The organism is Vasconcelosia minhoensis LEGE 07310 (assembly GCF_015207255.1).
GTDB lineage: Bacteria > Cyanobacteriota > Cyanobacteriia > Phormidesmidales > Phormidesmidaceae > Vasconcelosia > Vasconcelosia minhoensis.
In genome coordinates this window covers 54,553-110,379 of record NZ_JADEXG010000004.1, presented here as the reverse complement: position 1 = coordinate 110,379, position 55,827 = coordinate 54,553, and the positions used below count along the sequence as shown (strand labels likewise).

The window sequence follows — 55,827 nt, the reverse complement described above, 5'->3', positions numbered from 1 at the left end:
CTTTAAACCGGTTGGGTTTAAACTAGAGCGTTGCGGCGGAGAAGCGTCGTGTAGGAGGCAGTTGTGAATATTACCGAGCTTTTCATCCAGGGCGGCATTGCTATGTGGCCGCTGCTGTTTCTATCCATTTTGGCCTTGGGGACCATCATCGAGCGGATTTGGTTTTGGTCGAGAACGCTCACCCGCGGCCGCGAAGTTTCGGGCCGGGTGCTAGAGGCGGCTCGCCGGGAATGGATTGCTGCGACGGAGATTTCCCAGCGCAGTCGGCTGATTCCCATGGGCCGCTTTCTGTTTGCCGCGCTGCAAATTAAGGACCCAGAGCCGGAGGTGTTTCGGCTAGCCCTGGAGACGGCGGCGAATGAAGAAATTTCGGCCATGCGCCGGGGGGATAAGGTGCTGGAAGCGGTGATCGCCCTAGCGCCGCTGTTAGGACTATTGGGGACAGTGGTCGGCCTGATTAATGCCCTGGGCTCGATCAACCTGACTGACCTGGGCGTCGGCGATGCTACCACGGGCACTGCCCTAGGCATTGGCGAAGCGCTGATTAGTACCGCCGCCGGACTGGTGATTGCGATCGTCAGCCTGGCTTTCTACCGCCTGTTTCAGGGCTTTGTCTTTGGCCAAGCCCGAGTCTTTCGCCAGACCGGCAATGAGCTGGAGCTGCTCTATCGGCAGGCCTGGTCGCTGACCGGCGGCAAGCCCAGCGAACTCAGCGGCAATTTTTAGCAGTCTTCAAACCCCAACCTCGCTATGAAACTTGAGCTAGATTCGCCCTCCGTTGTCGAAGATCTGCGGATTGAGATTCTGCCGCTGATCGACGTTATTTTCTGCATTCTGACGTTCTTCATCCTGGCGGCGGTGGGCCTGACCCGGCAGCAGGCCATTTCCCTGGACCTGCCGACGGCAGAGACCGGCACCGCCGTGCCCGAAAGCGCTGGGCGCGATCGCCTTTTTGTCAGCGTGGACGCAGCCGGACAGGTCTACATTGAGCAGAATCAGAGTCCCGTGCCGCTACAGCAGCTGTACGACATTTTGCAGCAGTTTCAGCAGTTTGCGCCTGAGGGGACTATCGTCCTTTATGCCGCCCGCGAGGCTCGCTATAACGACGTCATTCGCGTCCTGGATCTGCTGCGGGCGGTGGGGGGCGATCGCGTTGCCCTGGCCACTCTGCCCACCCAAACCTCCCTCGACCCCACCCAGCCCGGCGCGGATCCAAACGATCCAAACAATTTGCAAGACCCACTGAATGGCCAGTTTAACGATCCATTCAGCGACCCCTTTAGTGGCCAGGATCCGCTGAACCCGGGCTTTCCAACTCAGCCTGGGCTGCCCGACGGCAGCGGACTGCCGCCGATTAGCCCAGATAGCCCCCTCTCGCCGCAGCCAACAACGCCTAACGGTAGCACCGAGCAGCCGGACGGCCAGCAGACCCCGTCAGACGGCGACGAAGGCTAACGTTTGCTCGGTCCCAACCCTACCAGACCGGCATAGACTGCCTGGTCGCCTAGCTCATCCTCAATCCGCAGCAGCCGGTTATATTTGGCCACCCGCTCGCTGCGGCAGAGCGATCCGGTCTTGATCTGCCCAGCCCGGGTCGCGACGGCCAGGTCGGCAATAGTCGTATCTTCCGTTTCGCCAGAGCGATGGCTGATCACCGTGGTGTATTGGCTGCGCATAGCCAGGTTAATTGCTTCCAGGGTCTCGGTCAGGGTGCCAATTTGATTCAGCTTAATCAAAATCGAGTTGCCTGCGCCCTGGTCGATGCCTTTGGCCAGGCGGGTCGGGTTGGTGACAAATAGGTCATCGCCGACCAGCTGCACCCGATGGCCCAGCCGCTCGGTCAGGGTTTTCCAGCTCGACCAGTCCTCCTCATGCAGACCATCTTCGATAGAGATAATCGGATACTGGTTGGTCAGACTTTCTAAATAGTCGATCATCTCCGCTGGCGAATGGGCCGCGCCATCGTAGGTATACTGGCCATCTTGGTAAAATTCACTAGCCGCTACGTCCAGCCCCAGGGCTACCTGCTCGCCCGGTTTGTAGCCAGCAGCCTCAATCGCGGCAACCAGCAGGTCTAGCGCCTCCTGGTTTGAGCCCAGGTTAGGGGCATAGCCGCCCTCATCGCCAACGCCCGTGAGCAGCCCCTTCTGGTCCAGCACCTGGCTCAGGTGGCTGAAGATTTCCGCCCCCCAGCGCAGCGCCTCACGGAAGCTCTCGGCTCCCACCGGCAAGATCATAAATTCCTGAATGTCAACGTTATTCGAGGCGTGCTCGCCGCCGTTGATCACGTTCATCATCGGCACCGGCAGCACGTTGGCCATCGGTCCGCCCAAATATCGGTAGAGGGACAGATCGACTGCTTTTGCAGCGGCTTTGGCGTTCGCTAGCGAGACCGCAAGAATAGCGTTTGCGCCCAAATTTTTCTTATTTTCAGAGCCGTCGAGCTCAAGCATCGCGCGGTCGATTGCCGCTTGCTCAATCACATCGTAGCCGAAGAGCTCCCGAGCAATTTGGTCGTTGACGTTGCTGACCGCCTGGGTGACGCCTTTGCCGCCGTAGCGGCTTTTGTCTCCATCGCGCAGCTCGTGGGCCTCAAAGGTGCCGGTAGAGGCACCGCTCGGCACCTGGGCAAGCCCGATGATGCCGCATTCTAGATGAACCTCCGCCTCAATCGTGGGTCGGCCTCGAGAGTCTAAAATTTCCCGGGCCTGGATGTCCCCAATCGCCCTATCGATGGTGTCAAACATCAATCCTCTGTCCTCATCTTTGCGTTTTCCGTCAGAATAAAGATTAAGACACAATGCGAGGTTAAGTACGATGCGTTTGCTACACACGATGCTGCGAGTCGGCAATCTGGAGGAGTCACTCAAGTTTTACTGCGATGTCTTAGGCATGAAGAAGCTGCGCCAGAAGGACTATCCCGGCGGCGAGTTTACCCTGGCCTTTGTCGGCTACGGCGATGAGTCGGACCATTCAGTGCTGGAGCTGACCTACAACTGGGGGACCGATAGCTATGACCTGGGCGACGCCTACGGCCATATTGCCCTGGGCGTAGATGATATTTATGAAACCTGCGATCGCATTCGCGCCCAGGGTGGCAAAGTTGTGCGCGAACCCGGTCCGATGAAGCACGGCACTACCGTCATCGCCTTTATTGAAGACCCCAACGGCTACAAGGTCGAGCTGATTCAGCAGGGCACCCAGGGCTCGGCCCAGTCCCAGACCAAAGCAGCTGCAACGGCTTAGCCAAATCGTTCAGAAAGTGAGCCGCCGCGATATTTGGCTTCCCGGCATCTTCTCGATTGGCCCCTATTGTCGTAGACATCAGGCAAATCCCTGACCTCTATTCAATCCTTTTAACCGATCTAGGAGACCACCCATGCAGCTCAGCTATCGCGGCATCAGCTACCAGTCCCAGACCCCAGCGGTCAGCGTAACAGAGTCCCCAATCATGGCCAAGTTTCGCGGTCACACCTACCCGGTTCGACAGTCAGCCCAGTCCACCACAACTCAGCTGGAAGTCCTCACCTACCGAGGAGCCCGCTATCTCAAAGCCAGCTAAGCAGCCCGCTGATATTGATTCCCGAAGCTTAAAGGGATATGGCCAAGGTCATATCTCTTTTTTGTCTCCATAATCCGGTTTGAATACGCGATCGCCCACTTTTCAGGTATTCAAGAATGCATAAGCTGTTTTCGATGGCGCATTGCCGACGTTTTGTATTCGTCGTTCTCGCAATTTAAATAATTGAACGAATTGCTCTTGGCGGGCTAGCACCCTCGGCAACCGCTGCAGTCACCTGCTGATAGAGTTTTGGGATAGCAATATCAGGAAAAAACTGACTAGACTCCGTTTGATTGTATTCCCCAGGTGTTTGGACATAGATTGATAGAGTATTTCCTCGAATTAGCCATACCTCAGGCACCCTAAAGAGTTTGTAGTCTGCAACATTCGTAAAGTTAGCCACATCGACTTCAACTGCAATATCGGGTGGTGGGTCAGTTGCCAGGTCAATCCGACTTTTGCCGCTCACGGCTGCCCAGTTGCTGAGCCAAAAACAATGGTCGGGTTCAATGCCTGCCTGTTCGGGAATTTGCAGGGTGACAGGCGTAGTGCGAACGTAATCGCGCAGCTGCTGGTTGAGGATGGCAACAATCAAATCGGCAATAATGGCGTCTAGCTGGCCATGCTCGAAGGTTGGCATCTTAAGGGTCAAGTATCCGTTGGCATACTTAAAGCGTGGAGTACTATGATTGCCCCGATTAGCAACCAATTGCTGATACTCTGCCCAGCTCATTGGAATAGTTGCCACTGAACCATCTGGTAAAGACTTGATGGGCGCGATCGCAATCATGTTTCTGTACCAAAGCCTTGCTACTTCGTCGATTATAGGCTATCTGACAGCGGCTCGACTGTACAAAACTCGCAAGCCCACTATATCTGAGATTCAATGGTCGTACTCACCAAATGCAGATCACTTTCTCACTCAACCGGGTTAAGGTATCATTTCGGTACAGCGGCAGCATTAGAGCCGCCACCGCATTGCGCAGACCTGCCTTCGCGGCTTGGGAGCACCGCAAGGAAGGCGGATAAGCTTGTTGTGAGCCTCCTAACGTTCCGGCTGAGCGGCAGTAGAGCCGACCCCAACGATAGACGAAAAGTCTCTCAACTGTCCGCTCCAACCGGGCTGTTATGCGGTTTTTATGCAAGAGTTTAAGCCGATAATCAAAGTACTTCTTCGGCTAAAAGTTGACCTTTAACCCGTTCATATTCGTCTTCAAGAAGCCATTCTTGGGCAGCTTGATAATTAGAGTGGGTAACGATGAGCTTATAGCCAGATGCAGGATTAAAAATACGACAAGTCCCATCTTGATCACCCACAAGCATGAGAATCTTGGGAGGGAAAAGCACTGGATCAACCCAAAGCTCCAGGATTTTCCAGGTTTTAGCTTGTTCTGCGAGGGCTGGTGCGCGGGATTGCATGATACTCACCTGTTGTTTTCACAATTTTGATCTCGCCGTAGTAAAGAGGCGTTTGGCTCCCATCTGCTCTAATTATGTATCCGATTGGCTCGGAAAAGTAGAGTCCATATCGTTCGTAATCATCGTCTTCATCCTCGATTCCAGTTCGCTCTCCACCCGCAATAATAGCCTGTGTAACTCGTTTTAGGGTCTCGACATCGTTAAATATGTGCGCTCTGCCTTCTCTTCGGAGCAGTCTTTGGACTTGAGGGGTATTCGGCAAATGGCGATCAATTAGGCTCGGTCGGGGATCGGGAGTGATACCTCGGTCAATTCCGCTCATGGGTTGGGCGATCTCACACTATTTCAGAATCGTCACTGTAACCTAGATCTAGGTACCTAGAGCCTCTTGAAGTATCGAGCAACCGACTATAGCCCAAAGCCTAACTTTTCATAGGTGCGACGCGCTAGGGCATGACCTGGACCGCCTCCGGTTTCGACCATTGCAATGGACATCCCAGTATCTTTCATCTGAGCAATAGCAAATTCTATCAGAGTGCTACCAATTCCGTGACCTTGAAAGTCTGGATCGAAGGCGACCTTATATATTTCGCCCATGCTGGATTCGGGACCTAGTTTCGCGGCTACAGTGGAACTTGCACGAACGCAATCCACACTGTTGTGTTTTCGGCAGTGCAGATATCCTCGACCGCTTTTTTTGGCTCCCACACCAATCATCAGGATAGAAGGCTCAGTAAACGTCAGTATCCATCGTGTTTTGCATCGATTCAAAGACTGGAATCCATGCCCGAAGCGAAAGGCGGACAACGGCATCTAGATGATGAGGATTGTAAGACTCAATTTGCTTTTCGGGATGAAGTCTAAAATGCGCCTAAAAATTGTAGATAACTAAGCCGCATAACATTCCCAATCACTGGACACAAGTACTTTTAGCAAATCACTAATTGCTTAACTTTGCTCCGGTGCATTGGAATTGTTAGGCTTTTCTACGAAACAGTTTCCGGGCTTTTGACCTGCTTCTTGTCTTGATTATCTGTTTTTTGGATACCCAGTAAAGCTAAAGCTATCGCCTCCGGAATGAGTGCAGCAATTGCAGTCAGTTTTAGCGACCAAGTTTCAGATGAATTGAACAATCCCGCCAATCCACTCAAATGTGCGGAGAGTATATCAGTAGCATCAATGACAACGCATGCAAATAGAAGTGTCTTCACTGTACTTCTATCAGCAAAAATAACAATTACAGCAATCACAATATCTCTAACTGCCCAAACGCGCACAAGATATGGCATCTGAATGTTCGAGTCAATGGACATGTTCATTTGCTCCATCAACCGTACTGGGTCAGCATAGCCAATAGCACTGAGACCGAACCGAACCAGACACATTAACCCAATAAATAAAGCGACATACCAAACCTGACCTCTCATGTTTGCTCCTACGATCTCAATTTTTAGAAACCGTATGTAGAAGTTAAACTCATTGGTTGCTAAAGTAAAGTAGTTACCTTTTAGTAACTGCGTAACCTCTCAGGAACTACTAACACCTATGAAGGACTCAGAATGTGCTCCCCTCGAAAAGCTGCTCAATCAGATTTCAGGGCAGTGGACGATGTATATTTTGTGGACCTTAGATACCAATGGAGTGATGCGATTTGGTGAATTAAGGCGCAAAGTTGATGGCATCTCGCCTAAGGTATTGACACAACGGTTGCGGATGCTGGAAGAGAATGGAATTATCTATCGTTACTACGAGTCTACGATCCCGCCACAAGTTTCTTATGAATTGACTGAGCGGGGGAAGGAGTTATCTAAGCCACTCTACGACCTCTGTGAGCTGGCTTCACGCTGGTATGGTGATGAGACAAAGATGTAAAAACGCACCGATGTCATCTCAAAGCGATCCTCATCGGTAAAATAAGAAGCCTAACGTTGGGCAGAACCGGGCCGCCGCGGTTGATGCACCATTTCAAAAAACGCGTGACCGGCGGCTCCGTGTTCATGCCATTGTTATCCCACGGTTGTTTGGCGTTGACAATCGCACGCTCAAAAGAGCGGGTTTTCGGGCGCGGATATTTGATAGCCCGCCTGTCGAAGTTCGTTGTCCATTTCGTCGTGCCATTTCCTGGCGGCATCCATGCCAATGTAGACGACGCCACTGATGTCATTCGGTGTTTCGACGTCACCCTTCACCAATGCCGCAACCCGTGCGCGTGAGAGTTTCGCAATAAGGTAGCCGTGTTCAAAAACGACATTTTGGCGCGCCCGCCATTTGTAGGCCAGCGAATCCCGTTTTGCCCCAACGTCGCATTCCGTGTAAAGGACGATTCCAAATCCCACGTTCGTGTAACGGTCTATTTTCTCAATAATCGTCCGCCCGCCACTTGCTTGAAGGTGGAGAATGATTGGCTTTAGCCCTCTGGATTCAACGTAATCCTTGGCATCTGCCTTTGCGTGCTCGTCATGTATAATGCTCCCCAGAAACTAGACAGGACAATAAGATATAAAGCTGCACAAAATCCCCTAGAAAATACGGAGCGTTAAAAACTCATGCAGCGTAAACGATACAGTGCAGAACTCAAAGTCAAGATCGCCCTCGAGGCTGTCAAAGGCCTGAAAACGGTCAACGAGATTGCCGGAGAACATGGCGTACATCCAACTCAGGTGACGCAGTGGAAGAAGCAGGTGTTGGAAGCCTTACCCGAAGTCTTCAGCCGCAAAAGCGGGACTTACCACAAATCACAGGATGCATTGATATCAGAACTCTACCAACAAATCGGGCAGCTCAAAGTAGAGTTGGACTGGCTGAAAAAAAAATCTAGGGCATTGCCCGTCCGATAAACGTCAGCTGATAGAGCCTGCGCATCCCGGTATCAGCCTCAGCCGCCAGTGTGAACTGATCGGACTGTCCCGAGCCAGTTGGTACTACCAGCCTGCCAGTGAAACGGCCTATAACGAGCATCTGATGAAGCTAATTGACCGCCAATTTACAGAGATGCCTTACTACGGGGTGCGCCGGATGACGGCTTGGCTAAGGATGCAGGGCGAGGCCGTCAATCCCAAACGGGTCAGACGGTTGATGCGAAAGATGGGCTTAGAGGCAATCTATCCCAAGCCCAACCTGAGTCAGCCTGCGGACCACGTCAGACGCTATCCCTACCTGCTCAAAGCAGTGACCATCAACGCCCCGAATCAAGTCTGGAGCACTGACATTACCTATATTCCGATGCCCAAAGGCTTTGTGTATCTAGTGGCAGTGATGGACTGGTTCAGTCGCTATGTGCTTGCCTGGCGAGTCTCGAACACGATGGATGTGCGCTTTTGTATCGAGGCTTTGGAGGCCGCCTTAGCCGCTGGCAAACCGGATATCTTCAATAGCGACCAGGGGGCTCAGTTTACCAGTGAAGCCTTTACGACTTGCCTGGAGGCGCGGGGAATTCGCATCAGCCAGGATGGCCGGGGTCGAGCTTTTGACAACATCTTTGTCGAACGACTGTGGCGCAGTGTCAAATATGAGGAGGTGTATCTCAAGTCTTATACCACTGTGCTGGAGGCGCTCAATGGCTTAAATGATTACTTTGTGCTCTATAACCAGAAGCGTCTTCATCAGGCACTCGATTATCAAACCCCGGCCATGGTCCACTTTCGTTGAGTCAGGACTGGAAGGTATAAAATGATTGAAATCTAGTCAAAGCAAGCTTTTGCAGTCTTCTATCTTAATTTAGTCCTTTTTCTGTCTAGACAATGGGAAGCACTTTAATGCCCATGAACAATAAACCCTTGGCTTTTGTTGAATTCCGAGTCATCAGTCGCCGGCTCGTTTTCGGGAAGTTCATTACGCGACTGCTGGTTTTCTAAATCCGATTTGTGCCGCGACAGAATATCAAGCAGATCTCCCTGCTTTACAGCCCAGTGCGTTCGATAGAACTCAAATTCGCCAATGCGAAGCTCCAACGCAGCAGCGGAGATTATGTCTGGCGAAATGACACCGACTTGAGTATCCTGACGAAACTCAACCTTGTATGACCTTCCCACTTCCTTGATCGAAGTGATCTCCGCAACGAATGCGCCATCTTCGTAGTGTTCGTGCATGAACAGCGCGGGGTAATCCATAATCTTCCGGACAGCATCGCCGGTGAGATCACGGAATCGCATTCGAGTTTCATCGTCCGTGTACTCCAGGAAACGGGACACGCTTACTTCAACGGAATCGTCCGGGTCCTTCGGGCCAGCGTAACCGATAAAAAGGTTGTACATGCGAGCGAACTTACGTCGGGATCAATTGAGTGGGATAACTATTAATTAGAGGAAAAGTTTCCACCTAAGATCCTAATACGGGCACTTAGGTGGAAATATTTCAGCCTAAGATCCTTTCTGGGATAAATAGGTAGAATATGTCAGCCTAATATCCCTATATAGGTGATTAGGCTGACATATTCAGCATAATCATCCCTCCATCCAACTAGGGGCTCAGGTTTTTTTAAGGAATTATTTATAATCCCTTTGCTGGCTTTAACCCTGTGTAGATGCTGACTGCCTGTAACGGTTGCGCTACTGTGCTCCAATACTCGCCACAGCAACGGCACGGTTCGACCACAGCAGACTACCGAATGAATTATGCGGTAGCGCTCTCAAAATCCCGTGGTGTCAAAGGCTAGATACAACCGCTGAGTCTGCTAGCTCTGGAGCGAAACTAGTACCAGAGGCAGATACAGCCGCTTACCTGAACTAGGCAATTATCTAAGAAGTGACGCTATTGACCTAGCCGTATCTCCTACCAATTCAGCGCAGCCCGAATTTCGTCAGCTAGCTCTAGGGGCCGAAATGGCTTAACAAAGACCGTTACCACATCTGCCGGATCAATCTGAGACTGAGCTAGCGGCTGTACCTTGGCTGTTACAAGGATGACCGGGATTGTCTGAGTTTTGGGATCGGCCTTGAGCTTTTTCAGCGTTGTACGACCATCCATCTCGGGCATCATCATGTCCAGCAAAATCAGGTCGGGCGACTGCTCCGCTGAGATGTTCAGCGCTTCTTGGCCAGAACCGGCTTGGAGGATGGTCCAGTCGGTTTTTAGATTGAGGGCGAGGGTTGCGATCGCTCTGGCATCGGCCTCATCATCTACGAGCAAAAGGGTCTTACTCATGGGCTGCCTCCAGCGGTAGTGAAACCGTAAACGTGCTGCCCCGACCCATCTGACTTTCGGCCCAAATTTGGCCGCCGTGCTGCTGCACGATATTACGACAGATAGCTAGGCCGAGACCGGTGCCGTCTTTTTTACGAGCGTCGCTGGCATCGACCTGCTGAAAGCGCTCAAAGATGGTTTCAAGATTGCTAGCAGGGATGCCGCGACCCTGATCCTGCACCTGGATGAGCAGATTAGGACGGTCAACTCGGGCAGTCAGGCGGACCGTGGTATGAGCGGGCGAGAACTTGATGGCGTTGCTGAGTAGATTGGTCAGCGTTTGGAGAATGCGATCGCAGTCCGCATAGACCTGAGCCGCAATCGGCTCAACCTGGAGCTTGACCTGCACCTCGTTGGCCATGGGCTGCATGGCGGCAGCGGCCTGGGTGAGCAAATCGGCCACGTCGCAGGAGACTTTTTTCAGCGTTAGCTTGCCCGACTTGAGCCGTTCTAGGTCGAGAATGTCGTTGACCAGGCGAATCAGGCGCTCGGTATTCGAGGTTGCCATCGAGAGAATCTGGCGGCCCTGGTCGCTGAGCTGACCGAGCTGGCCGGTGCTGAGTAGATCCAGCGCCCCAATCAGCGAATGCATTGGAGTGCGCAGCTCATGGCTGACCACCGAGATAAACTCGTTTTCCAGCCGCTTGCGCTCGGTAATGTCGTTAAGCATATTCAGGGCGCAGGGCTGGCCTTCGAGGGTAATCTGCTCCAGACAAAGCAGAACCGTCCGCTGCTCACCGCTGTGGGTGCGGCAGTCAAATTCGTGATTGTGCAGAGCGCCGGTTTGCGACAGCTGCTGTAGCGCCTGGTCATAGCTGTGTGGGGCTAGCCAAAGCTGAAGCTGGTCGGCAGTGTGGTCGATCACCTGGTCGCGATCGTAGCCGGTCATGCGCAGAAAGCAGGGATTAACATCGACAAATCGATTTTCTGCCAGCGTGGTAATTGCAATCGGGCTGGGGCTGGCCAGAAACGCTTTGCTAAACTTCTCCTCAGCCCGCTTACGCTCGTCTATTTCGCGCTGGAGCTGAAGATTTTGGGCCTGGAGCTGCTGCTGTAGTCGCCGCAGCGAGAGATGATTTTCAATTCTTGCATGGACTTCCTCCACTTGAAACGGCTTGGTGATAAAGTCCACACCGCCGACGCTAAAGGCTTGCACCTTGTCGGGAACGTCCCCCAGGGCACTGATAAAAATGACGGGTATCTCGCGCGTGACAGCATTCGCCTTGAGCTGCTGACAGACCTCGTAGCCATTCATCTGGGGCATGTTGATATCGAGCAAAACCAGGTCGGGCGGCGCGGCCTGAGCCCCCCGCAGGCCGGTCAGACCCTTGGTGACGCTGCGAACTTTATAGCCGCGTTCGGTCAGCATCGACGAGAGCAAATGCAGATTCTCTGGCGTATCGTCGATGACGAGAATATCGGCCTTGGCAGAGTTAGACATAGTGGGTGGCGGCAGTGAGGTCAATAATTTCGTCGAAGCCATAGTTGTGAATCAGCTGTTTCAGGGCTTGAGACAGAACGCTGTACTCAGTTGGAATTTGCTGAATCAGCAGCAGCAGTTTTTCAGCATCGACCTGGACGGCGGCGGTATGGAGCTGCTTAATCCAGTCGGCTGGCATGACCGAGAGATCGACTGATTCTACGGATGGGCCTGATGCTGAATGCGGACTCGACTCTGAAGCAGGATGGGTAGCCGCATTCACGATTGTTTCATAGCGGTACTGAACACCCAGATGCTTGGCCATTTTGTCGAAAATGACCTGTTCCTGAAACGGTTTGCGGACAAAGTCATCACAGCCACAGGCGATGACGGCGGCGCGGTCTTCTTCGAAGGCGCTGGCGGTGAGGGCGATGATGGTTGGAGGGTGATGGGGTAATGGGGTGATGGGGTGATGGGATGTTCGCGCAGTGTTGCCGGAGGCGTTAGGGGTGGACGGATAGGTGGGAAGGGAGCGGATTTGGCGGGTGGCTTCGTAGCCGTCCATGATTGGCATGCGCATGTCCATCCAGATCAGGTGAGGATGCCAGGATTTGTGCAGGCTGAGGGCAGCGCGGCCATTGGTGGCAGTGCGGACGCTGAAGCCGATAGGGCTGAGCAGTTCGTTTAGCAGGCGGCGACTCGCGATCGCGTCATCCACCACCAGAATCCGATATTCCGGCTGGCCGGGCATCAGCCCAACGACGCGGCGGTCGGCGGGCTGGGACGGCCTGACTGCCTCAGTCGGCTGCACCGGAATGCTGAAGCTAAAGGCCGCGCCCTCGCCAGCAGCACTCTGGACCTCGATCTGGCCGCCCATCAGCTTGACAAACCGCTGACTAATAGCAAGTCCTAGCCCTGTGCCCTGATGGGTCGTGCGCGTTTTCGCTGCTTGAAAGAAGGGGTCGAATAGATGGTCGAGTTCGCCAGTATCGATACCGGGGCCAGTATCTTGAATCTTGAAGCGCAGCCAGACCGAAACGTCAGCTGAGCCGTTGGTTGTTTCATTAACTGAATTAACAGGCTCGGCTGCCTCTACCATTAGTGTCACGCTGCCCGCCTGTGTGAACTTGATAGCATTCCCCAAAAGATTGACCAGCACCTGACGCAGCTTGCCTTCGTCGGTTTTAACTGCCTGAGGAACCTCAGGAGAAATCTTAAAATACAGGTGAATTCCCTTCGCTTCGGCCTTGATCCGCAGCATCTCCTCCAGGGTCGTGAGCAGATGATAGAGGTCAAAGCGGGTTGGGTCGAGGGTAGTCCGACCGGCTTCAATTTTTGACATGGAAAGCACATCGTTGATCAGATTGAGCAAATGCTCGCCGCTGCGGCTGATGATGCCCAAGTAGTCTTGTTGGACTGCCGTAGTCCCCGCCGTGCGGGACATCAGCTGAGTAAAGCCGAGAATCGCGTTGAGCGGCGTCCGCAGCTCGTGGCTCATGTTGGCTAAGAATTCGCTCTTAGAGCGGTTGGCGGCATTGGCGACTTTGGCCGTTTTCTCTAGCTTGCGGCTGTAATTTTCCAGCTGTTTGCGAGAAAGTCCCAGCTGCCGAGCCAGCCGGTTCACGCCAATCAGCAGCACCCCTGCACAGGCAAATCCGACCAGCATCAGAGCCAAAGCCAGCCGCCGGGCTGGTTCAAAGGCTTCCGACTGCTCCATCTCGACCAGTAGCGCAATATCCTGCTCGGTCAGCCAGTGATAGACGCCGATGACGGGCCTGCCTAGGTAGTTGTCATAGAGGCCACGGCCGCTTTGTCCCTGTAGTGCGGCTTGAATACCGGGACTCTGAGGGCCATCAGGAAAGTTCTGAAGATCGGTACTGCTGCGAGAGATAAACGCTGTTTTGTTAGCAAGAGAGCCGATCACGTAGGTCTCACTGGTCTGGTCGAGGCCGTTTTCTTCCTTCACAATGTCGTCAATGCGCTTCAGATTTAAATCGGCTAAAATCACGCCCTGGCGCTGGCCACGACTATCCCGGACCGGTGCAGCATAGGTAATTGCTGGCTTACCAGTTTCTGGAGAGACATAAAAAACGGGGGCGAACTCGTCTCCCGACACAACTTCTTCGATGTAGGTCAGATTTGTTGCAATCACATATTTGCCTTCTTGGGCAGGATCGGTCGAGAGCACGATCTGATTGCTGCGGCTTTGGACTGAGATTTCGGTGAATTTGGGTTTTACCTCGGCAATCTCGCCCAGGTACTGGTTGAGTTCGCGCTCGGCGGCTTTGTATGCCGGTGAATCCGGTTCACTATTCAACAGCTTTTGTAAATTAGCCTGGACGGTGGGGAAGGTCGTGATGAGGAGAAAATCTTCTTCACAGGATTCTAGCCAGCGGCTGATTTCTTTCTCTTTCAGCGTCGCGGTCACGTTCAGGCGGCTGTAGGCCGCCTTCTCCAGCGCCCGCCGAGCATTCCAAAAGGCCACGCCGCCTACCGTAGAGACGGCTAGTAGCGCCAACAGTAAAAACGAGCTGGCAATTCGCGTGGTAAAGGTGAGCTGTCGGAGCTTCATGATGCTTGCTCAAAGATGGCCTGAATTTGGTCGATTGCCTGGTCGGCTGCGGCTTCGGCAGACAGATTGTTTGCCGCCATTTCCTGAATCACCTGGCCCCAGATATTTTCTTCCATGACGACGCCATAGGCCGGGTTTAGCGTGTTGTAAAAGGAGCGAGTGAGGCCCCGATCGAGGGTTTCGGTCACGGTCGAAATATGTGGATCCTGAGGGTCGCTCCAAAATTCATCAGCGCCAAACTGCTGGGTTACTGGCATAAAGCGACCGTAGGACGTTTTCAAGAAACTATTCAGCACCTCAGGCTGGATCAGGTAGGCCAGAAAATCTTTGGCTGCGGCCTGATTGGGAGAATCTTCAAACACAATTGCCTGCCGTACAATGACCAGATGCGGCATGGGGTTGCCGCTGGGCTTCTGGGGAAACTCAATCGTGCCGAGCCGCTGGGTATACAGCTCCTGATCGTTACGCACCGCTGCTGGAATCGACAAGGTCGGATTGGGCGTCATCACCAAGTTGCGGTTGAGCAGATGGCGATTGTTCTCTGGGTCAGACCAACTGGCGGCATCGGGCGGCGCGTAGCCCTCGCGATAGAACTGAAGATACCAGTCCAGGGACTGGACAATGCCCTGACGCACCTCGGGCCGATCGACCTGGAGCTGGCCCTGCTCGTCTAGCATCTCGACGTCGTAGGCTTCGAGCACCTGCTCAAAAATCTGGTAGGTGTCGGTAGCCACTGCCGAGTAGGGCAGACCGATGCTATAGAGGTCTGGATACTGGGGCCGCAGCTGGTCCTGCACCGTTTTCCAAAAATTCCAGAAGCCGTCCCAGTCCGTCGGAATATCAGCGGGGGTATAGCCGGCTTCCTGCAAAAGGTCTTTCCAGTAGAAAATATGGGTGGTGGACTGACTAAGCGGCACGCCGTAGTCATTCGGTTCGGTGCTGCCGTAGATTTTGGCGGCCTGCAGGGCGTCGGCGGTGTAGAGATCGCGCATCCCATCCACCACCTCACTCACGTCGGCTAGCTTCCCCTGCCAGTCCGTCACCGGGTAAACCGACTTAGCCGCAAACAGAATATCCGGCGGCGCTCCGGCCTGGGAAGCCCGCAGCGTCTTCGGCGCAATTTCACCAGAATTATAAAATGAGAGATCGACGGCCAGCCCGGACTGGTTTTGCCAATCGCGCACGACGGCTTCGATTGCCTCGTCTTCCTCAATCACGTAGCCTTTGTCCCACAGAATGACCAGCTCCTCTCGGGAAGCGGCATCGGGTTCGACGGCAGTTTCTGAAATCGTTCCCTGGGAGCAGGCCAGCGCAATCAGGCTGACCAAACTGCTCAGCAGCGCATAGCGGATCAAGCGAGACCGAAGTAGGTTCAGGACGTGACGTTTCAGCATTTTTGAATAGGGGAAGTTTCTATATAAGGTCAGAATATCGGAAGGGCTGAAATAGCGGCGAAAATGTAAGGTTTCTCTAAGCTGCTAATCAAACGGGTCGAAGGGGGGAAAGGGCTCGTCTAAGTCATAGGAGTCATAAGAGTCATAGGGCTCGTCTTCTGCTATCAGTTCCAAAATTTCATCGAAGCGAAACTGTAAAGTCAGCGTTCGGAGCCGGTCTGCTAAGGCCGACTGCTCTGGTGGAATCTGCATTAGCAAGGCTAAAATCTGCTCGCTATCGACCTGTACTGCCGCCTGCCACAGGGCTAACCGCCACGTCTCAGACATACAGCTCAGCTCCTCAACCGTAGCCCCAATTGGGTTTGTCGCCAGCGGCTGCACCAGGCGCATGGTCTGCTGACTGGCCAGTACGGCTATCGGCGTCGCCGGGGCGGCGGTCAGGCTAAAGCTAAAGCAGGCCCCAGCCCCCGGCTCACTGGCCACCTCCAGGCTGCCGCCCATCAGCTGCACATACTGACGGCTCATGGCCAACCCTAGCCCCGTGCCGCCAAGCTGAAGGCCGTTCGTGGTCTGGGCGAAGGGCTGAAAAATGCTCTGATGCTCTGCCGTTGGGATGCCCGGGCCGGTATCCTGAACCTCGAATCGCAGGGTATAGCCGGGCGCCTTAGCCTGAAGCGTTGCGCCAATATTGACCCAGATCCCGCCCGTTTGAGTAAATTTGATTGCATTCCCAATCAGCTGAATCAGTACCTGCTGTAGCTTTTCTTCGTCGCCTTCCAGATACTGGGGCAGGTCAGGCGCTGGGCAAAACTGAAGCGGCAGTCTTTTTTCACTCGCCCGCAGGTAAAATTTTTCGTACAGCCGCTGCAGGAGCCGATAGAGGTCGAACGGTCGCGGCTCTAGAACCGCCTGCCCCGCTTCTAGTCTCGTCATTTCCAGCACGCCGTTGACCAAGCTTGAAAGCTGGCTGCCGCTGCGGTGGATGATGCCGAGCTGCTGCCGCTGCTGGGGAAAGAGATTTGTACCGCCCTCCAACAGCTGAGTAAAGCCAATGATCGCATTCAGGGGGGTTCGCAGCTCATGGCTGATGCTGGCTAGAAAGGCGGTTTTTGCCCGATTCGCCGCCTCCGCTTCCGCCCTGGCGGCCTGAAGCGATCGCGCCATCAGCTGCCGCTCCAGCTCAGACGCCACCTGCGTTGCAACCAGCTGCAAAATCATTGCTCGCGGCTCGTCCTCAACCATGGGCTGAGTGTCAGCAATCGCCAGATAGCCCAGGGGCTCGCCTGCCACCGTCGCTAAGGGTACTGCCAGATAGCTGACGGCCTCTGGGAAGACCGACTGCCATTCGGGAAAATGCTCCAAAAAGCGATCGCGGTAAAAACAAAGCTGCCTGACGTTAGTCGGGCAGGGAACGTCGGCTCGGGCTAGCTCAACGTTGGCGGCTAGGCTGCCGTTGGCCCAGAAGGAACGCGATCGCAGCCGCGTCCGCTCCACATCGGTAAATTCCAAAATAAACGAATAGCCCACCCGCAAAACTTCGGCTAGGGACTGCACACAGGCCGGAAAGAAAGCGCTATCTGTCTGTATCGTAGACAGCGCGACCAGCCGCCGCAGCGCATCATGGCAGTCATAGCGATTAGCTAAAGCGTCAGTTTTTAATGGGGCATTGTCCGGCATGGGGCTTCTGCTCTCAGGGCAGGTTCTATCAGTTCACCCTATCTCCCAATCGAGAAGAACTCGGGAAGTTGTGACGCTGTCAGCACGCTTGTCAGCTGTGACCAGTCGCTAAGCTATTAGCCACAGTGATCGACCGTGACGGCAACATATTGGGCAGGCTGACAAAGTAGGGTTCGAGCGAACGGAACCTACCGAAAGTGAGTCACACCGGGCTGAACGTCATCCGGCGCATGAATTCATAGGTTTAAACCCGTTTCTCTGCTTCTCTAGATTCTAGTCTTCATCCCCAAATGACAGAATAACAAGAAGATCTTTAGAGAAAATTAGAATCGATATATCAAACGTACATGAAGTAGTAGGGTTCCACCCATTATCAATTCTGTTAATGAATATTTCTATTGGTTTATCGAAGAGGGAATATCAGGGTAAGCGCAAGAATCAATAAAGACTGCCTTATTGAGAAAAATGACTGCGTCTATGTCAACAGGGTAAAGCTATTGAGAAAGTCGAGTACGGAAAAATGGGGCTTCCAGCGACGTCCGCATCGCCCAAAAGCCAATGCATACTTTGGATACGATTTTCTTGCGCTTACCCTGCCCATGCTGCTTCAGAGCGATCGTATTCATCTAGGAGCCGCAGAGCAAGTTCTAGAACTTCTTCGGCAGAGCGGTATTTCCCAGCCTGGAGCTTGGTTTGAATAAAGCGTTCCTGGTCGGGAGTAAGGCTGAGGCTCATAAAAGTTTTGTATTCCGACTACTCATCACTTTAACCGAAAGCTCTATTGGCGGCTAGGGTTGTCGTGATGCTCAGCCTGTGCGCTTTGCTTGTAGGGCTTATACGCATAGTATTTGGGCCGCGAATCTACTCGGACGTGCAGCCAGGCCACATCGGCCCCGGACGTGCTCAGCCAGAGGGCGCGATCGCTAATTCGCAACCGCATTTCTCGACCTACCGCCTGCCACAGCGCCTGAACCTGTTCAGTTGGCCCCTCGCGAACGAACTTTGCCAGGTGAACGTAGGCCGACTCTGCCGTACGTGGAGACGGAACAATCATCAGCGCATCTCCGCCTAGATTCTCAAACGAAACAATCCCCTGCCCTTCAGGACTGAAGTAGTCTTGAAAATCATCAGGTTCGGCAGCGCGGTCTAGCTCAGGAGCATCGACCAGAACAAACTCAAACGGCCGCTGAACGCTGGAACAAGAAACGGACGGTGTTTCCCACATATAAGCAACGAACGGCGAATCAGTCAGGATTTCAAAGAAAAACGAGCGAAATGTATCGTCACTCTGCCACAGCCTTAGTACTTCAGAAAATACCAACGGCGCGCTGTCTCGATAGACTGCATAGCGGCAGCAACGCCCGTTCATTCTAAGCTCTGTCTTAACGCTGAACATTGTTCACAATGCCTATCATTCTAAATGACTGGTCTATATGGCCTGTCCAAACGCTTTGACGGCTTCGACGTGTCGGGGCATGTTAATGCATTCGTCGAATTTCTAGTATCCCGTCTAAAAAAGATAGTCGCACCCCAGGCCGGTCGATCAGCTGTTCAGCTGCCCGAAATTCTCGCCAGGTTAACCCGTCGATCAAAATAGGGGCATTGGACTGAGTTAGCGTTTGTGCCATGCTACTTTGACCTACTTATCAATTCCGATTTTAGCTCTTCTGGCCTAGCTGATTTTGCAGCTGCTTTTGGCGGCTTTTCCCAAGTATCACTAGGCTTTTAGGGCAACCGCTGCTCATCGGGTTACCACTCTTGAAACCAGCGCTCTCTCACGTAAACAATCTATACAAAGTCTGCCAAAGCCGATGCATTCCTTGCGACAGTAGAGATATACCGTGAGTCCAACGGGCTGCCAGCGGCCTCGAAACCCTTCAGGAGGTCAACCATGCCTATAGCCAGCATCAATCCAGCAACCGGTGAAAAATTTGCCGCCTATCCCCCCCTCAGCGCTGCGGAAATTGAGCAAGCCTTAGCCCAAGCGGCCCAGGCTGGGGCCGAGTATCGTCAGACCGAGTTTGCCCAGCGCAGTCAGTGGCTACACCGGGCGGCAGATATTCTGGATGGGAAAAAGCAGCAGTACGGGCGGCTGATGACCCTGGAGATGGGCAAGCCGCTCAAGGCCGCGATCGCAGAAGTTGAAAAAAGCGCCTGGGTCTGCCGCTACTATGCTGACCAGGCCGCTGACCTGCTCCAGGATGAAATTGTCGAAACCGACGCGGGCCGCAGCTACATCCACTATCAGCCGCTGGGTACCATTCTCACCGTCATGCCCTGGAACTTTCCCTTCTGGCAGGCGTTTCGGGCGGCGGCTCCAGCCCTGATGGCAGGGAATGGGGTGCTGCTCAAGCACGCTTCCAACGTGCCCCAGTCGGCCTTGGCGATCGCGGACATTTTCCAACAGGCGGGCTTCCCCGCAGGCATCTTCCAAACGCTGCTGATTTCGGCGGGGCAGGTGGCTGAGATCATCACCGACGAGCGGGTGCAGGCCGTCAGCCTGACCGGCAGCGGTCCAGCGGGGGCCAGCGTCGCAGCGGCAGCGGCGCAGTCGATCAAAAAGTCCGTGCTGGAGCTGGGCGGCAGCGACCCGTTTGTGGTCATGCCCAGCGCCGATTTGGACAGCGCGATCGCGACCGCTGCCACCGCCCGGCTGATCAACAACGGCCAGTCCTGCATTGCCGCCAAGCGCTTTATTGTGGCAGAAGAGATTGCCGACGCCTTTGAATGGGGGCTGGCCGAGCGGTTCAGAGCACTCAAGGTAGGCGACCCGCTGGAGCCAGAGACCGATATTGGACCGCTGGCAACGCCTGCCATTTTGCACGAGCTGGACCAGCAGGTGCGGTCCTGCCTGAGCCAGGGCGCGACGGCTCTGGTCGGTGGCAATCCCGATGCGCTTCAGGCTCAGCTGCCGGAACGGCTGCAGCCGGGCAATTTCTATCCGCCGACGATTCTGACCCAGATTCCGTCGGGGACACCCGCTGACCAAGAAGAGTTTTTTGGCCCAGTGGCGCTAGTCTTTCGCGTGCCGGATTTAGAAAGCGCGATCGCGCTGGCCAACGCCACCTCCTTCGGCCTGGGCGCTAGCGCCTGGAGCCAAGTCCCGCAGGAGCAGCAGCGCCTGATCGAAGCCCTGGAGGCCGGAGCGGTCTTCATCAACGGCCTGGTCAAGTCCGACCCACGACTGCCCTTCGGCGGCATCAAAGAGTCCGGCTATGGCCGCGAGCTAGGCCGACACGGTATTCTGGAATTTGTGAACACTAAGACAGTTTGGGTCAAATAGGCTCGCTTTCCCCAAGATGCTGCTAGTCAAAGTGTGACTGTGGGCTCATCGTTCGCTATGCAATAGGTCGGCGATAGTAGGTGATGTCTGTTCAAGAGTGGTTTGGCGGCGGCTTCATAAGTTCCTCAGATTGTCGATTTAGGCTTTAGGTATAGTTCATCAGAAGGAGCGATCGCGCTTAGCCCGCTCAGGAGGTCCCTATGTACAATCGGCTTTTAGTTGCGCTAGACCAGGCAGAAACCTGCGAGCTGGTCTTTCAAAAGGCGCTGTCGCTAGCTCAACCTACCAGCCAGGTCATGCTGCTGCATGTTCTATCTGAGACCGACCGCGGTCCCATGATGCCCCACTATCCGGGACTGGCCTACTATCCCATCATCAATGAGTCTGCCTGGGAAACCTATCGCAAAGAGTGGAAGCAATACGAAGAGAGCGGCTTGAATCGCCTGCGTAGCTTTACTGACCGAGCGACAGCCGCCGGAGTCAAGGCTGAGTTTACTCAGCTATTAGGCAATCCCGGTCGGGCCATCTGCGAACTGGCGCAAACCTGGAATGCCGATCTGGTCATTGTCGGCAGTCGCGGTCGCAGGGGACTCAAAGAGCTGTTTTTAGGCAGCGTCAGCAGCTATGTGATGCACCATGCGACCTGCTCAGTCCTGGTGGTTCATGACGACGCGATCGCGCAGCAAACCGAGAGTGCTGAGGATTTAGCGGCAGCTAGAGGATGACCTCACTCCTGTCAAGCTCCCCCAATTACGCTAAAGGGCCTACGCTTGAATAGAGAAGACCTCCCTAGCGCAGCGTAGACCATGGCAGCAGAACACAGCTTTATCTTTGATTTGTCTGTCGTTCTAGGAGCTGCTGCGGTCGGCGGATACATTGCCCATCGGCTGCGACAGCCCGTGCTAATTGGCTACTTGGTCAGCGGCTTAGCCGTCGGGCCACTTGGCTTCAGGCTGCTTGATGACCCTGAGCAGATCCAGTCCCTAGCCGAGATTGGCGTCGCCTTCCTGCTATTTGCGCTGGGAGTCCAGTTCTCGCTGGAGGAACTCAACCGGGTGCGCCGGGTCGCGCTCCAGGGTAGCCTGCTGCAGATGGGGCTGACGGCAGCCCTGGTGGCTACGATTACACTGGCCTTTGGCTGGGCCCAGGGTTGGGGGCAGGGCCTCTTTTTAGGTGCTGTGCTGTCGCTGTCTTCCACTGCTGTTGTGCTCAAAACCCTGACCGAACGAGGCGAAATCAACACCCCACACGGTCAGATTATGCTAGCTATTCTGATCGCTCAGGACTTAGCCTTGGGGCTGATGCTGGCGGTTTTGCCAACTTTAGATCAGCCCGGCCAGCTGCATTGGGTGATCCTGACGGCCCTGCTGAAGGTCGGCGGATTTTTGGTGCTCGCAATCCTGGCCGGGCGCTGGGTGGTGCCCCGGATGATTCGCGCGATCGCTAGAACAGAAAGTAACGAGCTGTTTCTACTCACCTTAATTGCTTTCTGTTTGGGTGTAGCGCTGCTGACCGCCGGGCTGGGCCTATCGATTGAAATTGGCGCTTTCGTCGCTGGGCTGATGATTGCCGAGATTGAATATGCCGACCATGCCCTGGCGAAAGTATTGCCCCTACGCGATACCTTTGCTAGCCTGTTTTTTGTCTCAATTGGGATGCTGGTTGACCCCAGCGTCCTGGGCCAAAACCTGGGTCGAATTTTGGGTCTGGTCAGCCTGGTGATGGTGGGTAAAGCGATGATTGTGCTGCCCATAGTGCTGCTGTTTGGCTATTCCCTCCGCACGGCGCTGTTGACAAGCTGCGGCCTCAACCAGATTGGTGAATTTTCGTTTGTGCTGGCGCTGGTGGGGCTAGAAGTCGGCCTGATTACGGAAAATACCTACCTGCTGCTGCTGGGGACGACTGCGATTACGCTGGTGCTGACGCCCTGGGTCCTGAAGGCCGCTGACCCCCTGACCGAAGCGCTGTATCAGCTGCCCCAGCTCGGTCCCTGGCTAAAACGCCTGGAGTCTCCCCAGCAGCTCGCTGTGCCGACAGAGCTAAAAAATCATGTCGTTGTGGCAGGCTATGGTCGCGTCGGTCGGGTAATCGTCCGAATTTTGCGGCGGCGGGGCTATGCAGTACTGGTGTTGGAAAACAATGAGGCAGCTGTCCAAACCCTGCGCCATAAGCAGATCCCCTATATTCTCGGCGATGCTGACTCAGAGCTGATTCTAGAAAAAGCAGATCTCAACGCGGCCAAGGCCCTCGCGATCGCGCTGCCTGACCCGACCAGCACTCGGCTACTGCTCCAGCGCGCCCTGGCGATTGCCCCTGATTTAGAAATCATTGCTCGGGCTCACACCACTCGTGAGCTCGACCTGCTAATACAGTCTGGCGCTCAAGAGGTGGTCCAGCCTGAGTTTGAAGCGGCGTTAGAGCTGGGTTCTCATTTGCTGCATTCATTGGGAGATGCGCCAAATCACATTCGCAGTGTGATTGAGCAGATTCGCACCGATCGGTATTTGAGTATTCGACCTGATTTGCCCAATGCAGACGAGTAGTTAGGGGCTTGGTTTCCACGCCCTGCGCAGCAAAGTTATCAAGTTAAGGAAAGGCGATGGGGCGGTATTGGCAGCCTGGATTGAGCGAATATGGATGCGTTGATTCTTTCTAAAACAAACTCGTAGTGAGTACGCATTAGCGGGCTAACGAGCTAGACTGGTCAGTATCGTCAGTATTTTGACTATCCTTACCTTCTAACTTTTTTTAGCTATGGCACACCTCAAAGACCGTCGTCCGCAGAATGTTGAGGGCGACTTTTATGTCGATTCTACCTGTATTGACTGTGATACCTGTCGGTGGATGGCACCGCAGGTGTTTTCTCGGGCTGATGGCATGTCGGCGGTGCATCACCAGCCTCGGGGGGAAGAGCGGGTAGTGGCGCTTCAGGCGCTGCTGTCCTGTCCGACCGCTTCGATTGGCACGGTGGAAAAGCCCAGCGATATTCGGCAGGCGCAGCGGCAGCTGCCGCTGCGGATTGCCGATAGCGTCTATCACTGTGGTTACCATTCCGATAAATCCTATGGGGCCGGGAGCTACTTCATTCAGCGACCCGAGGGCAACGTGCTGGTGGATTCGCCCCGGTTTACGCCGCCGTTGGTGAAACAGCTAGAGGCACTGGGCGGGGTTCGCTATATGTACCTGACCCACTGTGACGACGTAGCCGACCATGCCAAATTTCAGGCGCATTTTGGCTGCGATCGGGTTCTCCATCAGGCAGATATCAGCCCGGCCACTCGGTCTGTTGAAATTCAGCTGTCGGGCGATGCGCCTATTTCGCTAGCCGAGGACCTGCTGATTCTCCCAGTGCGTGGTCACACAAAGGGACACACCGTGCTGCTGTATAACAACAAGTTTCTGTTTACGGGCGACCATCTTGCCTGGTCGGCGCAGCTAGAGCAGCTCTATGCATTTCGACGCTACTGCTGGTACTCCTGGACGCAGCAGCTCGAGTCGATGCGGCAGCTGGCCAACTATTCCTTCGAATGGGTGCTGCCTGGTCACGGACGCCGCTATCACGCCGACCCGCAAACGATGCAGGCGCAGATGCAGCGCTGTTTAGACTGGATGAAATCAGCCTAAACATAGGTTGGCTTAGGGAAAATGCGGTGCCGCTTTGACCTAGGCAGATATTGAAGGGACACGATGCTTGGTGGGGTTTCAGCCCAAAAGCCGGTTGTGAATTCACAACCGGCTTTTGCGATTCAGCTGACAACCAAAATAGCTGTTTACCAGGCTGAACCGTAGCTAAACATGAGTGCTGCTCTAAGCTTCAGCAGATTGAGCAGCCCGACGCCGACCAGCGGTAACCACAGCTCCCGCGGCCAGACCTAAGCCAACTAGGGCCGAGGGCTCCGGTGTTGCAACAGGCACGTCTCCGCCGACGACTTTGAAGTCGGGACCGTTGTAAGAGCTTAGCGCTTGGGTCCGAATACCGCTGATGGCACCGGTAACTCCCAGGTCGGCCAGGGTAACACCCATTGAGCCAACCGGCTGGGCACTTCCAATCTCGGTCGTATCAATATCAAAGCCGGCGTAGTCCCAATCTTTGCTATTGAGCGTCAGCAGAGTGCCAACCGGGGTGCCAGCACTGTTCAAAGCCTGTACGTTGAGAGTACTATTCTGGCCGCGCTCCCAGAGAAATAGGGTATTGACAGCCTTCCCAAAGAACAGATCGATAGTGAATTTACCTTTATCTTCAGTATCGATAATGTTGTTTAAGTTCAGATTCCCCAGAGCCGCGACGACATCAGCTTCAGTAGGGTCTTGCTTCTTGACCCCGGTCGCGGTGTCACCTCTATCAGCACTAGCAGCGCCGGTATTTCCACCCCTGTACTCATCGTTCTGTCTGATGTTGGCGCCGGTTACCAGCGTAAAGTCGCTGAAGGTGGTGCCGCCGAAGCTGACTGATTCCAGGAAAATGTTGCCCTTAGGCGCATTGCTCCCGGCGGCTAAATTAGTTGTGAAAGAAAAAGCCTGCGCAGGTGCGCTGGACAGGGCCAGTAGGCCGGCTGTCGCCATCCCCATATTCACAGCCCATTGGTGTGGCTTCATAGATCTCCTCGTTGAAATGATTCCGTAATGAATGAACAGTTTTCCTGAACGTTACGCTTTACGTTATGTACAGCGCTGGCAATCGACCTGATCACTAAGTAGTAGTACCCAAGCTGATTTCCGTAGAGCGGTCTCCCCTGCTACATATCATCTCAGTATTTTTGGGCAATTGAGCAAAGCCCTGGATATTTCTTCGTCATATTTTATTAAATGCCCTGGGATTTGTGAATTTATGAAATTTCCAGGGCAGGGGAGCAAATTGTCCAGAAAGCTCGGCCCTAAAGCTAAAGAATGGGTTCAAAGCCTTTTGTCCTAACCTTTTTCCTCTACTTCGCTTCCATCCAATTCTGACCGGCGTGGGCCTCCACCTTTAAGGGCACCGTTAGCGCTACTGCCGACTCCATGGTTGCCTCGATTTTGGGCTGGAGTTCGGCCCATTCGTCTGGCGGCACCTCAAAGAGCAGCTCGTCGTGCACCTGTAGCAGCAGCCGGGCCTGGTAGTCCTTGAGCAGCTCGTGCAGGCGGATCATAGCAATTTTAATAATATCGGCACTGGAGCCCTGAATCGGTGCATTGGCTGCGGCCCGGAGGGAGCCAGCGTCGTAGCCATTGGGACGAATCTGGCTCAGGTCAACGGCCTGAGGGTCGGTGCCCTTCAGCGCCTGAAGGCTGCGGCTGGAAAAGTTGAAGTAGCGCCGCCGACCCTGAATCGTTTCGACATAGCCCTGGGCGATCGCGTCTCGCTGCATCTGCTGCAGGTAGCCAAAAACCTTGGGATAGCGTTCGTTAAACCGGTCGATAAAAGTTTTGGCCTCCTCGCGGCTGACGCCGGTCTCGCGGGCAAAGCGGGACGCGCCCATGCCGTAAATCACGCCGAAGTTAATAATCTTAGCCAGCCGCCGCTCCTCTACCGAGATGTCATCTTTCTCCAGCAGCAGCGTGGCCGTCAGCCGGTGGACGTCGTCATTGTTCCGGTAGGCTTCGACCAGCACCGGCTCACCGCTGAGATGGGCTAGAATCCGCAGCTCGATCTGGGAATAGTCGGCGGCGACCAAATGCCAGCCCGGCTCAGGCACAAAGGCCAGCCGAATCTTCCGGCTAAAGGCGGTGCGGATCGGGATATTTTGCAGGTTGGGATTAGAAGAAGAAAGCCGACCGGTCGAGGTCACCGCCTGATTGAAGTCCGTATGCACCCGCTGGGTATCGGGCCGCACCAGGGCTGGCAGAGCATCGACGTAGGTCGATTTGAGCTTGGCCAGGGTGCGATGTTCGACAATAGCCTGGACGACAGCATGGTCGTCCTGGAGCTTTTCCAGGGTTGCCGCGTCGGTCGAGTAGCCGGTTTTCATTTTGCGGGACTTGCGCTTGTCGAGCCCCAACGTATCAAACAGAAGCGTACTGAGCTGCTTCGGCGAACCCAGATTAAAGGTCTCCCCCGCCGATTCATAAGCCTGCTTTTCAATTTTGGCCAGGTCCGTATCGAGCTGCTGAGAAAAGGTTTTGAGGTAGTCCTGGTCAATCCGAATGCCCCGGGCCTCCATCTCGGCTAGCACCGGCTCCAGCGGCAGCTCCACCGTTTGATAAAGCGCTTCTAGCTTGGGATTCGCCGCCAGGTCAGCCTGGAGCAGCGGTACCAGCCGATAGGTCGTATGCACATCGCTGCCGCAGTACTGGGCAACTTTTGCGATCGCGACTTCAGCAATCGTTTTCCCCTTGGGCACCAGGTCGGTATAGCTCTGCGCCGTCAGCTCCAGATAGCGCAGGGTGAGGTCGCCCAGATTGTGGCTGGCGTCGGGGTTGATCACATAGCTGGCCAGCATCGGGTCAAAGACTACCCCAGCTAGCTCCAGCCCGGCGGTTTTTAGCACCAGACGATCGTACTTGGCGTTTTGGAAGGCTTTGGGATAGTCGGCGCTCTCTAGAATGGGTCGCAAAGCGTCGAGCACGGTGGCCCGAGCGAGCTGCTTACCCGTCGTATGGCCAACCGGAATATAGGCCAGGTCCTGCGGTGCGTCTCCCCAGCAGCAGCCAATCCCGACGATTTCAGCACTGAGCGGATCCAGGGAGGTAGTCTCGGTATCCCAGGCGACGGGAGCGGCAGCGTCGGTATGCGTCTTCAGCCGCTCCACTAGCGCTGCCAGCGCCGCCTCGGTAGCGACAACTTGGGGCTGGATATCGACCGCGAGCAGGCCCATCTGCTCCACCTGGTCGGTATCTTCAGCGGTAAAAAAGGCGAGGTCTTCCGACTCAAAATCGGGGTCAGGACTCGCTTGGGACGCGATCGCGGCTGCCCCCATCGGCTCTCGATCCGCCGCTTCGCCGCTAAACGCCGCCTGGAGGTGACTGAGGCGATTGACGAAATGCTGAAGCTCCAGCTTTTGCAGCGCTGGAATCACGGCTTCGAGGTTGAAGCCCTCGAGCTTACAGGTCGCCAGATCGGTCTCGATTGGCACATCGGTCATAATCGTTGCCAGAAATTTTGACTGGTCGGCGGCCTCTCTGCCCGCCTCCAGCTTTTTCTGCACCGCCCCTTTGATCTCGCCCAGGGCGGCGTAGACGTTTTCCAGCGTGCCGTATTCGCTCAGCAGCTTCACCGCCGTTTTCTTGCCAATCCCCTTGACGCCGGGAATATTGTCAGACGCGTCGCCGCAGAGGGCCTTGTAGTCCACCACCTGTTCCGGCAGAATCTCCAGCTTTTCCTGTACCTCAGCCGGGCCGAATTCCCGAGCCAGGCCGTTGCCCTTGGCAAAGGTGCTGCCCAAGTAGAACACCTTGATCTGCCCGTCGGTGTCGATCAGCTGAAACAGGTCCTGGTCGCCGCTTAAAATTCTGACGCAGTAGCCCGCCTGCTTCGCCCGCGTCGCCAGCGTCCCAATTAGGTCATCGGCCTCGTAGCCTGGTTCGACGAAGATTGGCAGACCAAAGGCCGTCAGCAGCTGCTTGAGATTTTCCACATCTTCGGTAAATTCCGCTGGGGTTTCCAGCCGGCCTTCTTTATAGGAATCCGATGCCTCATGGCGAAAGGTAGGCTGGTCTAGGTCGAAGGCCACCGCCGCATAGTCGGGCCGCTCAATCTCCATCATGTCGGTCAGGGACTTGAGGAAGCCATAGCAGACGCTGGTCGGGATGCCCGTCGAGGTGCGCAGGCCGCCTTCGCGACTCTTGGCAAAGGCATAGTACGACCGAAAGGCCAGAGAATGGCCATCCACAAGCAGCAAAACGGGTTTATCGGCAGGCTTAGCAGTCAAGGCGCGGTTTGGAGCGACATCTCTATTATCGGTTAAGACCGCGAGCGGTGGGAACGCAATAAAAAATCGGCCCCGCTAGCGGCAGCCGACTTTGAAACTGAGGATGGTCTCTCAAGCTTGGAGGAAACCAGACGGCGCGCTCCCACACGCTACCCGGGGGTAAATCGCCTGTTCTCCGGCAGCTATTGTATCAAGAAGTACAGTCCATTCGTAATAAATCTTCAAAGTAAATGCACCGATCTTTTCCCCTGGGCAACCAGGTAAATCCGCCAGATTCAGTACTGGCACGGTAGACAGCAATATTAGCCGATCGCTAAAGAACAGTCAGATGGTCAATATGTCACGAGTCTTTGACCCGCCCTGCTGTCCTACATCGGCTTAAACGGGCTTAGATTGCCGCCCCTATTCTCTGGAATCTTTGCCACTATAGATAGGATAGGCGTACTTTTTAACTCATATCGGCTTTGCAAATTACCTTTCTTGGAACTAGCTCTGGCGTGCCGACGCGATCGCGCAATGTCTCAGCCGTGGCGCTGCGGCTGCCGCAGCGCGCTGAAGTCTGGCTGTTTGACTGCGGCGAGGGCACCCAGCACCAGTTTTTGCGCAGCGACTTCAAGACCAGCCAGATCCGCCGAATCTTTGTCACCCACATGCACGGCGACCACATTTTTGGCCTGCCGGGGCTGCTGGCCAGCTGCGGGCTGGCGGGCAATCAGCAGCAGCCCATCGACCTCTACGGCCCACCCCAGCTGAAGGACTATCTGCAAGCCTGCCGCCGCTATTCCCAAACCCATTCCTCCTACCCGATTCGCGTCCATACCACCGAGCCGGGCAAGGTTTACGAAGACGACGACTACATCGTCAGCTGCGAGCGGCTAAAGCACCGGATTCCGGCCCACGGCTACCGCGTTGTCGAGAAAGACCGCACCGGCCATTTTGACGTGAAACGCGCCGCCGCCCTGGGGATTCCGCCGGGGCCAGTCTATGGTCAGCTGAAACGGGGAGAAGTGGTGACGCTGCCCGACGGTCGAAAAATTCACGGGGCCGACCTCTGCGGCCCGCCGATTATTGGCCGCAAGCTGGTGTACTGCACCGATACAGTATTTTGTGAAAACGCGATTAAGCTAGCCGACCAGGCCGACGTGCTGATCCACGAAGCCACCTTTGCCCATCAGGACGCCGATCTGGCCTATCAGCGGCTGCATTCCACCTCGACCATGGCCGCCCAGGTGGCGCTAGCCGCCCAGGTCAAGCAGCTGATTATGACCCACTTCAGCCCCCGCTATGCACCAGGGAATCCCTTACAGCTCGACGATTTGCTGGCTGAAGCCAAGGCAATTTTTCCCAATACGCTGATGGCACGGGACTTTTTGACCTGTGATGTAGCGCCCGCTGCGGCTTAGACCTAATTTTCCTGGCGCAGGCGATTGCCAATCTGACTCAGCCGATCGCGGCTGCGGACGGGCTGACGCGGAGCTGGAACCTCATTGTTAGGCCAGTTAGACAGGTCGCTACAGGGGCAAACAGGGTCAATTTTCATAAACCCAGGCATCGCGATCGGCATCGCGCAGCGGCTACAGGCTGTGACCTCCCAACCTTCGGAGAGCAGTTCCGCAATCGTTTCCGTAGTCCCTTCCAAATAGCACTCGCGGCCCTCATTCTGCATAATTTGAGACCAGCACTGGTCAAATTCAGGGCTCCACTGTTCGCCCCGAATCACTGGGTCAGGGCGGATCGTCTCACCATTGCGGAGCACAACCCGCTTGCCCAGCTGAAACCAGTGGGCAAGATAGTCTCTAACCTGTTCGGAACTTGCCATAGCGCTAATTTAAGCCAATAAAAATGGTAATTCTGCTACTCATCCTAGCGCGTCTACACTCCATCACCCATCACCCGGAACCACCCGCCCCAAACGCTTCAGGTCTAACGCATACCCCCCGCTAACCAGATAGACCGAGGCTGCGATCGCGCCCACCCGCCGGGTCAGCCTGCCTAAGCGATCGCGAAACACTCGCCCTGCCGGATAGGCCGGCACTAGCCCCCAGCCGGTTTCTTCAGCGACTAGAATGACCTCGGCCTGAAACTCTTCAAGGGCCGCTAGCAGCTCAGTCTGGGTGCACTGCCAGGTTGCCTCATCCTGGTCGAGCAGGTTCGCCAGCCAGGTCCCTAGCGAGTCGATCAGCAAGCAGCGTTCGGAATCTGCCTGCCGAAGGACGCCAGTCAGGTCTACCGGCACTTCTCTCACCTGCCAATGTTTGGGACGTCGCTGCCGGTGCTGCTCAATCCGCTGCTGCCATTCGCGATCGCTTGGATCGTTCTGAGCGGTGGCGACGTAGATTACCCCAGCCGCTGCCTGGGCGGCTAGATGCTCGGCCCATTCGCTTTTGCCGGAGCGGGCCGGGCCAGTGATCAGCGTTACAGACACTGCGGCTAGCCTCTAGACAAAAGATTGCTCACGTTAGAATAGGGACTCCAAAGCGTCCAAAAGACGGCCGCAAGTTAGCAGAAGTCCACATCAGGTCCATATCAATTTAACCTGCTAGTTACGCGGCAGTGGCAAAATGTTGATTCGGCAGTCTGTACAGGATGGTTTACTTGGGATGAAATGGGCTGAAGGATCGGCATGATTGAAGTCGAACGGTTGAGTAAGTCCTACGGGTCAACCGTGGCGATACAGGACCTGACCTTCCAGGTGGAGCCGGGAGAGATCCTGGGTCTGCTAGGGCCAAACGGGGCGGGAAAAACCACCACCATGCGCATTCTGGCAGGATATCTGCCCGCCAGCAGCGGCACGGCTCGCGTTGCCGACTACGAAGTCCACGCCGATTCGATGGCCGTGCGCCAGCGGATTGGCTATCTGCCCGAGACGCCGCCGCTCTATCCCGAGATGACGGTCGAGGGCTTTCTATTTTTTGTGGCTCGGATTAAAGGTGTTGCGGCGGGCGATCGCGCCGCTCGCATCGCCGCTGCCCTCGAACGCTGTAATCTGACAAATCAGCGCCGGGTGATGATTCGCAAGCTGTCCAAAGGTTTTCGGCAGCGGGTGGGTCTGGCTCAGGCGATCGTTCACGATCCGCCGGTGATTATCCTAGACGAGCCCACCGCCGGTCTAGACCCACGCCAGATTATCGACGTCCGCAATCTAATCAAGGGCCTGGCTGGCCAGCATACGATCATCCTCTCGACCCATATTCTGCCTGAGGTGAGTATGACCTGCGATCGCGTCACGATTATCGACCGGGGCGAGATCGTCGCGACCGATACGCCCCAAAACCTGATGGCGCGGACGGGCCACGGCTATGCGGTCGAAATTGGTGGTGATCCGCAGCGGGCGTTAGAGGTGCTCCAGTCGGTACCGGGGGTGACGCAGGTTGAGCCTCGGCCCATGACCGCACCGGGGCGGCATACCTTTCAGCTGGTGACAGAAGGAGACGATCCGGGAAGCGCGATCGCGACCCGCCTGGTTCAGGCCGGACTGGACCTGTTTGAGCTAGGGCGCAATCAGGCTAGCCTGGAGGACGTGTTTATCAACCTGACGGTGCAAGAGCAGCCGCTGCTGCCGCCGGAAGAGCCGCCCGCCGCAGACGTAGACCCGGTAAACACGGCGGCACAACCAGAGTCCACAGAAATTCCAGAGCCAATAGAATTCCCAGAGCCTACAGAACTTTCAGAATCCACAGACTCTGAAGACCTGATCGCCGAGGAGCCCACCGCTGATGAATAGAGCCCGGATTCTACTCACGAATATCCTGGCAATCTACCGGCGGGAGCTGCAAAGCTACTTTTTCTCGCCGCTGGCCTATCTGATTGCCGCAGTTTTCTGGCTGATCGGCGGCTTTTTTCTGGTCGCTATTTTGTTTTCTCAAGGGGGGCTGATTGCCCAGGTTGCGACGGCTGAGAGTATGGGAGCCGTGCCGCCGATTGACCTGCCCTACCAGTTTCTCCAGTACTATCTCGATGTTCTAGGAGCGCTATCGCTGTTTGTGCTGCCGATGCTATCCATGGGGCTCTATGCCGACGAACGCAAGCAGGGAACGCTGGAGCTGCTGGCCACGTCGCCCGTCACCAACTGGGCTGTAGCCCTGGGCAAGCTGCTGGGAGTCGTGACCTTTTACATCACGATGCTGCTACCGCTGCTGCTGTCAGAAGCGATCGCGCTGAGCGCTTCCGAGCCGCCCTTGGACCCGGCGATTATGCTAATGGGCCATGCCGGACTGGTGCTGCTGGCGACTAGCGTGCTGTCCTTGGGCATGTTTGTCTCATCGCTGACGGCCAGCACGGTGCTGGCGGCGATTTTGACCTTTGGCTTGGTGCTGCTGCTGTGGGTGATAGATGCGATCGGTAACGGTCTGCCCGGGGCATGGGGAGATGCGGTGGGCTATCTTTCCCTGCTGACCCACTACACCGACTTTGTCCAGGGCGTGTTCGACAGCAGCGGCCTAATTCTGTTTTTGTCCTACATTGTTCTGGGCCTGTTCCTCACCGCCCAGTCGATCGAAACCCTCCGCTTCCAGCGCAACTAGCATGGCTTCCTTCTGTCTAGCTGACCAACACTGCCGTTATGAATTTCAAACGATACCAGGGCTATCTGACCTACTTCGTCTGGCCGGGAATAACGCTGACCACCGCTGGCCTGGTGGCTGGGCTGCTGGCGAACTGGACGGTGCTGTCCGTTACCCTATTCTGGCTGGGCCTGGCGATGATCGCGGTGAGCCTGGCGGCTAGCCTGACCTGGGGCAAGCATTTCCTTGAGGGCTTCTGGCAGCGGCGGTCCACTCAGGCTAGTACTAACGCCACGCTGTCGGTGCTCTCAGTGCTGGTCATTCTGGGGCTGACCAACTTTTTGGGAGCGCAATACGACACCCGGATAGACCTCACCGAGGGACAGCTATTTACCCTGGCTCCGGCCTCTCGCACGGTGTTAGAGGCGTTAGACTCGCCAGCCCGGGTGGTGATTTTTGATCCCCGACCTAACCCGGCTGACCAGCAGCTGTTGAACAGCTATCGGCGGGTCAATCCCGACCTGATCTATGAATATGTCGATCCTATTGCCCGGCCTCGGCTGGCTCAGGAATTTGGCTTACAGGCCCCTGGCGAAGTCTATGTTCAGGCCGGTGAGCGACAGCTTTTAGTTCAGCGGGTGAGTCCTGAGGAACCGCTGTCGGAGCGGCTGCTAACGAATAAGCTCAGTCAGCTGGCCCAAACTGAGCTGCCTAAGGCCTACATGCTGCAAGGACATGGCGAATACCGTATCGACGGGACTGAGGCTGGCCTGTCCGAAGCGGTCACCCGTCTAGAAGAGGAAAACTATCAGGTCGAACCGCTAAACCTGGCTGATACGGAGAACAATATCCCTCAGGACGCGGCCATCTTGGTTTTGGCTAGGCCACAGCAGGCGCTGTTTGATAGCGAAGTTAATGCGATTCGTCGCTATCTCGAAACGGGCGGCAGCCTGATGGCTCTGATTGACCCAAACGTAGAAACGGGGCTAGATGCGCTGTTTGCCGACTGGGGGATTGAGCTGGCGGATCAGGTTGTGATCGATACCTCGGGCGGTGGCCAGCTGGTCGGTCTGGGACCAGCGGCACCGCTAGTTACAACCTACGGTGACCATCCGATTACCCAAGCGTTGGACAATGGTCGATCGTTCTACCCGCTGGCGCGACCGCTGCGGATGCAGCCTGTCGAGGGCGTCAGCCAGACGCCGCTGCTGCTAACTGCCCCGCAGAGCCATGCTCAGCCCATTTCCGAGACTGGCGAGCTGGAGGCGGACGATAGCCCATCCCCCGAGGGACCGTTTATCCTAGGAGTAGCGCTCAGCCGGGCTGCTGAAGCCCCCAATGAAGCCCCCAATGCCGAGTCGGCTCCAGAATCATCTGAGCTCAACCCGTCCGAAGCGCGACCCGAAGCGCGTTTAGTCATCATTGGTAATTCTAGTTTTGCAGCCGATGGCTACTTCAATCGCCAGCTGAATGGGGATGTTTTTCTAAACGCCATGGGCTGGCTGAGTAAGACCGACCGTCAGACGCTGTCGATTCGGCCCAAGCAGGCGACCGATCGGCGGATTGTGATGACGGTTGAACAGCAGATTTTGCTAACGGTGCTGGTGCTGGTTGTGCTGCCGCTGGCCGGGCTGTCAGCAGCCGGGGCCACCTGGGCGCGACGACGCTAAAGAGGGAGAGGGATGAAGCTACAGCGCAGTACGCTCGTTTTGTTTGTGACCGCGATCGCGCTCAGCGGCAGCGTATTGATCTACGAAAACCAGCGCAGCGAGGAGCTCAACCGGCAGGAAGCGGCGACAATGGCAGAGCCGCTCTTTGCCTTTACCGAAGCCGATATTCAAGAACTGTTTCTACAGCGTCTGGATGCCGAAATTTTGCTCGAAAATACAGCCACCGGCTGGCAGATGAAGGCGCCTAGAAAAGCCACCGTAGAACCGGCAGCGGTTGCTTACCTGCTCGACTTTCTGACCGGTAAACCCACCAGCCAGACGCTCACCGTTGCGGCTGGTGACCTGGCCGAGTTTGGCCTCGATCAGCCCAGGGCAACCGTCGAGTTCAAGCTAGCCAATGGCAAAATCTATCGGCTGCGGGTGGGCGCTCCAGAATTTAGCGGCAATACGCTCTACGTTCAGACGCTGGCCCCCGAGGATGGAACTGCGGCTGAGGCAGCGGCTGAAGCAGCCGGGACTGAGGAGGTCACAATTCATACTGTCTCCAATGGGCTAGCGAGCGCGATCGCGCGTCCGGCTCAGGATTGGCTGGTTTCAGAACCCGCTGATGGGGAGCCTACAGCCTTGCCCGCTGAGGAACAATAGTCGGCAGCGTTACTCAGCAGGTACGGAAAATTCTCGGACTGGAAACACGCGAACATTGAGCTCGACCGGGCGATCTAGCTCAGCTGCTAGAAATTGCCTGGCCTGCCGGATTTGGGATTCTGAAAAGGTATCACGGGGGGCCGCGATGGCCAGGTCTACAATTAGCCGGTCGGGGTCAGATTCAACACTCAAAGATTGAATATCAGTTCCCTGAAAGGTCAGCATGTAGTCTCGCACCAGGTGGCTAATCTGGGTGCGGGACTGCTCTTCGACCACCAGCTTCCGCAGCGACAGACCCAGGGGAATGCCCAAAATGGTTAGTAGCAGACTGGAGGCAATTAGCCCCCGGCGAGCCCGGTTGAGCGAACCATACTGCTGCCAGACAAAAACCAGGCCGCCGCTGAGGATAATCCCGGCTAAGTTGGTCAAAAACAGCAGCGTCGAACCTACCGTCACCGAGCGAGAACTCATGGCTATACCAATGCCGACGACGCTAAGTGGCGGTACTAGAGCAACCGCAATTGCGACTCCCGGTAGCGCATCGGCCACGTCGCGGCGGGTTTTGGCAAAGGCGCCAGCCGAGCCAGCAGCTAGCGCGATCGCGAGGTCAATCAGCGTCGGACGGGTACGAGCCGTAATTTCTGGATTGAGGGTCGTCAATCCCAGCGTCTCACAAATCAGATAGGCGGTTAGAACGGTGAGGACTGCGCCCGTCAGCAGCGACATACCCGAACGCTTGAGCAGTCGTCGGTTGTTCATCGAAACGGCAAAGGCAATCCCCGTAATCGGTCCCATCAGCGGGGCGACAATCATTGCGCCGATGATCGTCGCAGCGCTACCCGCCAGCAGCCCCAGAGCCGAAATCACGCCAGACAAAAACAGCAGCGTATAGTAGTTAAGCGAAGGGTTGGAGCCGCGCCACAGGCTGCGGTTGAGATTGGCTAGGGAAACCGGACGGCCTTCCAGCCATTTCCAATCGCCGCTGTTTTTGGCCCAGGTTGTGCGAAACCGGCGCAGCGTTCTGATCACTGGGCGGTGATAGCGCTGGGGCAAGTAGAAGCGCAGCAGGGCCAGCGGTGAGCGACGCTTTGTCGGGACGGCTCCCACCGGCTGCTGCTTGTTTTTTAACGGCTTTTTGGGCTGGGGCGGCTCCGTCTTGTTGAACACTATTCAGGACTCGCGTAGGAGAGCGCGATCGCAAGGTAGACCTATCATAGCTTTGCCCGATGAGGTTGAAACAGGCTGTTGTAAAAGCCCCATCTGCATGGCAGATGGGGCAATAGGCACGAACAGCTGAACGACCTTAAGGATTAATTGCTGGCTTCGGGTACAGCCTCAACTGGCTCTGGCGGCGCTGCTTCGACCGGTTCTGACGGCGCTTCGGGAGCAGGCGCTTCGGGAGCAGGCGCTTCAGGGGCCGTAATGTTGACGTCTGGAACAGTGACGTTCACATCAGGCACTTCGACCTCGGGGGGCTCTACTTGAGGAGTCTCGATCACGGTGTTGTTTTCCGTAGGGGCCTGGGTTTCGGGTACGGCTGTATCGCGACTCAGGTAAAAGGCGATCCCGCCGATCGCCGCGGCAATCAGCGCGACCAGGACGCCGATCAGCAGACCGCTGGCCGCATCGTTGCTGGCCCGAGCTCGGCTGTCTGCGTCCCTTTGAATACGCAAATTAGCCTGGGCTCTATCCTCGTTAACGCGGCCGCTGGCATAGCCGTCGCGGTAGGCTTGCTCCTCAGAAGTTGCCGGGCGGCCTTTGACCGTATTGGGGTCGATATAGGGTTCGTTGGGATTCTGAGTCATGATTAAAGTAGTCTCCTGAGCTATCAGTGTTTTAAACCTGGGCCATTTCACAGCAGCTTTAGTGAGTTTTGGAACAACTCGTTTAAGCGCCTAGAGGGTATTTGGGAAATCACTATTCTTGATGACCTTGAAGCCATACTACTCACCCAATAAAGCCGCGGCCATCTTCCTCAGGGGGCTTTTGCTAAAAATTTTCATCTTTCTAAAGTAATAGATGTCAATCAATTAAAGTTGAAATAAAAAGTTGAAATATTGGTTTAGAAATGGGTCTAGCGGCCTGTTTTATCTGGTTTATGGCGGTCATAGCCTATACCTAAACACAGCTTTTACATCGAGCGCAGTCAAAAGTCATACTGACGCTTTCTGTTTTCTCTACCAAGTGAAGGAGGTTGTAAGAACGCTATTTGAATAAGTTATTTTTAGTAGGAGCTATTTATTAAAGGCTCCATTTACTGTTTAGATAAAATTGAGGTAATTGATTTATGAGCGCTGAAGAAAGAGCAAAAGCAACTGCTAAAAACGTTGAAGGAAAAGCTCAGGAAGCCCTGGGTAACGTTACTGGCGATCCCGAAGATCAGGCTGCTGGTAAGGCCAAGCAGGTCGAAGGTGAAGCTAGACATGCCAAAGAAGATGTGAAAGATAACGTTAAGCAAAAGCTGGACTAAGTTTAAGCTAGTTTGTCGGTAAGCTTTCACCATTACGGGGAGCCTGGGTAGAACACTCAGGCTCCCTGCTTTTAGTGGAATTGACCGGTTTTTTATTAAAATTGGTTAGCGTTTGGAGGTCTGAGTGCTGAGGCAAAGAATTTTACGGCTGGCAGGCTGTGCGATCGCGCTTGAGCTGTTAATCGTTCCTATCAGTCCCAGTCTGGCCCAGGAAGCCGAACCCGCCGAGCCCGTTCCAACCGAGCCCACCGAGCCAGCAGCAGAGGCCCCCAGCGACGGGCTCTACTTTGCCGATGTGCTGGTGCGCGGCCAGCCCGTTTTTCAGGTGGGTAGCCTCAGCGACCTCAGCGCTAGAGAGCGAGCCGATATCATTAACCGACGGCTGGCTGGCGTGCTGGCCAATGCTGAAGCGGGCGATCGCGTCACCATTGAGCGCGACTCCGCTCGTAACCTGGTTACGCTTCAGTTCAATAACCGCGTTCTGATGACCGTCACCGATCAGGACGCGCAGGATTTTGGGGCGAGCGTCGATGAGCTAGCCGAGCGCTGGACCGAGCGGCTGAATCAGACTATCGATAAGCCTCCCCTGGCCATTGATGTGGTCCAGCGGCTAAATGGAACGCTGCGCCAGCTGGGTCGCAATACGATTGACCATATCCCGGCCTTAGTCGGCGCCTTTGTCGTCCTGATTGTCACCTGGCTGATTGCTAAAGGTGTCCGCTACGCAGCCTTTCGCTGGGCTCAGCAAACGGAGGGCGACCACAATACCGAAGTCCTGGTCGGGCGGCTGGGATATGGCGGCATCTGGATTTTAGGCACGGTCGTGGCGCTGGGCGTGCTAGGGCTGGACTTTGGCGCACTTTTAGGGGCGCTGGGGCTGACCAGCGTCGCCATTGGCTTCAGCCTAAAGGATGTGCTCAGTAACTACATTTCAGGCGTGATTTTGCTAGCCGCTCGACCTTTTCGGATCGGCGACCAGGTGGTGATTGAAGACTATGAAGGCACGATTACCCAGGTGCAGCTGCGAGCAACCACGATGACGACCTATGACGGCAGCGTTGTCTATATTCCCAATCAGGAGGTCTTTCAGGCCAGCGTGATCAACCATACCGCGTCGGCACTGCGGCGCAGCGCCGTGATGGTTGGCATTGACTACGATGCGGATATTGCCAAAGCACAGCGGGTGATTGAGCAGGCGGTGTTCCAGGCTAAGGGCATCCAGCCAGAACCCAGGCCGGAGGTGCTAGTGCGTGAACTGGCGGCCAGTACCGTCAATCTGGAGGCCCGCTTTTGGGTCAAGTCGCGCAAGGCAGATTTCTTAGAATCCACCTCGATTGTCACCCAAGCTATCAAAGAAGCATTGGAAACCGCTGATATTGAAATGCCGACTGAAATCTATACGCTGGCTTTTCGCAATGCTCCGATCAGCCTTCCGGGCGGCGGTTCCAGTAAAATCACTCTAACGGCAGAGGCAGGAGAAGAGTAATTCTGCTCAAGGATAGAGGCGCTCGCAGCGGTGGTGCTTCACCATTGAGCTTACATGCAGTTCTTGGGCTCTGTCTAAGGGCTGGATATTTAAACTGTTTAAGAATTGAGGCAACCCATGACAAATCCTCAGAATAATCCCCATGATGCATCTGCGGACACCTATGACCGCGGCATTGTGCCAGCCGAAACTGCTGCTCGCAAGGAGCGCGAGGAAGCGGACTTTAAAGATAAACCCGAAAAAAAACAGAGCGATCTAGAAACAACCGATGGCTACACGACCGATAGCGAAGGGCTGACGAATAACTATGCCGTCGAACCCGAAATGTACGTTGAAAAGCCTGGCGATCTCCGAGAAGCCGAAGAGGCCGCCACGGCTGAGCGAACGGAGGAAGTGCGTGAAGTGAATCAGAACGAAGAACAGGGCAAGCTCAGTAGCGAAGAAGACGATCGTGGCAAAGGCGTCGGCATCATCTAACAATCTCACCAACCCCGGTGAGCGGTTAGCTTAATCGTCCCATTCAAATGTGCAAAAGGCGGAGCAAGTATTTCTGGCTCCGCCTTTTTAAATTTTCTCGTTTCGACAGCTCTAAAATTCAGGTTCTACAGTCCCCCTACTCCTGCTCTAGCATCAGCTGCGTGATTGAGCTGGTCTGATCGCCGAGCCGGGCCAGGGCCTCGGCCTGGTATCGCGTTCCCGACCCGATGACTAGCGGTGATGGCACCTCTACTCGAAATTCACCGTTGCCATCCGCCGTAACGGTTTCCTCCACCAGCCGGGTGGAACCCACGTTGACGACACCGCCGAGCACCGAGGTGCTGGCGGTCACCTTAATTTCAACTTGGGCATTAGGCAGAGTTTGTCCGACTAGCGTAAAGCCGCGATCGCTAATTCGATCGCCGCTGCTGTGGCTGGTAAACTGCGGCTTCAGGCCCCCGGCTGAGTTGGTATCCGCCGCCGTCGCGTCTAGGTCCTCCGTCTGGACGGCGTCGGTTGATGCGGCGGTGGCGCTGATTCGCACCGGCTGCGGCGCGGCAGCCAGGATTCGGGCCTCCCCCTGCTGCAGCTGACCCACCGCGATCGCTTCACCTACCGCGCTCTGACCCTGAAGCGAATAGGTCGCCACGTAGACCCCTGGCGAAACCTCTTCGGCGGGGAGTTCGCGGAGGCGCTGACCGTTTTCAATCAGCAAAACCCAAGCCTGAGCGCCGGGGGTGCCGTTAATCGTCGTCAGCAGCGTCGCGTTCTGAGCTAGCGGCTCGGTAGCGTTGTGGGTGACTGAGCTGATGGCGACTTCGGGCTCGGGGGCCGCGATCGTGAAGTCCCAGCTAGCAACGCGGCGCTGGCCCTGGGTATTGCTGTACTCCACCTGCACCTGATGCTGCCCCGGTCGCAGCGGCTGGGTCGGGCGATAGCTAAAGAAGTTGGCCGTAATTGAACTCTCGGCGGTGACATCCTGCCCATCGACAAAGATTTCGACCGAGCTGACATCGACCTGGCTGCCGTTACTGGTTTCAAACAGGCCAGAGATCAGCGAATCAGCTGAAGCGCTCTCTGCGCTAACGCTGGGCGTCACTTCGACCACCCGCTGAGCAATTGCCGGTCGGGCCGTCAAACCCACCAGCGCAAGCAGGCTGGCAGTACCGAGAAACGTAAGTCGCTTTTTCATAAATTTGAATGCTCAAATCAATCTAAATTTTCAAGGTTTGGGCTGTGAGCAGGCTGGCCTATTCTGAACCGCCTGAAAGAAACCCTAAGATCCTAAGATACAGATATAAGCTTAGTCAGGTTTTTCATACATCCCTCAATAGTGATGGAGGTCGCCGTAATGAAAGTCACCCTCGCCGAAAACCCTAATTCACCCAGCTGTGTCTACAGCAGCGCAATAATCAGGCTAATCCCCAGCAAAACGGCTAGCGCTACCCAGCCCCGATGCTTGCGCCACCAGGGAATCCGGTAGACCTCATCGGTCGGGACCGGCGCGTTTGCCACCGCAATATCTTGAAATAGGGTGCAGGTCTGAGCATGGGGCCGCTGGGGAAAGGTGCAGCTGTCGTCGGCGTCGTAGACACAGCAATCGCACAGCGCCGTATCTCCCTCTGCCCGATAGAGCGTGATGCCGGGATGTCCGTGGGCCTTGAGCTCTAAACCGCACTGAGGACAGCGAACGGTAGAGCTAGAAATGGTGTGGTGGCAGCGAGGGCAGTCAGCCATGAAATTCAGCGGCCTCTAAAAAGCGGGCCAAAAAACAGCTGTCTCCAGCATAGATGCTCCAGCCGCTAATCGTACGCTGACGCATCTCAGGCATAGCAGCTTAGACATTTCAGAGGCCGTTTCAGCCCATCCCGATGCAGAATCGCGCCATCAGCGCTCGTCTATTCCCGACTAATTCTCGATTGCTGACTAACTTACAAAGCATAAGTCATCAAAATTAGAACGATGAACACCAAAACCCTATATGAAACCCTTGAGCTGTTGCCTCCCAGCAGTATCAAGGCTCAGGTCAGAACAGGTTGGCTAGAGGGTTTCGCTTCTTGCTGAATCAATGGGTTCAGGCATTGACAACTTGCCAGGATCCCAGAATCCAAGCCCGCTCTTCCCAAGACGGCCAAACCCTGTTTGATGCCTACGACCCGGTAACCCAGCAGCGCATCCGAGGTGTCTCCGAAGCAGGTCTGCGCGCTTGGCTGGAGCAGCGCTACTACGCTGCTGCCGATTTTAGTTAGCCAAATATCCTAAAGGAACAAAGAGATTATGACGATTGCTTTAAACCCCTCTAAAATTACAGGCGATTATTTTCGAAATAGAGATTACGCGGTCACCGCTGCTGAAGTTGCAAACGAGCTTCGCCATACCGTACAGGAGCGAGACGCGATCGCGGGCAGCCCCAGTCCAGAAGTGCGGTGTCTTCGAGCTGCCGGACTGCTGCCGCTGGTGGTGCCCAAAGCCTACGGCGGCACCGGCGCTAGCTGGTCAGAGGCGATGGATATCGTCAAAGCCCTGGCTAAAACCGATAGCTCTGCGGCCCAGCTCTACGGCTATCATCTGCTGCTCTCTGTCGTGCCCCATTTGATCGGCACCGCTGAGCAAACCGTTCGCTACTATCGCGACACAGCCCAGCACAATCACTTTTGGGCTAACGCCATCAACACCCGCGACCTGCGGCTGACGTTGGAGGCCGACGGCGATGGCTTTCGGGCCAGCGGCGTAAAAACCTTCTGTACTGGGGCCGTGGTGGCCGATCGGATGATCTGCGCTGCGACCCAGCCGGGAAATCCGCTGCCAGTCATGTTTGTGCTCCCAAGCGACCGACCCGGCCTGACCTATAACCACGACTGGGATACCCTGGGACAGCGCCGCACCGCCAGCGGCAGCTTTACCTTTGAATCAGTGCGGGTTGAGCCAGCCGAACTGCTGGGGCCGCCGCCAAACCTGGAAAGCGCCTTCCCGACCGGGCTGGGAATTGGTGGCATGCTGGTGCAGTCCGCTATTTTCCAAGGCATTGCTGAGGGTGCCCTGGCGGCGGCTCAGGCCTATACTCGCACCCAGGCTCGTCCCTGGGAAACGGCAGCGGTAGAAACGGCAGCGGAGGATCCCTATCTGCTACGGCGCTATGGTGAACTGTGGGCTCAGCTCCAGGGCGCGATCGCGCTTACCCAGGGGTAACGAGTCCCTACGCCCATTTGAGGCAGTATCTTTTTTCCCGTAGTCTGCCAGCGAGCCTAGATCAGGCTGTCATCCTGGTGTCTGATCATGCGATTGCTCAGGTCAGCAGCCTGAAGGCAGAAAACGGCAAAGGTATTTGGCTTTGCGGGGGAGCCAATTTGGCGGCAGCGCTGTTTGCCGCCCGCCTGATTGACCGGCTGATTGTCAAAGTCAATCCATTTTTGATGGGGACAGGGATTCCACTGTTTGCTCAGACGATCCCCCAAACGCCGCTAGAGCTGACAAACAGCAAAACCTACGCTGGGGGAGTCGTTCGTTTGCAGTATCGGGTGGGCAACTGATGAAATCAAATCAATGTGAGGTCAACATGACTGCTTTATCGTCATTCAGGCTGGTATCAGAGCGCCGTGACTATGCCGTCAGCCAGCTCACCCCTCAAGCAGCCGGAGTCCTCCAGGGTCTCTTCGAGCAATGCGCTGACTTTTTTGTCATGACCAACGGTGTTCCTGCCGTCCCGACAGCCGCTCAGGCAGAGTTTGAGGAATTGCCCGACGGCAAGGCTGTCGAGGATATTCAGGTCGTAGGGCTGTTTGACATGGCGATCGCTTGGTCGGCGCGATTGTGGCCGTGCAGCACTATCCTGACGACCAAACCTGGTGGATTGGGCTGATGCTGCTGGCACCCGAGCAGCGGGGGCAAGGATTGGGCGCTGACTTCTATCGCACGTTCGAACGGTGGCTTGTGGGACAGGGGGGGAGGTCTGTTTCGCTATGCGCGATCGCGGCCAACGCGCCAGGCAGACAGTTCTGGCAGCGCATGGGCTTCGAGGTTATCCGCAAGACGCCACCACGTCCTTATGGCAACAAAACCCACGAGGTATATGTTTTTCGCCGTACGCTTCCTGTTGCTCAATCAATCCAGTTTAGGAAAGAACCATGACTCTTCATGTCTCAACTCGTCCCAGTCTGCAACAGCGCATGGCACTGATAAACGGCTGGACAACGGCAGTCGTGATTCAGGCCCCGCGTCAGGTCGTCTGGGAGCAGGTGACTGACTTTGAAGCCTACCCAGAGTGGAATCCGTTTGTGCTGGAAGCGCACGCCCAGTTCGCGGTTGGAAAATCGATTCAATTTTTAGAAGACCTGAGTCAGTTTGGCCAGCATTGGATTACGGCTCAATTTCTAGAGATTGAGTCACCCCGATGCTTCGTCTGGCAGGGCCATTTTGCCGCCCCCATTCTGTTCACCGTTCGCCATACGTTCAAATTTGAAGCAATTGACGATCGGCACAGTCGATTTAGCCAGATCCACGAAAATTCTGGCCTACTCATTCCTTTTCTGGCCTGGCGCGGCATCTACTGCGTCAGCCGACAGGGCTATCTCGACTTTGACCAAGCCCTGAAGGCGCGATGTGAGAAGTTCTGCTACTGAGATCAAAGGATAACGATCTAATCGGAGTCAATATGCTGAAGTTTTACTACAATCCTATTTCTGTCAATGCTCGTCGAGTCTGGATTACCTTGCTGGAAAAGCAAATTCCCTTCGAATCTATTTTAGTCAACTTAGATGGGGACCAGTTCAGCGATGAATTTGCTGCGATCAATCCGCTCCAGCGGGTTCCCGCCATTGTCGATGACGGGTTGCAGGTGGTGGAGTCATTGGCCATTTTGGACTATCTAGAAGCTATGTATCCGACGCCCTCCCTGATGCCGAGCGACCCTGGCGCTGTGGCTAGGGTGCGGATGGTTGAAACCATCACCGTAGTAGAGCTACAACCGGAGACGATTCCCCTCACTCGACCCATGGTCGGACTAGAGGTTGCTCCTCAGAAGCTTGAAGCGGCTCAGCAGCGAGTGACCGTTATCCTGCAATTTTTGGAAAAGCTGCTCGACCAGCGCCCTTACTTTGCCGGAGAAGCCTTCACGCTAGCCGATATTGTCGCGGGGACGCTGGTGCCGTCTCTGCCCCTGGATAGCTATCCCCGCCTGAGGGCCTGGTCAGCGCGGCTGGCTCAGCGGCAGAGCTGGCAGCAAACGGCCTATACGCCTGACGCGATCGCGGCTGCCCTACCCAACATTCGAGCCATTTTAGAGCGCCGTTGGTAGTGAATTTATACGCAGTGCAGTCATCATGAACCATTTTCAAATTGAACAATATTGGCAACGCTATCTTCAAACTCTATTACCCGGCGTAAAGACCGATTGCAGCTATCTGACTGACCAGTTTGGAGATACGCCCGAACTCGCCAAAGAACTGGGTCAGCTGGTTCTAGCAGGCACCAAGACTGGGTAAAAATCTGGTCAGTTCCGTCGGCCTGAATTTCCCCTTGTGCCTTACGTAACGTCAGGTTTTAGGATCAGAGCGAGTCAGCTTTTGGGCAGCTGGGCAAAATGCTCTAGCAGCAGGCGATGGATAAAGATATAACCGCCGCCGACCTTCTGTAGAAAAGCGTGGGCGGTAGCCTGTTCCAGAAAGCGGCTGTAGTTCCAGGGAATCTGTCCGCGACGGTAGAGCAGCAGCCTTAGGACAAAATGCTTCAGCGCCGCCAGGCCGCCGCCGCCGAGGAAACCTGACAGCAACCCGACGCTGAGGCCGTTGATGAGGCTGATGTGAATTGGGGTGTCGAACGGTCTGCCGAGCAGGGCACCAGCAATCCCGCCGGTGAAGCTGCCCGCGATCGCAAAATACACCGCACTGTTCACCGACCGCCAGATCGCCTGATTGGGAATAATTTTGGTCTCCACCTCTGACCCCCTGAGCCCGTTGGTGAGGCCAAAAACGGTCCCGGCGATACCGCCGTTCACCCCGTCAAAGGGCAGTAAGTGAGCGGCGATCCAGGCAGTCCAAGACTCTCCAGTATGACGAATGGGTGCTCCCATCAGAGCGGGTTCAACGATGTCAACAATCAGCCCACCACCTAGCCCAATCGCGGTCCCGATCAGGAGCCAGAGCAGCGTTCCCGGCAGCGCCTGTCGCCAGGACCAGTTCAGCGTTTCGATCGGCCTGACCTGGGCGGGCAGTAGCGAAATCGCCAACCCTACGAGCGGGCTGTAAATCAAAATCATATGTAAGCTGTCAAGCCAGTAAGGCCGCAGGTCACCCCACCAGCCGACTTCAGCAATACCGATGCCAATCTGGCTGAAGATACCATAGCTCAGCCCGAAGCCTAGACCTGCGAGCAGAGAGGACACCGCGCGGTAGAGGAAACGGTCGCCGGAGCGATGCAACCACTGCGGCTGTAGCCGTTCGATTAAGAAGATCGTCTGGCCTGAGTGGGTGAGCTGGCGCGCCAGCCAGCGTAGTCCGTTGAGCATCTGCTGCCGGGAATAGCGATCGCGGCCCCGACGCTCCAACATTTGGGCAATATAGCGGTCAAACAGTCGCCGCCGCTGCTCTTCCAAAGAACGGGTGGCGGGGATACCGCTGGGGGTGAGGTCGCGGTAGGCTAGCACCATAATGTTAAGCATCAGCGGCGATCGGGCTAATGTCTGCATCGGGGTGTCGGCGGTGAGCCACTGCTGTAAGCCGCTGAGGTCGAACTGGAGCTGTTCCAGGTAGGTCTGGACCTGATTGGGAGACAGGGCTTGCAGATACAGGGCAGTTTGCAGCTGGAGTCGCTGGCTCAGCCCATCGTAATCGCGGCGGCGGCAGCAGACGACCAGCTCGGTAGCAAACTGCTGCTGAAACTGGTTGAGCGCAAGTACACAGGCCTCTCGGTTTTCAAGCGAAACCTCATCTAGCCCGTCGAGTAAGAGCAGCAGATGTTGCTGCTCGACCCAGGAGCGACCGACCGGCTTGGGCACCTGATACTTGGCATTAAGCTCCTCGACGATCCACTGCCCAAAGTAGGGCTGGTGGCTGCCCCAAGAAGACAGATTTAAGACCACTGGCAGCAGCTGATAACTGTTTTGCTCGGCCCGGCTGACCAGCTCTCGGGCCAGCTGCAACAGCGTAGTCGTCTTGCCCGCTCCAGGCTCGCCTAAAATCAGCAGCGTCCGCCCGGTTCCCATCTGGTCAAAAATGGAGAGCACCGAGGCGTGAGTAGGCAGCTCGGTCCGAGGCTGGTCCTGGATTTTAACTTCAATATTCCAGGGCGTACTCACCGCCTGGGGATGTTCTTCTAGTCCTAGCACCAGCTGGATCTGGTCAAGCAACGAATTTTCTAAAACGCCCCTGATCCAATAGTTTCTAACCTTGTTGAGCAGGGCCTGACGGTTGCGATACTCCCGACTGCTGAGACTGTCTGGAGCTGCCGTGGTCATATGAACCGTCGGATCTGCCGAGTTACCCAGCGCCGTTTGCGCTACTGTTACAGACGACCCGGGCCGCTGGCTCTCGGTAATGACGGACAGACGGTCCGGGCCTGGCATTGGTGAAGCCTGCGAGATTTCCAACGCCTGAAGCGTTGCTGCTGCATCGGGGTAGCGATCGCGGTAGTCATAGCGCACCATTCTGGCCAGCACTGCGGCCAGATTCTCCTCTAGTCTCAGCCCGTTGGGCAGCTGGCTGAGATCTACTTCTTCAGTGTCGCGATCGCGCGGCAGCTTCTGCGGGGTGAGTCCGGTCAGTGCCTGCAAACAGGTCATCCCCAGGGCGTAGAGGTCGCTGCTGGGGCGCGGCTGCCCAGCCTGCTGCTCAGCGGGCATATAGCCCGATGAGCCGATGCTGATCGTGAACCCCGAGTCGGCGAGCCGGGTACTCATTTGCTTGACCGCGCCAAAGTCAATCAGTACCGGCTTACCATCGCCCTGTCGCAGAATAATGTTGGCCGGTTTGATGTCGCGGTGAATCACCTGCTGCTGCTGGATGAACGTCAGGACAGGCAGCAGGTCGCGCAGCAGGAGTTGCGCTTCGGGCTGACCGAGATAGCGACGCTGCTGGAGGACCTGGTGCAGCGACGGACCTTCGATAAATTCTTGAACCAGATAAAACTCACCATTTTCTTCAAAATGGGCCAGCAACTGCGGGATCTGGTTGTGGCGTCCCAGCTGGTATAGCGTTTGGGCTTCCAGGTCAAACAGCCGCCGCGCGGTGACCAGAGCCGCAGCTTCGCGAAACTGCGGCTTCAGCTGCTTGACCACACAGAGCGGCTGCGTCGGCAGGTGCAAATCCTGGGCTAGAAAGGTTTCGCCGAACCCCCCTTTGCCCAGCGGCTTTTGAACCTGATAGTGACCCGCCAGCAGCCTGATCATATGGGTTTAATTGGCCATAGTCATCTTCCCTAAGTATGGTAGCGGTCTAGGGATAACGTCTATTACCCATCGTCATGATTGTCAGTTTAGGATTGCCTGCCGAGAATATTGGGGGCGGCTAGCCTTTGGCGATAGGGTATTTGAGGGCTCAGCGAGTTGGAAGGGTGAGGGGAATTGCGATCGCGAATTCCGTCCCCTGTCCTGGTTTAGACCAGCAGGTGAGCTGCCCGCCGTGCCGCTCAGTGATAATTTGGTAGCTAATTGAAAGGCCCAGACCCGTCCCTTTGCCCACCGGCTTAGTCGTAAAGAACGGGTCAAATAGCTTGACCCGAACGTTTTCCGGTATGCCAAGGCCGTTGTCAGCAATACGAATGATTGCCTGGTTTAACGTAGCCTGAGTGCGGATGGTAATTTGAGGGACGGCTATCGGGCCAGCCCGCTCAAGGCTTTCGTCGATGGCATCGATGGCGTTAGCAAGAATATTCATAAATACCTGATTCAGCTGCCCTGGATAGCAGCTCACTGGGGGTAGATCGCCATAGTCTTGAATAACTTCAATAGCAGGACGCCAATTTTGGGCTTTGAGCTGACTGCTCAGAATCAGCAATGTGCTGTCGATTCCTTCGTGAATATCAACCGTTTTGACATCAGATTCGTCTTGTCTTGAAAAAATCTTGAGCGAGCGGACAATCTCGGTAATCCGCTCAGCACCCAGTTCCATTGAGTTCAGCACCTTGAGAAAATCTGATTGCAGATAGACAAGGTCAATTTCCTGAATAAAGGCTTGAATGACCGGGCTCGGCTGGGGACATTCGCTTTGGTAATGCTGCAATAAAAGAATCAGGTCCTGGGCGTATTCTTTTGCGGGTTCCAAGTTGCCATAGATAAAGCTAATCGGATTGTTAATTTCATGGGCAACGCCAGCAACCAGCTGACCCAGGCTCGACATTTTCTCAGTTTGGATCAGCTGTGTCTGAGCTTGCTGAAGCTCTACGAGCGTATTGGAAAGCGTCTGCGTCCGCTCTTCGACCCGCTCTTCCAAAGTTTCAAAAGATTCCTGAAGCTGTTTGGCCATCTGGTTGAAGGTTTGGCCCAGGCTAGAAAATTCTTGAATGCTGGACTTTTGAACCTGTTGGTTCAGGTCTCCCCTGGAGATCGCCCGCGCTGCCCGGTCTAGCTGCCAAACAGACTGAACAATCCAGTGAGAAGTATAGAGGCCTAAAACGCTGGCGATGGCTAAAGCCCCTAAGCACAGCAAAATAGTCGTCCGCGTATTGGCCTGAATTTGAGCCATAAAGTCAGACTCTGGCACTACTGTCACCACGAGCCAGTCGAGACCGTCTGCATCACGCCAAGGGCGAATATGAAGATATCGGCGCTGGCCCTGCAGCGGCAGTATCAAAGACTGCTCTTGCTCGATATTCTGTAGGTCAAACCGCTCTTGCAAAGCGCGGGTAGTCGCCTGGGTCAAGCTGTCTGTACTGTCTAGCGCATTGAGCCGCTGCGGTTCGCCATTGACTGACTGGTAAAGCGGTTGTCCATTGGAGCTAGCCACCAAATCGCCATTGCGCTGCATAATAAAAACCTGGCTGTTTTGGCTAAGCTCTAAATTGGCTAGAAAGTCGCTGATGTTAGAGAGTCTCAGGTCAACTGACAGTACGCCCAGCAGCTGATTCGCCGAATTATAGACCGGCAAGTTGGCATTGGCCGCAATATAGACGGGATCGTTTTGAGCCAATGTATCAAATTGTTCTAGAACCAGCGTCCACATCGGTTTCTGAGCTTCGACAGTTTGATAGTAAAAGGGTTCTGCTTTAGGAAAGTATTCGTACTGATCGATGATTGCCTGCCGCTGGCCCTGGCTATCGACCGAATAGGTACGACCCACACCGTCGGCAGCGACGATATCAATCTCTATTCCGGGTTCACTCAGCCAATCTCCAGCACCGATATATTTGCCGTTGGGCAGGGTCAGCGCAATATAATCCAGCTGTCCATAGGTTTTGGCCTCTTTCCAGAAAAGGCTACTCAGGGTATCTGCATCATCGGGTTCGACGATCCTCCTCTGGAGCAAGTCGGCATTGAGCTGATTGACTTTTGGGGGCAGGGAGAGATAGCTGACGAGCTGCTGATCCACCAGCTGGTCGGTTCTAGCGATCAGCTGAGCCGCCAAATCATTGACAGCAGTTCGACCATTTCGCAGGGAAAAATAGCCGGTCAGCCCCACCGCCGCTGAAATTTGCAGCAGGAAGGGAACGACTAAAATTGAACGTAGGGGTAGCTGCCGTCCCAGCGGGGATGACCGGGAAGGCCTGGTCTCGCTCAGAGCAGACTTGGTCTTAGCCTGAAGCATCCGGCTAAACGGGCTTTTGAATTGCATCGTAGGCAGTCGGCAAAGGGGTATCAGGGGAACTACTGACAGGTTGCCCGCGTAAAGGAGAATTATGAATATACCCAGCGGAAATTGATATTCTGACCAGTACCGTTCAGCTCGGGATTATTCCAGTCTAGTGGGTCGTTTCCAGTTTCAGGCTCGGCCAATGCCGCCTAATATCATGGGAATACTTGGGGACTTTCAACCGCAGCGGCAGCGATATGATTTCTTACCACACCGCCCGATTAGTAATTGAGCGCGATGTCCGCGCCGAGGAAGAGGAGCGACAGATCGCAGCGCCCTGCCGGACTCGGCTGCTGCTACAAGCACAGGAAGCCCCTGTCTGCCTATTTTTTCACGGCTTTACCGCCGGCACTTACCAGTTTGAGCCGATGGGCCAGTCGCTTTTTCAGGCGGGCTACAACGTAGTGGTGCCCTGCCTACCCGGCCACGGTCAGATCGACGACTGGCAGGCCGATAACCCGCCGCCGCTGCCGGAAAATCCACGTGACTACCTCAAATTTGCTGTGAAATGGCTAAGGCTAGCCCAAAAGCTTGGCCCGCAGGTTTCCATCGGCGGCATTTCTGGCGGCGGCACGATCTCGGCCTGGCTGGCAATAGAGCAGGTTGAGCACATCCACCGGGCCGTCCTCTTTGCCCCCTACTTCAGCGGCAGTAACCCGGTCATCGATCTGTTTGTCGAGGTGTTTGACACCTATTTTGAATGGCAAAACCAGGCTGGACCGAGCTATCCCGGTTTCGACGTGGCCGCACTCCGAGCCATCTTTCAAATTGGCGACTATGTGCTCAAGCGGGTAAAGCAATCGCCGATGGCCCCGGTCTTTACCATTTCGAGTGAGAGCGATCGCGCCGTCAATAACCGCGACCATCAGCGCTTTTTTGAGGCCGGGCTCAAGTATCAGCCCCGCTGCTGGTATCATCGCTTTGGCCGAGTGCTGGATATTCCCCATACGATGATGACGGAGGCCGAAGGTAACCGCTATGCCCATCTGCTGATTATCATGACCCGCGCCTACCTGGAAAGCGACCTGACCTGGGCCGAAATTGAAGAGATTGGCTATCGCATGACCCGGGGCCGAACCTTTAATGCCGTGGTGGCTGAGCTAGGCTGGCAGGATCGCTCCTCTGCCAATATGCCTGCCATGATGACCCTGGTAGATAAGCGAGCCATCGTCGAAAAGCGGCAGACTCGAAACCGAGAACGCAGCCGCCATGCCAGACTTTATGACCGCTAGCCCCCTGACCATGCCTGACCTGACTTTACCTGACCTGACCTTTCCCGCTTTCGACCCCTTCTCTGACTCGCTCGATACGGTCGTGGATTCGCTCGCCACTGTTCAGAACGGCCTGGCCTGGGTGATGGCCCATCCCTACCTGTCCCTTGCGATCGCGCTGTTCTCCCTAGGTCTGCTCCAGCTACTCGCCGACAGCGTCAAGCGGCTGCTTAAAACAGCGATCGCGATCATCCTCAAATCGCCCCTCCTACTGCTCCAATGGCTTTGGCAAAAGGCCATCACGCCCGCTCCAGAATCCACCGAAGCCCGCCTAGCTCAGGTCCTACAGCGACTCGATAGCCTCAGGCAGGAGCAAGACGCCCTCTTAAACGAGCTCAGAACGCTACTCGACCTCCCCAAAACCGACCCGATCACCCGATCACCCGATCACCCGATCACCCGATCACCCCTCTCGACGACAGCTCCACCGGCTCCTGCGGACGAGGCGGTCTCACCTCGGTCTTAAGGCCCAGAGATTGCAGGTGCGATCGCAGCTCATCCGCTCCTCCTGCTTTCCTCAGCGTGGGAGCAAGCATACCTTTGTAAGTAACATGCCCCCCCTCTGCGGTCGGCAGCATGATCTGCGGCTTCAGCCATTTGGCCAGCTCACGGGCTCCCTCTCGTCCGCGAATAATGCTGCCGACGCCCAGGATTGAAATATCGAGCATGGGCGTAATCGCTACGTTCACGCCGGTTAAATCCTGCACTTTCTCAGCCGCCGGATAGCCGTGGGGCTCATAGTAAATCTTGAGCCCTTCAGCCGTGAGGACATAGGCATTCTCTTTGAGAAAGGGGCCAATCGGCGCGCCGGGCAGGGCTCGAATTTGAAGCATGTCCTGAAACGAATAGGTTTCGCCATGGGAGAGCGTCGTCACAGACTCATAGCCCATCCCCTGCACTACCTCAGCCCCCTTCGGTGAAGCCACGACGGGAATCGACCGGTCGAGCTGCTTCAGCGTCTCGGGATGGGCATGGTCCTCCAGCCCCTGGGAGAGCAAAATCAGGTCTATTGAGGCAGGAATGGGCACCGGCTGGGGGCGGACGCCCCGAATCAGCCAGGGCATCTGATTGAACACCAAATCGCCTACCAGCCAGGGGTCAATCAGGATTCGCCGTTCCCCGGCCTCCAGCAGCCAGGCATTTGCGTCAAACCAGGTCAGTCTCATAAGTTCGTTCTTTTGCACAGTTAGATAGCTTCCATGGTTTCTATTGTAAATTTTTACAATGAGGTAGGTGCATCCCAGCGATATAGCTCCAGCAGTGGGTGAAGCAATTGACTAATTGCATAGAATAAATACAATGAAAGGTGCGTACAAAGATTGAATTTAATCTATAATTTAACTGCAAGCGATACAAAAGCGATAAAGAGGCCGACCGTTGATTCACGCTACCTTGCATCAGCTCAAAGTTTTCGAAGCAACTGCCCGTCACGGTAGTTTTACCCGAGCGGCGGAGGAGCTTTATCTGACTCAGCCCACCGTTTCTATTCAGGTTAAGCAGCTGACTAAGGCAGTTGGCTTGCCCCTGTTCGAGCAAATTGGCAAGCGTCTTTTTCTAACCCAGGCTGGGCAAAAGCTACTGGAAACCTGCCAGAATATTTTTGAGGGGCTCGACCAGTTTGAAATGTCCGTTGCCGACTTGAAGGGAATGAAGCAAGGACAGCTGCGGCTGGCGGTGATTACCACGGCTAAATATTTTGTGCCAAGGCTGCTCGGGCCGTTTTGCCACCGCTATCCCGGCATTGATATTTCCCTTAAGGTAACTAACCACCAGCACATTCAAGAGCGCATGGCTGAAAATAAGGACGATCTCTATATTATTAGCCAACCCCCCTCACAGCCTGACCTGAAGGTGTATCCCTTTCTCGAAAATCCGCTGGTGGTATTAGCCCCAACTGGCCATCCGCTGGCTGGAAAGCACAATGTACCGATTGAAAAGCTCAACGACGCCCCCTTTATCATGCGAGAGCCGGGCTCTGGCACCCGACAGGCGGTTCAGAACCTGTTTGAACAGCACAACATTGAAGTCAAGGTGCAGCTTGAATTGGGCAGTAACGAAGCGATTAAACAAGCGATCGCGGGGGGCTTAGGCATCTCTATCCTTTCTCAGCACACGATCATTTCCGAGGGTACCGGCGGCGAATTCGCCATCCTCGACGTCGAAGGCTTCCCAATCGAGCGCCACTGGTATGCGGCCCACCTCTCTGGCAAGCAGCCCTCTGTAGTGGCGGATACCTTCTTGCAGTATCTGATTAACGAAAGCCCAGCAATGGCTCAGAAATTCCTCCCTGGGCTAGGCCAGTCAGCGCTCAAGTCTGAAGAGCTGGCGCAAGTGTAGAGGCAGTCCCCTGGGTCTGTCCCCACTACTGCAAAGCCGCAAGCACCTTGTCGTGAATTTCGCCATTACTCACGACCACACCTCGATTATTCACCAGCTTGGCTGACTGGGAGAAGTCCAGCGGCCGACCGGTCATATCGGTGACTCTGCCCCCCGCCTCCTCAACCACGATCACGCCAGCGGCATGATCCCAGATCTTTTCACGGTAGTCGGGCGACTTAGGCGACGGCAGCCGTAGGTATAGCACGGCTTCTCCCGCCGCAACTGCGCCATATTTGGCCTGCGAATCCATTCGTAAAGAATCGGCGGTGATGCCTGCGGCCTGCGCGATCGCGCTTTGCTGCTCCTGGTTCCCATGCCCCGATTCCACACTTTCCACAAACCGAAAATGGGCCCAGTCGATTGAAGCTGCCACTTGAATCGACTGGGCCGACCCGCCACTCAGCGGCTGCATGACTGCGCCTGCCCCCCGCACAGCGATGAAAAGAATGCCCGTCGTATCGCCGATCGTCAGCGCCGGGCAGGCTAGGACGCCGACTTTAATCTCGCCTGCCTCCACCAGGGCTAGGGCCACCGCGTACTGATCGTTGCGCAGGAAGCCCTTAGTTCCATCAATCGGATCGAGGGTCCAGTAGCGCGGGCCGACGCTGCCGTTACCATAGTCAATCCAGCGGGTAACTGTCTCTGGCGTGGCCTCTGGAATGATCGCCTGTACATATTGGCTGACCTGCTGCAGCGGTTTTGCCATCGCTGCGGTCTTGAGTTCGGCGGCGTCTTCTTCGGCCACAATCGGATCATTTGGAAATAGCTCACGCAGGGTTTTGCAAACCACTGCCTGAGCCCCAAAGTCGGCCACCGTCACTGGGCTACGATCCTGCTTGGCCATCGCCTCGGGTACCATCTGACGGCGGACCTCTTGACAGAGTAGAGCCGCGCCGGTGACGGCTGCGATCGCGATTTCTTTTTCTTTTTCGTAGGCCATCGGTTGCTCCGCTTGCAAATGGTAAAGGGGTACCAGAGATAACCCGTTTAGTCTAGATGAAAGCTGCGGACTGTGGCGCTGGATGCCGATGAATTACGATAGGCTGAGAGAAGGTTTTTCCAGTCGCGATCGCCGCCTGAAATGGTTTTCCAGCTGCCAGATAAGTATATTGATCTGCTGACGGACTTTGGCTTCAAGCGCGTCTTCGGCACCGAGCCCAATAAGCGCCTGCTGATCGACTTCTTAAATACGCTGCTGCCCGACTACCACCGCATCCAGGACCTGACCTTCAAAAACAGTGAGAATCTGGGCCGCAGCGCCATCGACCGCAGGGCCATCTTCGATATTTACTGCCAGGCCGAGACCGGCGAGCGCTTCATCGTCGAAGTGCAAAAGGCGAAGCAGAACTTTTTCAAAGACCGCAGCGTCTTCTACGCCACCTTCCCGATTCAGGAGCAGGCACAGAAGGGCGAGTGGAACTATGAGCTGACGGCGGTGTATGGTGTGGGCATTCTCGACTTTGTCTTTTCTGAGCACCGAGACGACCCGGAGCTGCTGCATACGGTAGAGCTGAAGAACCAGCACTGCGAAGTCTTCTACGAAAAGCTGAAGTTCATCTACATCGAGCTGCCGAAGTTCACCAAGAGCCTGGATGAGCTAGAGACGCATTTTGACAAATGGCTATACCTATTCAAGCATCTAGCCCAGTTCGAGGAACCGCCGCCAGAGCGGCTACAGGAAGGGGTGTTTAACGAACTGTTTGAGGTGGCCAGGATTGCTAACTTTTCGTCAGACGAGCAGAACAGCTATCAGGCCAGTCTGAAAGCCTACCGTGACACGAACAACATTGCCGAGAC

General features: G+C 55.5%; 55 protein-coding genes and 3 pseudogenes (1 of these 58 only partly in view). 30 read left to right on the top strand and 28 right to left on the bottom strand.

The genetic code is table 11. The annotated features are described in order from the left end of the window. Window positions 1-63: 63 nt before the first annotated feature. Window positions 64-726 carry a MotA/TolQ/ExbB proton channel family protein gene (locus IQ241_RS03140; protein ID WP_193904954.1) on the top strand — a complete coding sequence of 221 codons (663 nt, stop codon included), beginning with the start codon at window positions 64-66 and terminating at the stop codon, window positions 724-726. A 24-nt stretch (window positions 727-750) separates the two neighbouring features. Next, window positions 751-1,455: an ExbD/TolR family protein gene (locus tag IQ241_RS03135; protein ID WP_193904953.1), complete on the top strand. Its 705-nt coding sequence runs from the start codon at window positions 751-753 to the stop codon at window positions 1,453-1,455. Here IQ241_RS03135 and eno read toward each other — a convergent pair. Further along, entirely contained in the window at window positions 1,452-2,747 is a 1,296-nt protein-coding gene (gene eno, locus IQ241_RS03130) for a phosphopyruvate hydratase (protein ID WP_193904952.1), read from the bottom strand. The two genes, IQ241_RS03135 and eno, sit on opposite strands and share 4 nt — an antisense overlap. A gap of 70 nt (window positions 2,748-2,817) precedes the next feature. Here eno and gloA point away from each other — a divergent pair, with 70 nt between their 5' ends. Together gloA and IQ241_RS03120 are read left to right on the top strand one after the other, a co-directional pair. Beyond that, window positions 2,818-3,246 (top strand): lactoylglutathione lyase, encoded by a 429-nt coding sequence (gene gloA / locus IQ241_RS03125; protein ID WP_193904951.1) that lies wholly within the window; start codon window positions 2,818-2,820, stop codon window positions 3,244-3,246. 133 nt (window positions 3,247-3,379) lie between these two features. After that, the gene (locus IQ241_RS03120; protein WP_193904950.1) at window positions 3,380-3,562 is read left to right on the top strand and encodes a DUF4278 domain-containing protein; all 183 of its coding nucleotides are present in this window, start codon (window positions 3,380-3,382) and stop codon (window positions 3,560-3,562) included. A 175-nt stretch (window positions 3,563-3,737) separates the two neighbouring features. Here the strand turns inward: IQ241_RS03120 and IQ241_RS03115 are convergent, their stop codons facing one another. From IQ241_RS03115 to IQ241_RS03100, 5 genes and pseudogenes are all read right to left on the bottom strand, one after another. Next, window positions 3,738-4,310, bottom strand: a complete 573-nt coding sequence (locus IQ241_RS03115; protein ID WP_322743557.1) for a Uma2 family endonuclease — start codon at window positions 4,308-4,310, stop codon at window positions 3,738-3,740. Window positions 4,311-4,723: 413 nt separating this feature from the next. Further along, window positions 4,724-4,981 carry a hypothetical protein gene (locus IQ241_RS03110; protein ID WP_193904949.1) on the bottom strand — a complete coding sequence of 86 codons (258 nt, stop codon included), beginning with the start codon at window positions 4,979-4,981 and terminating at the stop codon, window positions 4,724-4,726. Further along, a complete protein-coding gene (locus tag IQ241_RS26300) occupies window positions 4,944-5,303 on the bottom strand; it encodes a DUF6972 family protein (protein WP_390622412.1) in 360 nt (119 codons plus the stop codon). The genes IQ241_RS03110 and IQ241_RS26300 overlap by 38 nt, the downstream gene beginning before the upstream one ends. Window positions 5,304-5,389: 86 nt before the next feature. Beyond that, window positions 5,390-5,822 (bottom strand): annotated as a pseudogene (locus IQ241_RS26295) (GNAT family N-acetyltransferase). Between the two features lie 145 nt (window positions 5,823-5,967). Continuing rightward, entirely contained in the window at window positions 5,968-6,408 is a 441-nt protein-coding gene (locus IQ241_RS03100; protein ID WP_193904948.1) for a hypothetical protein, read from the bottom strand. Window positions 6,409-6,526: 118 nt separating this feature from the next. Here IQ241_RS03100 and IQ241_RS03095 point away from each other — a divergent pair, with 118 nt between their 5' ends. After that, window positions 6,527-6,853, top strand: a complete 327-nt coding sequence (locus tag IQ241_RS03095; RefSeq protein ID WP_193904947.1) for a winged helix-turn-helix transcriptional regulator — start codon at window positions 6,527-6,529, stop codon at window positions 6,851-6,853. Between the two features lie 170 nt (window positions 6,854-7,023). Here IQ241_RS03095 and IQ241_RS03090 read toward each other — a convergent pair whose 3' ends face one another. Further along, window positions 7,024-7,449: a nucleotide-binding protein gene (locus IQ241_RS03090; RefSeq protein ID WP_322743560.1), complete on the bottom strand. Its 426-nt coding sequence runs from the start codon at window positions 7,447-7,449 to the stop codon at window positions 7,024-7,026. 78 nt (window positions 7,450-7,527) lie between these two features. Here IQ241_RS03090 and IQ241_RS03085 point away from each other — a divergent pair. After that, a protein-coding gene (locus IQ241_RS03085; RefSeq protein ID WP_390622411.1) for an IS3 family transposase occupies window positions 7,528-8,629 on the top strand; the annotation gives its coding sequence in 2 pieces (ribosomal slippage) (window positions 7,528-7,817 and window positions 7,816-8,629; 1,104 coding nt in all). 104 nt (window positions 8,630-8,733) lie between these two features. Here IQ241_RS03085 and IQ241_RS03080 read toward each other — a convergent pair. The 9 genes and pseudogenes from IQ241_RS03080 to IQ241_RS03040 form a co-directional block, all read right to left on the bottom strand. Continuing rightward, window positions 8,734-9,234 carry a hypothetical protein gene (locus IQ241_RS03080; RefSeq protein WP_193904945.1) on the bottom strand — a complete coding sequence of 167 codons (501 nt, stop codon included), beginning with the start codon at window positions 9,232-9,234 and terminating at the stop codon, window positions 8,734-8,736. Between the two features lie 517 nt (window positions 9,235-9,751). Beyond that, a complete protein-coding gene (locus tag IQ241_RS03075) occupies window positions 9,752-10,123 on the bottom strand; it encodes a response regulator (RefSeq protein WP_193904944.1) in 372 nt (123 codons plus the stop codon). Then, window positions 10,116-11,603 carry a hybrid sensor histidine kinase/response regulator gene (locus IQ241_RS03070; RefSeq protein WP_193904943.1) on the bottom strand — a complete coding sequence of 496 codons (1,488 nt, stop codon included), beginning with the start codon at window positions 11,601-11,603 and terminating at the stop codon, window positions 10,116-10,118. Before IQ241_RS03070 ends, IQ241_RS03075 begins: the two co-directional genes overlap by 8 nt. Continuing rightward, window positions 11,596-14,154, bottom strand: a complete 2,559-nt coding sequence (locus IQ241_RS03065; protein WP_193904942.1) for a hybrid sensor histidine kinase/response regulator — start codon at window positions 14,152-14,154, stop codon at window positions 11,596-11,598. The genes IQ241_RS03070 and IQ241_RS03065 overlap by 8 nt, the downstream gene beginning before the upstream one ends. Next, on the bottom strand, window positions 14,151-15,548 hold the full coding sequence (locus IQ241_RS03060) for an ABC transporter substrate-binding protein (protein WP_193904941.1): 1,398 nt from the start codon (window positions 15,546-15,548) through the stop codon (window positions 14,151-14,153). Before IQ241_RS03060 ends, IQ241_RS03065 begins: the two co-directional genes overlap by 4 nt. An 84-nt stretch (window positions 15,549-15,632) precedes the next feature. After that, complete coding sequence (locus tag IQ241_RS03055) at window positions 15,633-17,225, bottom strand: sensor histidine kinase (RefSeq protein ID WP_193904940.1); 1,593 nt, start codon at window positions 17,223-17,225, stop codon at window positions 15,633-15,635. Between the two features lie 597 nt (window positions 17,226-17,822). Beyond that, a pseudogene (locus tag IQ241_RS03050) lies at window positions 17,823-17,960 on the bottom strand (ribbon-helix-helix domain-containing protein); the annotation flags it as partial. Between the two features lie 43 nt (window positions 17,961-18,003). Continuing rightward, complete coding sequence (locus IQ241_RS03045; protein ID WP_193904938.1) at window positions 18,004-18,546, bottom strand: DUF6940 family protein; 543 nt, start codon at window positions 18,544-18,546, stop codon at window positions 18,004-18,006. A gap of 163 nt (window positions 18,547-18,709) precedes the next feature. Continuing rightward, a pseudogene (locus tag IQ241_RS03040) lies at window positions 18,710-18,853 on the bottom strand (Uma2 family endonuclease); the annotation flags it as partial. Window positions 18,854-19,116: 263 nt separating this feature from the next. Between IQ241_RS03040 and IQ241_RS03035 the strand changes: the two are divergent. From IQ241_RS03035 to IQ241_RS03020, 4 genes are all read left to right on the top strand, one after another. Next, complete coding sequence (locus tag IQ241_RS03035; protein WP_193904937.1) at window positions 19,117-20,508, top strand: NAD-dependent succinate-semialdehyde dehydrogenase; 1,392 nt, start codon at window positions 19,117-19,119, stop codon at window positions 20,506-20,508. A 200-nt stretch (window positions 20,509-20,708) separates the two neighbouring features. After that, window positions 20,709-21,233, top strand: coding sequence for a universal stress protein (locus IQ241_RS03030; protein ID WP_193904936.1), 525 nt, complete (start codon window positions 20,709-20,711; stop codon window positions 21,231-21,233). 81 nt (window positions 21,234-21,314) lie between these two features. Continuing rightward, window positions 21,315-23,051 (top strand): cation:proton antiporter, encoded by a 1,737-nt coding sequence (locus IQ241_RS03025; protein WP_193904935.1) that lies wholly within the window; start codon window positions 21,315-21,317, stop codon window positions 23,049-23,051. A 211-nt stretch (window positions 23,052-23,262) separates the two neighbouring features. Beyond that, window positions 23,263-24,132, top strand: coding sequence for an MBL fold metallo-hydrolase (locus IQ241_RS03020; RefSeq protein WP_193904934.1), 870 nt, complete (start codon window positions 23,263-23,265; stop codon window positions 24,130-24,132). A gap of 183 nt (window positions 24,133-24,315) precedes the next feature. Here the strand turns inward: IQ241_RS03020 and IQ241_RS03015 are convergent, their stop codons facing one another. After that, window positions 24,316-25,104: an exosortase-dependent surface protein XDP2 gene (locus IQ241_RS03015; RefSeq protein ID WP_193904933.1), complete on the bottom strand. Its 789-nt coding sequence runs from the start codon at window positions 25,102-25,104 to the stop codon at window positions 24,316-24,318. Window positions 25,105-25,430: 326 nt separating this feature from the next. Continuing rightward, the gene (gene polA, locus IQ241_RS03010; protein ID WP_193904932.1) at window positions 25,431-28,352 is read right to left on the bottom strand and encodes a DNA polymerase I; all 2,922 of its coding nucleotides are present in this window, start codon (window positions 28,350-28,352) and stop codon (window positions 25,431-25,433) included. A 464-nt stretch (window positions 28,353-28,816) separates the two neighbouring features. Between polA and IQ241_RS03005 the strand changes: the two genes are divergently transcribed. After that, complete coding sequence (locus tag IQ241_RS03005) at window positions 28,817-29,755, top strand: ribonuclease Z (protein ID WP_193904931.1); 939 nt, start codon at window positions 28,817-28,819, stop codon at window positions 29,753-29,755. Window positions 29,756-29,757: 2 nt separating this feature from the next. On the opposite strand, the gene IQ241_RS03000 is transcribed toward IQ241_RS03005, so the two are convergent. Next, the gene (locus tag IQ241_RS03000) at window positions 29,758-30,171 is read right to left on the bottom strand and encodes a hypothetical protein (RefSeq protein ID WP_193904930.1); all 414 of its coding nucleotides are present in this window, start codon (window positions 30,169-30,171) and stop codon (window positions 29,758-29,760) included. A 63-nt stretch (window positions 30,172-30,234) separates the two neighbouring features. Then, on the bottom strand, window positions 30,235-30,777 hold the full coding sequence (gene cobU / locus IQ241_RS02995; RefSeq protein WP_193904929.1) for a bifunctional adenosylcobinamide kinase/adenosylcobinamide-phosphate guanylyltransferase: 543 nt from the start codon (window positions 30,775-30,777) through the stop codon (window positions 30,235-30,237). 198 nt (window positions 30,778-30,975) lie between these two features. Here cobU and IQ241_RS02990 point away from each other — a divergent pair, with 198 nt between their 5' ends. From IQ241_RS02990 to IQ241_RS02975, 4 genes are read left to right on the top strand one after another with little or no spacing between them, the layout of a single operon-like run. Then, window positions 30,976-32,076: an ABC transporter ATP-binding protein gene (locus IQ241_RS02990; RefSeq protein ID WP_193904928.1), complete on the top strand. Its 1,101-nt coding sequence runs from the start codon at window positions 30,976-30,978 to the stop codon at window positions 32,074-32,076. Beyond that, entirely contained in the window at window positions 32,069-32,875 is an 807-nt protein-coding gene (locus IQ241_RS02985; protein WP_193904927.1) for an ABC transporter permease, read from the top strand. The genes IQ241_RS02990 and IQ241_RS02985 overlap by 8 nt, the downstream gene beginning before the upstream one ends. Window positions 32,876-32,913: 38 nt before the next feature. Further along, the gene (locus tag IQ241_RS02980; protein ID WP_193904926.1) at window positions 32,914-34,524 is read left to right on the top strand and encodes a GldG family protein; all 1,611 of its coding nucleotides are present in this window, start codon (window positions 32,914-32,916) and stop codon (window positions 34,522-34,524) included. A 12-nt stretch (window positions 34,525-34,536) separates the two neighbouring features. Continuing rightward, on the top strand, window positions 34,537-35,169 hold the full coding sequence (locus IQ241_RS02975; RefSeq protein WP_193904925.1) for a DUF4340 domain-containing protein: 633 nt from the start codon (window positions 34,537-34,539) through the stop codon (window positions 35,167-35,169). 9 nt (window positions 35,170-35,178) lie between these two features. On the opposite strand, the gene IQ241_RS02970 is transcribed toward IQ241_RS02975, so the two are convergent. Next, the gene (locus tag IQ241_RS02970) at window positions 35,179-36,336 is read right to left on the bottom strand and encodes a TIGR00341 family protein (RefSeq protein ID WP_322743556.1); all 1,158 of its coding nucleotides are present in this window, start codon (window positions 36,334-36,336) and stop codon (window positions 35,179-35,181) included. A gap of 143 nt (window positions 36,337-36,479) precedes the next feature. Continuing rightward, complete coding sequence (locus tag IQ241_RS02965; protein WP_193904924.1) at window positions 36,480-36,974, bottom strand: hypothetical protein; 495 nt, start codon at window positions 36,972-36,974, stop codon at window positions 36,480-36,482. Between the two features lie 482 nt (window positions 36,975-37,456). Here IQ241_RS02965 and IQ241_RS02960 point away from each other — a divergent pair, with 482 nt between their 5' ends. The 3 genes from IQ241_RS02960 (at window position 37,457) to IQ241_RS02950 (ending at window position 39,602) form a co-directional block, all read left to right on the top strand. Next, window positions 37,457-37,639, top strand: a complete 183-nt coding sequence (locus IQ241_RS02960) for a CsbD family protein (RefSeq protein ID WP_193904923.1) — start codon at window positions 37,457-37,459, stop codon at window positions 37,637-37,639. A gap of 124 nt (window positions 37,640-37,763) precedes the next feature. Beyond that, window positions 37,764-39,125 carry a mechanosensitive ion channel family protein gene (locus IQ241_RS02955; protein ID WP_322743555.1) on the top strand — a complete coding sequence of 454 codons (1,362 nt, stop codon included), beginning with the start codon at window positions 37,764-37,766 and terminating at the stop codon, window positions 39,123-39,125. Window positions 39,126-39,242: 117 nt separating this feature from the next. Further along, window positions 39,243-39,602 (top strand): hypothetical protein, encoded by a 360-nt coding sequence (locus IQ241_RS02950; protein WP_193904922.1) that lies wholly within the window; start codon window positions 39,243-39,245, stop codon window positions 39,600-39,602. Between the two features lie 136 nt (window positions 39,603-39,738). Here IQ241_RS02950 and IQ241_RS02945 read toward each other — a convergent pair whose 3' ends face one another. Together IQ241_RS02945 and IQ241_RS02940 are read right to left on the bottom strand one after the other, a co-directional pair. Then, complete coding sequence (locus IQ241_RS02945) at window positions 39,739-40,794, bottom strand: hypothetical protein (protein WP_193904921.1); 1,056 nt, start codon at window positions 40,792-40,794, stop codon at window positions 39,739-39,741. A 203-nt stretch (window positions 40,795-40,997) separates the two neighbouring features. Continuing rightward, window positions 40,998-41,339 carry a zinc ribbon domain-containing protein gene (locus IQ241_RS02940; RefSeq protein WP_193904920.1) on the bottom strand — a complete coding sequence of 114 codons (342 nt, stop codon included), beginning with the start codon at window positions 41,337-41,339 and terminating at the stop codon, window positions 40,998-41,000. A 344-nt stretch (window positions 41,340-41,683) separates the two neighbouring features. On the opposite strand from IQ241_RS02940, the gene IQ241_RS02935 reads away from it, so the two are divergent. The 8 genes from IQ241_RS02935 to IQ241_RS02905 all read left to right on the top strand — a co-directional run bounded on the left by IQ241_RS02935 (window position 41,684) and on the right by IQ241_RS02905 (window position 45,082). Then, entirely contained in the window at window positions 41,684-41,851 is a 168-nt protein-coding gene (locus IQ241_RS02935; RefSeq protein WP_193904919.1) for a hypothetical protein, read from the top strand. Window positions 41,852-41,879: 28 nt separating this feature from the next. Further along, window positions 41,880-42,791, top strand: a complete 912-nt coding sequence (locus tag IQ241_RS02930; protein ID WP_193904918.1) for an acyl-CoA dehydrogenase family protein — start codon at window positions 41,880-41,882, stop codon at window positions 42,789-42,791. Window positions 42,792-42,868: 77 nt separating this feature from the next. Beyond that, on the top strand, window positions 42,869-43,132 hold the full coding sequence (locus IQ241_RS02925) for a dihydrofolate reductase family protein (RefSeq protein WP_322743554.1): 264 nt from the start codon (window positions 42,869-42,871) through the stop codon (window positions 43,130-43,132). A 26-nt stretch (window positions 43,133-43,158) separates the two neighbouring features. Next, complete coding sequence (locus IQ241_RS25340; RefSeq protein WP_228021316.1) at window positions 43,159-43,461, top strand: hypothetical protein; 303 nt, start codon at window positions 43,159-43,161, stop codon at window positions 43,459-43,461. Beyond that, window positions 43,419-43,730 (top strand): GNAT family N-acetyltransferase, encoded by a 312-nt coding sequence (locus IQ241_RS25335; protein ID WP_322743553.1) that lies wholly within the window; start codon window positions 43,419-43,421, stop codon window positions 43,728-43,730. Before IQ241_RS25340 ends, IQ241_RS25335 begins: the two co-directional genes overlap by 43 nt. Then, window positions 43,727-44,221, top strand: coding sequence for an SRPBCC domain-containing protein (locus IQ241_RS02915; RefSeq protein WP_193904916.1), 495 nt, complete (start codon window positions 43,727-43,729; stop codon window positions 44,219-44,221). The genes IQ241_RS25335 and IQ241_RS02915 overlap by 4 nt, the downstream gene beginning before the upstream one ends. 32 nt (window positions 44,222-44,253) lie before the next feature. Beyond that, the gene (locus tag IQ241_RS02910) at window positions 44,254-44,895 is read left to right on the top strand and encodes a glutathione S-transferase family protein (RefSeq protein ID WP_193904915.1); all 642 of its coding nucleotides are present in this window, start codon (window positions 44,254-44,256) and stop codon (window positions 44,893-44,895) included. 25 nt (window positions 44,896-44,920) lie between these two features. Beyond that, complete coding sequence (locus IQ241_RS02905; protein WP_193904914.1) at window positions 44,921-45,082, top strand: ASCH domain-containing protein; 162 nt, start codon at window positions 44,921-44,923, stop codon at window positions 45,080-45,082. 74 nt (window positions 45,083-45,156) lie between these two features. Here IQ241_RS02905 and IQ241_RS02900 read toward each other — a convergent pair whose 3' ends face one another. Together IQ241_RS02900 and IQ241_RS02895 are read right to left on the bottom strand one after the other, a co-directional pair. Then, a complete protein-coding gene (locus IQ241_RS02900) occupies window positions 45,157-47,982 on the bottom strand; it encodes a protein kinase domain-containing protein (protein WP_193904913.1) in 2,826 nt (941 codons plus the stop codon). Between the two features lie 148 nt (window positions 47,983-48,130). Beyond that, window positions 48,131-50,362: an ATP-binding protein gene (locus IQ241_RS02895; protein WP_228021314.1), complete on the bottom strand. Its 2,232-nt coding sequence runs from the start codon at window positions 50,360-50,362 to the stop codon at window positions 48,131-48,133. A gap of 215 nt (window positions 50,363-50,577) precedes the next feature. Here IQ241_RS02895 and IQ241_RS02890 point away from each other — a divergent pair, with 215 nt between their 5' ends. Continuing rightward, entirely contained in the window at window positions 50,578-51,612 is a 1,035-nt protein-coding gene (locus tag IQ241_RS02890) for an alpha/beta hydrolase (protein WP_193904912.1), read from the top strand. Further along, entirely contained in the window at window positions 51,590-52,117 is a 528-nt protein-coding gene (locus IQ241_RS02885; protein WP_193904911.1) for a hypothetical protein, read from the top strand. The genes IQ241_RS02890 and IQ241_RS02885 overlap by 23 nt, the downstream gene beginning before the upstream one ends. On the opposite strand, the gene IQ241_RS02880 is transcribed toward IQ241_RS02885, so the two are convergent. Further along, window positions 52,047-52,817, bottom strand: a complete 771-nt coding sequence (locus IQ241_RS02880; protein ID WP_193904910.1) for an MBL fold metallo-hydrolase — start codon at window positions 52,815-52,817, stop codon at window positions 52,047-52,049. The genes IQ241_RS02885 and IQ241_RS02880 overlap by 71 nt on opposite strands. Before the next feature lie 211 nt (window positions 52,818-53,028). Between IQ241_RS02880 and IQ241_RS02875 the strand changes: the two genes are divergently transcribed. Further along, the gene (locus IQ241_RS02875; RefSeq protein ID WP_193904909.1) at window positions 53,029-53,988 is read left to right on the top strand and encodes a LysR family transcriptional regulator; all 960 of its coding nucleotides are present in this window, start codon (window positions 53,029-53,031) and stop codon (window positions 53,986-53,988) included. Between the two features lie 25 nt (window positions 53,989-54,013). On the opposite strand, the gene IQ241_RS02870 is transcribed toward IQ241_RS02875, so the two are convergent. Beyond that, complete coding sequence (locus tag IQ241_RS02870; protein WP_193904908.1) at window positions 54,014-54,970, bottom strand: 3'(2'),5'-bisphosphate nucleotidase; 957 nt, start codon at window positions 54,968-54,970, stop codon at window positions 54,014-54,016. Window positions 54,971-55,111: 141 nt separating this feature from the next. Between IQ241_RS02870 and IQ241_RS02865 the strand changes: the two genes are divergently transcribed. After that, on the top strand, window positions 55,112-55,827 hold the 5' portion of the coding sequence (locus tag IQ241_RS02865) for an Rpn family recombination-promoting nuclease/putative transposase (RefSeq protein ID WP_193904907.1). The gene runs 187 nt beyond the window's last position; the window shows 716 of its 903 coding nt (coding positions 1-716); the start codon lies at window positions 55,112-55,114; its stop codon lies off the right edge, out of view.

Excerpts from the sequence above, each read along its gene's own strand:
- IQ241_RS03135 (WP_193904953.1), top strand. The coding sequence starts at position 751 with ATGAAACTTGAGCTAGATTCGCCCTCCGTTGTCGAAGATCTGCGGATT.
- eno (WP_193904952.1), bottom strand. The coding sequence starts at position 2,747 with ATGTTTGACACCATCGATAGGGCGATTGGGGACATCCAGGCCCGGGAA.
- gloA (WP_193904951.1), top strand. The coding sequence starts at position 2,818 with ATGCGTTTGCTACACACGATGCTGCGAGTCGGCAATCTGGAGGAGTCA.
- IQ241_RS03120 (WP_193904950.1), top strand. The coding sequence starts at position 3,380 with ATGCAGCTCAGCTATCGCGGCATCAGCTACCAGTCCCAGACCCCAGCG.
- IQ241_RS03110 (WP_193904949.1), bottom strand. The coding sequence starts at position 4,981 with ATGCAATCCCGCGCACCAGCCCTCGCAGAACAAGCTAAAACCTGGAAA.
- IQ241_RS26300 (WP_390622412.1), bottom strand. The coding sequence starts at position 5,303 with ATGAGCGGAATTGACCGAGGTATCACTCCCGATCCCCGACCGAGCCTA.
- IQ241_RS03100 (WP_193904948.1), bottom strand. The coding sequence starts at position 6,408 with ATGAGAGGTCAGGTTTGGTATGTCGCTTTATTTATTGGGTTAATGTGT.
- IQ241_RS03095 (WP_193904947.1), top strand. The coding sequence starts at position 6,527 with ATGAAGGACTCAGAATGTGCTCCCCTCGAAAAGCTGCTCAATCAGATT.
- IQ241_RS03080 (WP_193904945.1), bottom strand. The coding sequence starts at position 9,234 with ATGTACAACCTTTTTATCGGTTACGCTGGCCCGAAGGACCCGGACGAT.
- IQ241_RS03075 (WP_193904944.1), bottom strand. The coding sequence starts at position 10,123 with ATGAGTAAGACCCTTTTGCTCGTAGATGATGAGGCCGATGCCAGAGCG.
- IQ241_RS03070 (WP_193904943.1), bottom strand. The coding sequence starts at position 11,603 with ATGTCTAACTCTGCCAAGGCCGATATTCTCGTCATCGACGATACGCCA.
- IQ241_RS03065 (WP_193904942.1), bottom strand. The coding sequence starts at position 14,154 with ATGAAGCTCCGACAGCTCACCTTTACCACGCGAATTGCCAGCTCGTTT.
- IQ241_RS03060 (WP_193904941.1), bottom strand. The coding sequence starts at position 15,548 with ATGCTGAAACGTCACGTCCTGAACCTACTTCGGTCTCGCTTGATCCGC.
- IQ241_RS03055 (WP_193904940.1), bottom strand. The coding sequence starts at position 17,225 with ATGCCGGACAATGCCCCATTAAAAACTGACGCTTTAGCTAATCGCTAT.
- IQ241_RS03035 (WP_193904937.1), top strand. The coding sequence starts at position 19,117 with ATGCCTATAGCCAGCATCAATCCAGCAACCGGTGAAAAATTTGCCGCC.
- IQ241_RS03030 (WP_193904936.1), top strand. The coding sequence starts at position 20,709 with ATGTACAATCGGCTTTTAGTTGCGCTAGACCAGGCAGAAACCTGCGAG.
- IQ241_RS03025 (WP_193904935.1), top strand. The coding sequence starts at position 21,315 with ATGGCAGCAGAACACAGCTTTATCTTTGATTTGTCTGTCGTTCTAGGA.
- IQ241_RS03020 (WP_193904934.1), top strand. The coding sequence starts at position 23,263 with ATGGCACACCTCAAAGACCGTCGTCCGCAGAATGTTGAGGGCGACTTT.
- IQ241_RS03015 (WP_193904933.1), bottom strand. The coding sequence starts at position 25,104 with ATGAAGCCACACCAATGGGCTGTGAATATGGGGATGGCGACAGCCGGC.
- IQ241_RS03000 (WP_193904930.1), bottom strand. The coding sequence starts at position 30,171 with ATGGCAAGTTCCGAACAGGTTAGAGACTATCTTGCCCACTGGTTTCAG.
- IQ241_RS02990 (WP_193904928.1), top strand. The coding sequence starts at position 30,976 with ATGATTGAAGTCGAACGGTTGAGTAAGTCCTACGGGTCAACCGTGGCG.
- IQ241_RS02985 (WP_193904927.1), top strand. The coding sequence starts at position 32,069 with ATGAATAGAGCCCGGATTCTACTCACGAATATCCTGGCAATCTACCGG.
- IQ241_RS02980 (WP_193904926.1), top strand. The coding sequence starts at position 32,914 with ATGAATTTCAAACGATACCAGGGCTATCTGACCTACTTCGTCTGGCCG.
- IQ241_RS02975 (WP_193904925.1), top strand. The coding sequence starts at position 34,537 with ATGAAGCTACAGCGCAGTACGCTCGTTTTGTTTGTGACCGCGATCGCG.
- IQ241_RS02965 (WP_193904924.1), bottom strand. The coding sequence starts at position 36,974 with ATGACTCAGAATCCCAACGAACCCTATATCGACCCCAATACGGTCAAA.
- IQ241_RS02960 (WP_193904923.1), top strand. The coding sequence starts at position 37,457 with ATGAGCGCTGAAGAAAGAGCAAAAGCAACTGCTAAAAACGTTGAAGGA.
- IQ241_RS02950 (WP_193904922.1), top strand. The coding sequence starts at position 39,243 with ATGACAAATCCTCAGAATAATCCCCATGATGCATCTGCGGACACCTAT.
- IQ241_RS02945 (WP_193904921.1), bottom strand. The coding sequence starts at position 40,794 with ATGAAAAAGCGACTTACGTTTCTCGGTACTGCCAGCCTGCTTGCGCTG.
- IQ241_RS02940 (WP_193904920.1), bottom strand. The coding sequence starts at position 41,339 with ATGGCTGACTGCCCTCGCTGCCACCACACCATTTCTAGCTCTACCGTT.
- IQ241_RS02930 (WP_193904918.1), top strand. The coding sequence starts at position 41,880 with ATGACGATTGCTTTAAACCCCTCTAAAATTACAGGCGATTATTTTCGA.
- IQ241_RS25340 (WP_228021316.1), top strand. The coding sequence starts at position 43,159 with ATGACTGCTTTATCGTCATTCAGGCTGGTATCAGAGCGCCGTGACTAT.
- IQ241_RS02915 (WP_193904916.1), top strand. The coding sequence starts at position 43,727 with ATGACTCTTCATGTCTCAACTCGTCCCAGTCTGCAACAGCGCATGGCA.
- IQ241_RS02910 (WP_193904915.1), top strand. The coding sequence starts at position 44,254 with ATGCTGAAGTTTTACTACAATCCTATTTCTGTCAATGCTCGTCGAGTC.
- IQ241_RS02905 (WP_193904914.1), top strand. The coding sequence starts at position 44,921 with ATGAACCATTTTCAAATTGAACAATATTGGCAACGCTATCTTCAAACT.
- IQ241_RS02900 (WP_193904913.1), bottom strand. The coding sequence starts at position 47,982 with ATGATCAGGCTGCTGGCGGGTCACTATCAGGTTCAAAAGCCGCTGGGC.
- IQ241_RS02895 (WP_228021314.1), bottom strand. The coding sequence starts at position 50,362 with ATGCAATTCAAAAGCCCGTTTAGCCGGATGCTTCAGGCTAAGACCAAG.
- IQ241_RS02890 (WP_193904912.1), top strand. The coding sequence starts at position 50,578 with ATGATTTCTTACCACACCGCCCGATTAGTAATTGAGCGCGATGTCCGC.
- IQ241_RS02885 (WP_193904911.1), top strand. The coding sequence starts at position 51,590 with ATGCCAGACTTTATGACCGCTAGCCCCCTGACCATGCCTGACCTGACT.
- IQ241_RS02880 (WP_193904910.1), bottom strand. The coding sequence starts at position 52,817 with ATGAGACTGACCTGGTTTGACGCAAATGCCTGGCTGCTGGAGGCCGGG.
- IQ241_RS02870 (WP_193904908.1), bottom strand. The coding sequence starts at position 54,970 with ATGGCCTACGAAAAAGAAAAAGAAATCGCGATCGCAGCCGTCACCGGC.